This window comes from Streptomyces sp. YPW6 (assembly GCF_018866325.1).
Classification (GTDB): Bacteria; Actinomycetota; Actinomycetes; order Streptomycetales; family Streptomycetaceae; genus Streptomyces.
In genome coordinates this window covers 5,365,422-5,423,092 of the sequence record NZ_CP076457.1, presented here as the reverse complement: position 1 = coordinate 5,423,092, position 57,671 = coordinate 5,365,422, and the positions used below count along the sequence as shown (strand labels likewise).

Here is a 57,671-nt window from a genome sequence, read left to right as displayed (position 1 = left end):
TTCTCTCCCGTATCGCCAAGCGGGACGTCCTGCCGGAGCTTCGACTGGACCTGACCGACCATGTTTTCGTCTGCGACGTCAACAGCACGGTCACTGGCTGGAAGTGGGCGAAGGCCCACCCGAATCTGACGGTGACGACGAATCTCGATCGCGAGCTCTACGCCCCGGTCGAGGGCTGAGTCCACCGGAAACACAAGAAGGTGTGGGCCCCGACCGGATTACGGTCGGGGCCCACACCTTTCGACTTCTGTGGAAGGAGATCCGGCCCGCCCCTCAGGGCTTCGCGACTATCTCCCGCAGACGCTCCTCGAACGGTACGAGAACGGCTTCGCGGGTGTAGGTGTCCGCGTGCCGGCGAGCTGTTTCGCGCTGCTCCGGGTCGAGGTCGCGAGCCGCCTTGCCCGCGGCGATCATGGTCGCCGCCAGGGCCTCGGGGTCAAGGCTGTTCGCGTTGAACCAGAGCGGGTACCCGTCGAGCACGTCCTGGGCGGCGATGCCCGGAGCGTGTACCGAGACGATGGGGTGGCCGAACGCCATGTACTCGAAGATCTTTCCCGAAGTGACGTACTTTCCGCCCCCGGCGAGGAAGACAAGCACATCCGCGTTCTCGTACACCGCCCCCACTTCGGTCTTGGACACCGGACCGCAGTAGCGCAGACCGGTGTCCTCGTCCCCTCGCTCCTCTGCGGCGTCGTCGAGCCCCAGACGCTTCAGGAGTGACTGCGGGCTGTTCTTGAAGAATCCCAGGTGGCCGTGGATCTGCAACTCTGCACCGGCCAGTTCCGGATGCCGCCGCGCGATCCGGAATGCCTCGGCCATCTCCTCGACCGGTTGCTTCGCGGTGAGCGTGCCGAGGTAGGAGAACGTGAGGGGCTTCTCCGGGTCGTCCGGGCCGGCGGTTTCGGACGGGGTTCCGGCGCGGGTGCCCGATCCCTCCGGGATCACATCTGCGTCCCAGCCGTTCGGGACCACCATCATCCGGTCCGCCACCTCCGGGTAGCGCTCCGCATGCCATCCCCGTAGCGCCTCATTGACGAAGACCGATGCGGACGCGCGCTCCAGAGCCTTCTTCTCCCAGCTCCAGGCAATGTCGCCCTCAGGGAAGGCAGGCTCGTCGTTGAACAGGTCCAGCGTCCACGAATCCCGGTAGTCCATGACATACGGAACGCCCGTGAGCCGGTTGAACAGCCACGCAGCACCGAAGGAGGCGAAGGGGTTCCCGGTGGCGACGACGACATCGAACCGCTTCCGCGCATGCATCTTCAGAGCACGGGCGACAGACGCCCAGGCCCACGACGCGTAACGCTCGGGAAAGACCTTCTCCTGGCCGAACTCGTGAAGCCGGTCCGCCATGAGGGGGAAACTTCTGCGCAGTCGGCTGTAGCTTCGCAGATCCTGCTGCCAGGAATACTGGTTCAGAGCCGGGCGCTCGACCCGGATGCTCGGGTCGACGGTTTCCGACAACTCCTCGTCGACGGATCCGATGACGTCGTAGAGAAAGTCGAGCGGAGCGGCACAGACCGTGACGTCCCAGTCCTTGGCCGCAAGGAAATTGGCTGTCGCGCGCGCCCTGTACACGCCACTCGCCCGGGAGGGCGGGAAGTAGAAGGCCAGATACAGCACCCGGGGGCGGCGGTCGCTACGGTTCTTCATCGTTGTCCCTGTGTGGTGGCGGTCCGTGCCTGCTGGGTGTCGGACGGTACGTCGTAGTCCAAGCCGTAGCAGACCCTCGGCGTGATGCCGTCGGCTGCCCATGCGTCCAGCAAGCGCACGGCGCGAGGGACGGACAGGGCATCGCTGACGACCAGAAGATCCAGTCCGCCGCGGGCCACGAAGGGGGCGAGAACCATGCGCGCCTGGGCATCGGGCCACAGGCGGCGGTGCGCCGGTACGAAAACCTTACGGTGCAGCTTCGCCGCGAGCCGTCGCTCGTAGGCCTTCAGCCCGCGTCGGATGCGACCGCGCAGAGGCCCCCTGCCCACAGCACGGGCCGTCGCCCTCGGTACGCGGTAGAGCAGCGCATGCTCCATCCGCCTCGGCAGATGCCGGGCTTCCAGCTCCTTCAGAGTCGTCACGACGACTCCCTGTGCGAACTCCGCGTTGAGCCACGACTTCTTCTTGTCCACCACGACAATGACCTGAGCACCGCCGGCACGGAGATCAGCCGACTCGTCGAGCACAGCCCGCTTGCGCGAGGCGCCCAGAGCCAGGAAAAGAACCTGCATGTCACTCCATCAATCGTGGGCTTCGGCCTGTTCGAGACCTTCGCCGGAGTTCTCGGTCGCGGCAGGGAACCAGAGCCGGTAGTGAGCCTCGGCGACGGCCTCGTACCCATAGCGATCGGCCAGCACCTGCTGAGCCCGTGGCAGATCGAGTCCTTGGCGGAAACGGTCACGGAGGCGCTGATAGCCGTCGGTGATGGACTCGGCGTTCTCCTCGACATCGATCAATTCGCCGGCCGCGTCCTCGATGCCCGCGAGCGTTTCCTCGGGACCGCCACAGCGGGTGACCAGGACCGGCATTCCCGCGGCGACGGCCTCGACGACGGTCATGCCGAACGTCTCGTAGCGACTGGGATGGACGAGAAGATCGTGCTCGCGCATCATCTGCAATGCGGTCGTGGGAGGGACGGCACCGACGAAGTGCACGCATTCGTCCAGACCCAGCTCTCGCACGCGCTCGGCCAGTTGGGCCCGCAGCTCGCCCTCACCGGCCAGAGTGAGTGTCAGCTCGGAGTCTTTCGCGTGACACTGCGCGAAGGCCTCGACGAGCCAGGCGACGCCCTTGCGCGGGATCAGTCCACCGAGGAAAAGCCACCGGCGGAGGTCGGTGACGGGCTGCTCGCGCTGCGCGCCGAAGGAGATCGGGTTGGGGATCTGCTGGATCTTGTCCCGGTGGTGCGGGAACTCCGTGGCAAGCACGTTCTTGATCGGGTCCCCGACGGCGAAGAAGCCGTCGACGCGGTGCAGGAGCTCGTCGTAGAGCTCCCGCGCCTCCGGCTCGGCCAGGATCCGGTCCAGGTAGGTGGCGTGCTCCGTCACGAAGACGCGGGCGTCGGGCCGGGCGTTCTGCAGGGCAGCCCAGCCTCCGGGCAGACCGACGTGGGCGTGCACGACCGGCGCGTCGATGGGGCGACCTCCGAGAGCGGCCCGCAACTGACGCTCGTGGTTCCGGGCGAGCGGTCCGAACTCCTGGGCCCGTGGCGTGGTCACGGCGAGGTGGACCAACTGTGCGCCGCCGACGGTCGGGACAGGGCGGACCGCCAGGGGGGCGAGCCTGCGGTTGGCCGCTTCGACCGCCTCCGCGGTCCGCTCGTTCATCCGCGAGACCCAGGTGTCACAGTGATACACGACCGCACTGTCGCAACCGGGGGCCGTCGCATCGACCATGGCCTGAACGAAAGCGCCGCGGAATGGCAACTCTCGTGAGGGGTACCAGGGCGTCACAATAGCCGCGTCACGGGACGCTGCTTCTTTCATGTATCAGTTCCTCCCCGGCCATCCTTCAAGGGCGCACTTTATCATCGGAGTGATTCGCGCTCAGTAGTCGCTCCTCACCGGAGGGACTCGCGGCGCAGACCTACCGTGCCCGCAGCCTGCCGGGTATCCCTCTCATTCAAGGAGCACGACAAAGCCGTGAAGGTTCTCAGCGTCGTCGGGGCTCGTCCCCAATTGGTCAAGCTCGCACCGATCGCTGCCGCATTCGCAGAAACGAACCACGAGCATGTGATCGTTCACACAGGGCAGCACTACGACGCGGATCTGTCCGACGTCTTCTTCTCCGGTCTCGGTATTCCCGACCCCGATGTTCACCTCGGTATCGGGTCCGGGAGCCACGGCGCCCAGACGGGCGGGGTCCTCACAGCCATGGACCCGGTTCTGGAAGCCGAGCGCCCCGACTGGGTGCTGGTGTACGGCGACACCAACTCGACACTTGCCGGGGCCCTGTCGGCCGTCAAGATGCACCTCCCGGTCGCACATCTGGAGTCCGGGCTGCGCTCGTTCAACCGGCGGATGCCCGAGGAACACAACCGCATCCTGACCGACCATGCGGCGGACCTGCTGCTCGCTCCCACCGAGGAGGCCATGCGGCATCTGGCGGCAGAGGGCCTGGCGGGCCGGTCTGTGCTGTCGGGTGACGTCATGGTGGATGTCTGCCTTCGCATCAGGGACGCCGTACTGTCCGGGGAGCACGTCGCTCCGACCCTCCCGGACGGTATCGACCCGAACGCCCCCTACCTGCTCGCGACGCTGCACCGCCCCGACAACACGGACTCCGCCGAGCGGCTGGCCGCCATCCTGGACTCCCTCGCAGCGCTTCCCGTACCGGTGGCGCTGCTGGCGCACCCCCGGCTGGTGGCACGGGCGGAGCAGCACGGCATCAGCTTGAACAAGGGATCTCTCCACGCCGGACGTCCCCTCCCCTATGCAGGTCTGGTTGCCGCCGTGATGGGATCGGCCGGCGTCGTGACGGACTCGGGCGGCCTGCAGAAGGAGGCATTCCTGCTCGACCGTGTCTGCACCACGATCCGTCCGGAGACGGAGTGGGTCGAGACCTTGGTGGGCGGTTGGAACCAGTTGCTCCCGGACCCGCACACCCTGTCGGCGGCCGACTGGGCCCGCACGGCGACCAGGCCCGCGCCCGGTGGCGACCGAGGCGTCCCCTACGGCGACGGGAAGGCAGCCGTACGGGTCGTCGAACTGCTGGAGCAGCACCAGCGCTGACAGCCACTCCCGCGGGTCCCGCCGCCTCGCGGCAGGGCCCGCGGGAGAGCGCCGCCACGTGCGCCGGGCTCAGCCGCCGATGACCACGCGGCGCACGCCCGCCCAGTTGGCCGGGTCCGTCGTGCGGCGGCCGTCGACCAGGACGCGGACGTCCGGGAGGTCGGCCGCGGACAGTTCGCGGTACTCGGCGTGGTCGGCCTGGAGGATCGCGGCGGTCACCGCCTGGCCCTCGTGCGGGACGAGGCCCAGCGCGGTCAGCTCGTCCGGGGTGTACATCGGGTCCGAGACGAACGGCACCGCGCCCCGGGCCTTCAGCGCCTCGACGACGCCGAAGACACCGGAGAACGCGGTCTCCTTGACGCCACCGCGGTAGGCCGCGCCCAGTACCGCGACCCCGACGCCGTCCAGGTCGCCGTAGGCGGCGGCCAGCAGGTCGACGGCGTAGGCGGGCATCGCGGCGTTGGCCTCGCGGGCGGAGCGCACGACGGTCGCCTCCGGGTCGTTCCACAGGTACATCCGCGGGTAGATCGGGATGCAGTGACCGCCCACGGCGATGCCGGGCTGGTGGATGTGGCTGTAGGGCTGGCTGTTGCAGGCCTCGATGACCTTCTTGACGTCGATGCCGTTCTGGTCGGCGAACCGGGCGAACTGGTTGGCCAGGCCGATGTTGACGTCGCGGTAGGTGGTCTCGGCGAGCTTCGCCAGCTCGGACGCCTCCGCCGTACCGAGGTCCCACACGCCGTTCGCACGGGGCAGGTCCGCGCGCTCGTCGAAGTCGAGCACGGCCTCGTAGAAGGCGACGCCCGCGGCGGAGGACGCCTCGTCGATGCCGCCGACGAGCTTGGGGTAGCGGCGCAGGTCGGCGAAGACCCGGCCGGTGAGCACCCGCTCCGGGGAGAAGACCAGGTGGAAGTCCTCGCCGGGGGTGAGGCCGGAGCCCTCGGCCAGCATCGGCGCCCAGCGGGTACGGGTGGTGCCCACCGGGAGCGTGGTCTCGTAGCTGACGAGGGTGCCGGGCTTGAGGCCGGCCGCGATGGCCTTGGTGGCGGCGTCCATCCAGCCGAAGTCCGGGGTGCCCTCGGCGTCCACGAAGAGCGGGACGACGACCACGACGGCGTCGGACGCGGCGACCGCGGCCGTGGTGTCCGTCGTCGCGGAGAGCAGGCCGGCGCCGACCGTCTCCTTCAGCTTGACGTCCAGGTCGTGCTCGCCGGGGAACGGCTCGGTGGCCGCGTTGACCAGCTCGACGACCTTCTCGTTGACGTCCGCCCCGATGACCTTGTGGCCCTTGGCGGCGAACTGCACGGCGAGCGGAAGCCCGATCTTGCCGAGCGCGACTACACAGATGTTCATCGGGTTACTTCCTCTTCGACCTGGACAGCGTGCGGCGCAGCCGCGCGCCCACGCCGGACTTCGGTTCCCACAGGGGGGCCGTCGTGATCACGAGACGGCCCTTGGTGTTGGTGGTCGCCGCCACACGGTGGGGATCGGCGCTCCCCCAGCGGCGTGCCAGCGGCATCGGCCGCCCTTCGGTGCGCAGGGGGATCTCGTACGTCGAGCCGGCGACGTCCACGTAGAGGCGGACGCCCCTCTTGGACCGGGTGGCGGCCAGCGGGATGCGGGCGGTGAGCAGGGTGCCGCCGTCCTCCGCGGTACCGGCGGTGAACGTGCCGTCCCGCCTCGGGCGCGCGGCGTCCTTCGGGAGCTTGCGCGCGGCGGCCTTGTCGGCGCTCTGGGGCATGGCGCCCTGGGCCAGGGCGACGAAGGCCGAGGAGGTGTCCCCCGTGACGCCGGTCCGCAGGGTCACGACGCAGGCCAGTTCCGTCCCGTGCTGGTCCCAGTCGGCCGACTCCAGGCGGGTGCCGGCGGACAGGCGGCCCGCCACCGTCTCGCGGAGCACCTCGTACCAGCGGTCGTCGAGCCCGACGGCCGGGTCCCTGAAGCCGGGGTAGGCGGCGAAGGCGCGGCCGTCCTCCAGCAGGAAGGGCGGTGCTCCGTGCTCGGTCTCCTCGGCGATGGCCCGGGTCAGCTCCTCGACGGCTCCGCTGCGGGCCAGGCCGAAACGCACCCGGCGCTTGACTCCGGTGCCGTCCCGCAGGCCGTCGGTGAAGTAGGCGTCCACCAGCGCGCCGACGCCCTCGCACACCTGGCGGCGGGTACCGGCGTCGAGCGCGGCGAAGTCCTTCTGCAGAAGCTTGGTCAGCTCCCAGTCGAAGTGACGCTTGAACACGGTGTCGCGCCGGGGACCTGCGGGGATCAGCGCGGCCGTGTGCTCCATGATCCGCTGGACGCAGCGGAGCCGGGCGAGGTGGTCCGCCCGGTAGGTGATGTTGCTGGCGTCGCCGCGCTTGACCGCGTAATAGCAGGTGTAGTCGGAGACGACGGAGATCTTCCGGGCCCGGACGCACGCCTCGATGGTGAAGGGCTGGTCACTGCCGACCGGCATGTCCTCGGGAAAGCGAAGTCCGTGCTTCTCGACCAGTTCACGGCGGAAGAGCTTGGTGTTGGCCAGGGTGAAGGGGAGCTCGGAATCGTCGAGGGTGACGTCGCGGTTGCCCGTGTACAGCTTCTGGTGGACGTAGCGCCCGTTGGTTCCGACCATCTTGCCGACGACCACGTCGGACTCGTTGGCGTCGGCGCAGGCGACCATCCGCTCCAGCGCCTCTTCGCCGAGATGGTCGTCGGACCCGATGAAGTAGACGAAGCGGCCGGTCGCCAGCTCCAGGGCCCGGTTGCTGGGGGCGGCCGGGCCGCCCGAGTTCGGCTGGTGGACGACGGTGAAGACGTCCGGGTAGAGCTGCGCGAAGCGGTCCAGCTCCTTGCCGCTGTCGTCGGTCGAACCGTCGTCCACCGCCACGACCTGGAGCCGCTCACGACCGATGCTCTGGCCCACCAGTGAGTTCAGGCACTCGGTGAGGTACGGCATCGTGTTGTAGACGGCTACGACCACCGTGACATCGGGTGTGCTCACCGAGCGGACCCCTGATTCCGTACCTGGTCCCCCGCGATCATGACCGTGGCACCGCTGGTGGCGGATTCGAGCAGGGAGGCGGCCACCTCGACGGTCCCCAGCCCCTGCCGCAGCGTGCAGATGTCGGCGGGCTTGCCCTGGACGGCGTCGCGGAACAGTTCGTGCTCGACGAGCAACGGCTCGCGCTTGGGGATGGCGTAGCGGATCATGTCGCCCTCGGCGACCCCGCGGAACGCTCGCAGCGCCTCCCACTCGGTGGCGACGGCGGCGTTGGAGTGGAACGTGAGGTCGGCGGTGAGGGTGTCGGCGATGAAGCAGCCGCGCTCGCCGGTGACCGAGGTGAATCGTTCCTTGAGCGGGCTCAGCCAGTTGACCAGGTGGTTGACCATCGTGCCGTCGGACAGCTGGCCCACCGCGGAGACCATGTCCTCGTGCGGGCGGCCCGACTTGGAGACGGTGTGCGCCGCGATCGAGGTGTACGCCTGGCCGGTGACCCAGCCCGTCAGGTCGATGTCGTGGGTGGCCAGGTCCTTGACCACGCCGACGTCGGCGATCCGGTGCGGGAAGGGGCCCTGGCGGCGGGTGACGACCTGGTAGACGTCGCCCAGCTCGCCGGCCTCCAGGCGGGCGCGGAGCGAGAGCAGGGCGGGGTTGCAGCGTTCGATGTGGCCGACGCCGGCGACCAGGCCGCGCCCCTCGAAGGCGTCGACGAGGCGGCGGGCGCCCTCGACGGTGTCGGCGAGCGGCTTCTCGATGAGGGCGCCGACGCCGGCGTCGGCGAGCTGGAGGCCGACCTCCTCGTGCAGCGCGGTCGGGCAGGCCACGACGGCGTAGTCGATGCCGAGCGCGATGAGCTCTTCGACGGTGGACAGGACGGGAGCGCCCTGGGCCCAGCCGTTCTTGTCGCCCATGGGGTCCACGACGCCGACCAGTTCGACGCCCTCCAGGCTCGCGAGGATGCGGGCGTGGTGGCGGCCCATGGAGCCGAGGCCGACGAGCCCGGCCTTGAGTGCGGCGGTCACAGGTTCTCCCCGAGGGCGTTCACGGCGGTGACGATGCGTTCCAGGTCGCCCTGGGTGAGCGAGGGGTGGACGGGCAGCGAGACGACCTCGGCCGCGGCCTTCTCGGTCTCGGGCAGGTCCCAGGTGCGGCCCGCCTTCTGGTCCGGCTCCCAGTAGGGCTTCAGGCGGTGGATCGGCGTCGGGTAGTAGACCGCGTTGCCGATGCCGGCCTCGGTGAGCTTCGCCATCGCGGCGTCCCGGTCACCCCGGATGCGCACGGTGTACTGGTGGTAGATGTGCCGCGCGCCCTCGGCGACCGGTGGCGTGGTGACGGCCGGGGCGCTGATGTGCGCGTCGAGGTAGGCGGCGTTGGCGCGGCGCTGCTCGGTCCATCCCTCCAGCTTGCCGAGCTGTACGCGGCCGACGGCGGCGGACACGTCGGTCATCCGCATGTTGGCGCCGACGATCTCGTTGGCGTAGCGCTGCTCCATGCCCTGGTTGCGCAGCAGGCGCAGGGTGCGGGCCAGTTCGGCGTCGGCCGTGGAGACCATGCCGCCTTCGAGGGAGTGCATGTTCTTGGTCGGGTAGAAGCTGAAGGTGCCGCCCGAGCCGAAGGCGCCGACCGGGGTGCCGTTCAGCGCCGCCGCGTGGGCCTGGCAGGCGTCCTCGACCACGGCGAGCCCGTGCTTGTGGGCAATGGGCATGAGCCTGTCCATCGCGGCGGGGTGACCGTAGAGGTGCACCGGCATGATCGCCGCGGTGCGCGGGGTGATCGCGGCTTCGACGGCGGCCGGGTCGAGGCCGAAGCTGCCGGGCTCGATGTCGGCGAACACCGCGTCGGCGCCGACCAGCCGGACCGCGTTGGCGGAGGCCGCGAAGGAGAAGGAGGGGACGATCACCTCGTCGCCGGGGCCGATGCCCAGGGCCAGCAGCAGCAGGTGAAGCGCCGAGGTGCCCGAGTTGACGGCGACGCAGTGCCGGCCGTCGACCAGTCGCGAGAAGCCTTCCTCGAAGGCGGCGACCTCCGGGCCCTGCACGACGCGACCGCTACGCAGTACGCGTACCGCCGCCTCGATCTCGTCTTCCCCGATGACCGGACGAGCAGCGGGAATCGGCTGCTCGTTGATGCTCGTCATGGACGTCCTCCTTGAACACCGCAAGAGCTCTTTACCAGGCAGAGCTCTGAGGTGCGGGACGCCTCACGAGGTCGCGCGTAACCCCACCGGCACCATGCCGAAGCCCTGCCGAGGAAGTCGGCCCGGTCGACAGTGTCGCGGGCCGTGTCACCATCCGTAGTTTTCGTGAAGAACACTCACACGCGTGGCAACCGCCGTCACATTATCAGGGATTTCTTGACGCATTTCGGTCCCGTTAACCGGCGCTTGCATCAATTCTGAAACAAAGCAGGCGTCCCGCCCCCCATGTGCGGGAGGCGGGACACCTGAAGTGAACAACCGGTTACGGGTTCATCAGCCTGCCGACGACTCGCTCTCCGAGGAGGGCGCGTTGACCGTCACGGACGGCGAGGACTGCTCGGCGGCGACGGTCTTCTTCGTCGCCTTCTTCGCGGCCGTCTTCGCCGTCGTCTTCTTGGCGGCGGTTTTCTTCGTGGCGGTCTTCTTGGCCGCCGCCTTCTTCGCGGGGGCCTTCTTGGCGGCGGCCTTGCGGGCCGTCTTCTTCGCCGGGGCGGGCTCCGACACCTCGGAATCCGTCGCTCCGGATTCCGAGGCTGCCTCGGCCGGCCGGTCACCGGATTCCGGGGTCTTCGTCTCGGATGCCTTCGCCTCGGGCGTCTCCGTTTCGGATGAGATCGTCTCGGGCGCCGCGGCGACCACGACGATCTCCGCGTCGTCCGACCCGGTGGGCGAACCGGCCGGAGCGGTGACCTTGCGGGTCACCCGGCGGCGGGCACGCGGCGGGGCGGACACCGGGGTCTCGGCCTCGGGGGCCTGCTCCGCCGGGGCCGGGGCCTCGGTGGTGGGCGCCTCGACGACCGGGTCCTCCACCGCGATCGGGTCCGTGCCGGGCTCGGCCGGCTGCACCGGCTCCGCCGCTTCGGCGTGCTTCGGCGAACCCGCCGGAGCGCTGGCCTTTCGGGTGGCCCGACGGCGCGTACGGCCCTGGGGCGCGGCCTCGGCGGGAGCCTCGGCGGCCTGGTCGGCCTCGGAGGAATCCGGAACCGGAGTCTCGGCGGGCGTGTCGGGAGTCGGCTCGGGCCGGCTTTCGGCGACGGGAGCCTCCACGGCCGCTGCCGACGCCTCGGCCTTCGGGGTGCCGGCCGGGGCCGACGCCTTGCGGGAGGCCCGGCGACGGCCACGGCGCGAGGCGGCCGCCTCGGCCTCGGCGGCGCTGCTGTAGAACTCCTCGTCCGCGGTGACCTCGGGCTCCACGGCCACCGGGGCGGCGACCTCGGCGGCCAGTTCGGCCTCGGTCTCCGCCGGCTCGGCGGACGCGTGGTCGTCGGAGCCGTGGTCGTGGGCGTGCTCGTGGTCCTGGGCGGCGCCGCCGCGGCCCCGCTTCCTGGACTTCTTGCCGCCGCCACCGCCGCCGGCGGACGTCGGCTGCTCCATGTGGACGATGACGCCGCGGCCGTTGCAGTGGACGCAGGTCTCGGAGAAGGACTCCAGCAGCCCCTGGCCCACCCGCTTGCGGGTCATCTGGACCAGGCCCAGCGAGGTGACCTCGGCCACCTGGTGCTTGGTGCGGTCGCGGCCCAGGCATTCCAGGAGCCGCCGCAGCACGAGGTCCCGGTTGGACTCCAGCACCATGTCGATGAAGTCGACGACGACGATGCCCCCGAGGTCGCGCAGCCGCAGCTGGCGCACGATCTCCTCGGCCGCCTCCAGGTTGTTCCTGGTGACGGTCTCCTCCAGGTTGCCGCCCTGGCCGGTGAACTTGCCGGTGTTGACGTCGACGACGACCATCGCCTCGGTCTTGTCGATCACCAGCGAACCGCCGCTGGGCAGGTAGACCTTGCGGTCGAGCGCCTTCATCAGCTGCTCGTCGATGCGGTACGTCGCGAAGACGTCGACCTCGGAGGTCCAGCGGGAGAGTCGCTCGGTGAGGTCGGGCGCGACGTGCGAGACGTATCCGTGGATGGTCTCCCACGCGTCGTCGCCGCTGACGATGACCTTGGAGAAGTCCTCGTTGAAGATGTCGCGGACGACCCGGACGGTCATGTCCGGCTCGCCGTAGAGCAGCGTCGGCGCGTTGGAGCCGCTGGTGCCCTTCGCCTTCTTCCGGATGTCCTCCCACTGCTTCTGGAGCCGCTCGACGTCACGGCGCAGCTCGTCCTCGCTCGCGCCCTCGGCGGCGGTGCGCACGATGACGCCCGCGTCCTCGGGGACGATCTTCTTGAGGATGGTCTTGAGCCGGGAGCGCTCGGTGTCGGGCAGCTTGCGGCTGATCCCGGTCATCGAGCCCTCGGGCACGTAGACGAGGTAGCGGCCGGGCAGGGACACCTGACTCGTCAGACGCGCGCCCTTGTGGCCGATCGGGTCCTTGGTCACCTGGACCAGGACCGACTGGCCGGACTTGAGCGCGGTCTCGATGCGGCGCGGCCCGTGGGCCATGCCGAGCGCCTCGAAGTTGACCTCTCCGGCGTACAGCACGGCGTTGCGGCCCTTGCCGATGTCGACGAAGGCGGCCTCCATGGACGGCAGCACGTTCTGGACCTTGCCCAGGTAGACGTTGCCGACGTAGCTGGTGGCCTGCTCCTTGTTGACGTAATGCTCGACGAGCACGTTGTCCTCGAGAACACCGATCTGGGTGCGCTCGCCGTTCTGGCGGACGACCATCACGCGCTCGACGGCCTCGCGGCGGGCGAGGAACTCCGCCTCGGTGATGATCGGCACCCGGCGGCGGCCCTGCTCGCGGCCCTCGCGGCGGCGCTGCTTCTTCGCCTCCATCCGGGTCGAGCCCTTGATGGACTGGACCTCGTCGAAGCCGGTGCCCGGCTCGCGCTCCTCCTTCTTGCGCGGCTCGCGGACCTTGACGACCGTACGCTCCGGGTCGTCGGAGCCGTTGTCGGTGTCGACGGCGGCGTCACCGCTGCGGCGACGGCGACGGCGGCGACGGCGGGAGCTGCTGCTCGAACCGGAGGCCGAGGAGTCCTCGTCCTCCTCGCTCTCCTCGGCGGCCTCCGGGGCCTGGCCGCGGCCGCTCTCCTGCTCGTCCTCGGAGCGGTTCTCCTCGGCACGGGCGGGCGTGTCCTCGGTGCTCTGCTCGTCGTCCGTGTCGTGGGCCTCGCCACGACGACGGCGACGGCCACCACGGCGGCGGCGGCGCGAGGGGCGGTCGCCGTACTCGTCGGTGTCCTCGGCCTCCTGCTCGTCCGCCTCGGCCTCGGGAGCCTCGTCGGCGGACGGCTCGGCGGGCGCCTGGGCCGGGGCGGCGGTCTCGGCGGCCTGCTCGGCCGTCTCCGCCTCGCCACGGCGGCGGCGACGGCGGCGCGAACCACCCTGCGGCGCGGCCTCGGCGGGCGCGGCGCTCTGCTCGGCCTCGGCGGTCTGCTGCTCCTCGGCCTCGTCCACCGCGTCGTACGGCGAGGCGGAACCGGCCGCGGCAGCGGCGGCGGCCGCGGTCTCGGGGGTCTGGAACATCGGCTCGGCGAAGACCGGGGCCTGGAAGACGGCGACGGCGGGACGCGTGGCGCGGCGGCCCTTGCGGGTCGGCTCCTCGGTCGTGGCCGTGAACTCGGGGCGGCCGGCGGCGGCCGTGGCGCGGCGGCGCTGGCGTCCGCGCGGGGCGGCCTCCTCGACCTCGTCCGCCTCGACGGGCTCCTCGACGCTCGCGGCGGACCCGGTGGCCTGCGGCGCGCCGGCCGGGGACGTCGCCTTGCGGGACGCACGGCGGCGGGTGCGCGGGGCGGGCGCCTCCTCCTGGGTGACACCGGCCTCGGCGGCGGGCTCGGCAACGGCGGGCTCCGGCTCGGACACCGGCGCGGCGGACTGGGGCGCACCGGCCGGGGCGGAGGCACGGCGGCGGGTACGGCCGCGGGGAGCGGCTGCCGGGGCGGGCTCCGCCTCGGCGGCGGACTCAACGGCCGGGGCGGGCTCCGCGGCAGCGGCGGCGGGCTCGACGACCACGGCCGCCTCGGCGGACTGCGGGGCGCCGACGGGCGCGGTGGCCTTGCGGGAGGCGCGACGGCGGCGGGGCGCCGGGCCCTCGGCGGGGATCTCCACGGCGACCTCGGTCTCTTCCTGGGCTGCACGTTCCGGAGCGGGCTCGGCCGGGGTCTCGGCGGCCGGGGCGGGGCCTCGGCGGACTGCGGCGCACCGGCCGGGGACGTCGCCTTGCGGACCGCGCGACGGCGGGTGCGCGGCGCGGGCGCGGCGGATTCCTCCTCGGTGGCCGGCTGCGCGGGCGCCTCGGCGGCCGGGGCGGGCTCGGCGGTCTCGGCCTCCACCGGCGCGGGGGCGCCCGCGGGTGCGGTGGCCTTGCGCACGGCGCGGCGGCGGGTACGGGCGGGCGGGGCGGCGGTCTCGGCGGCCGTCTCGCCGGGCGTGTCGTCCGTGGCCGGGGCGGCGGACGCCTCGGCCGGTATGGCCGGCGTGACGTCCTCGGCAGCGCTCACGGGGCCGCCGGGCGGGCCGGCGGGGCGGGACGCGGCGCGGCGCCGGCGGCGCGGCGGCAGCTTGTCCCCGGGGGTGTTCTCTTCGTTGTTCCCGGTCGTGCCGGGTTCGTTCGGCTGAGGCATGCGGGCGGTTCTCCCGTCGTGTTCCCGGGCGCCGCGTCTGATTCCGGTCCGGCCCGGTCCGCAGTGGTGCGATACCGCCGTCCGGGGCGCGGGCGCCGCACGGGAACTGATGTCTGGCTCGCCGGTTCCGTATGCGGTGTGCGTACGGCCTGGCGAAAGTCTTGTGGGTCAGTGCGCGGCCCGACCCAGGTGGCGCCCGGGTCACAGCGCTGCGCTACAACGACCGCCTTACGCGGAACCCGCACCTTCCGGCGCCGTCGCGACGGCTGCCCCGGCGACCGCGGGATGTGCGGTCGGGGCGGCCTCGCGGTCGGGCGCGAGAGGGTCGGTCACCGTGCCGGACTCCTCGTCGAAGAGCCCCTGCGCCAGCCTGGTCACCGCTGCGGGGACCGGCGGCGCCAGGTCGGCCACAGCTCGGAGACCGGACAGGACGTCGTCGGGTCGCACGGCAGGTGTCACGTGCCGAACAACCAGGCGCAGTATCGCACAGGGCCGCTCACCCGGCCTATCGGCCGGAGCGTCGACGACACGCAGATCGGCCACGGCGGCACGGGCGTCGAACGTGCGGATGCCGTTCTTGGCCTTGCGCTGGACCTCGACGATCTCGGCGGCGTCGAACGCGGCCACGGCCGCGCGGACGTCCTCGGGGTCGACGCCGTCCAGGCGCATCTCCCAGACGGAGGCGGTGAGCCGTTCGGCGAGGCCCGAGGTGCGGGCCTCGACCGCGTCGACGATGTCCAGGCCGGCCGGCATGGACGCGTCGAGCAGTCCGCGCAGGACCTCGGGGTCCCGGGCTTCGGTGAGGGCGATCTCCAGGAACTCCGCCTCGCTGCCCGTGCCGGTGGGTGCGGCATTGGCGTAGGAGACCTTGGGATGGGGCGTGAAGCCCGCCGAATACGCCACCGGCACCTCGGAGCGGCGCAGTGCTCTCTCGAAGGCGCGCTGGAAGTCTCGGTGGCTGGTGAACCGGAGGCGGCCGCGCTTGGTGTAGCGCAGGCGGATGCGCTGCACTGCCGGTGCGGGCGGCGGGCCTTCGGGCTGTCGCTTGCCCAGTGGTTCTTCTCCTCGGTGCGGGGCGGGCGCGGTGGCGCGCCGCCCACGAAATACGGGTGGCCCCCGGGGTGCCGCTCCGGCTCACCCCTGCTTGGCGAATGGATCGCCGCCCAGAGGGGTCTCGGACGCCTGCGCCGCGCTGGGGACAGTCGTTGTACTACCCAGAGTACGCGCAGGGATCCCCCGCGGTTCCCCGGACCGCTCGCCGGCCGGGGTGCCGACCAGGGCCCGCCAGGCGTCGCGACGCGCCTGGCGCACGGTTTCCCGGGCGGTGGCGAGGGCCGCGCGGGCGGCCCGTCCCGCTTCGGCCCCGGCGCGCCGGGCCGGTGCCCAGACCGTGTCGCGCAGGAAGTGGCCGACGGGGGTGCACACCGTGCGGTACGCCCAGGAGGCCGGTGCGCCGATCAGGTACCGGGCGATCGTGGCGAGGGCCCGGCCGACGGCCCGGGAGACGTACCCGGCGATCCGCCAGGCGACCTCGAACGCGGCGGCGATCTCCCGGCCGGCCGGGGCGAGGAGGTGGCGGTACGTCCGGGCGAGGGGCGTGACCAGCAGCGTCGTCACCAGCCAGGCGACCGCCGGGCCCAGACCGCGTCCGGTGGCCGCGAGCGCCCGCCCCAGCCGGTTCAGCACCCAGGCCGTGCCGTGGCCGAGAGGGGTGAGGAGGTTGGCGTACAGCCATGCCGACGGCGCGACCAGTCCGTGGCGCACCGCCGGGACGACCACGTACCGCCACAGCCCCGCCGCCGGGCGGAGGAGCAGCAGGACGACCAGCCGGACCAGGCCGGTTCCGAGGGCGCGTGCGGCCGGGACCAGCAGGGTGGTGCCGGTCCAGCGCAGCCCGTGGCCGAGCGGGGTGAGGACCGAGGTGTACAGCCGTCTCAGCGGTCTGAGCACCAGGGTGCCGATCAGCCATCCCAGCACCCAGCCGATGCCTCCGAACAGCCGCTCCAGGACCCACCCCGCCCCGTCGGCGAGGGCCGTGAGGGCCCGGCCGGCCGGCGGGAGCAGGACCCTGCGGCAGACCTGTCCGCCGGCGACCGCGAGGTCCCAGACGACCCGGACGGGCAGGACCACGACCAGTACCACGATGCGCACCACGACCCGGAGCAGCCTGTTCGAGGCGGTCTCGGGCGCGTACCGGTCCAGTTGGCGGTGCTCTCTGTCGTCCACGCGGTGAAAGACGCGAAGACCCGGTCCGCAGTTGCCGGGACCGGGCCTTCGCGTCACAGCGCCGCCGAAGCGGGCGCTACTTGTTCACGACGCTCAGCGGCAGGAGCTTCTTGCCGGTGGGGCCGATCTGGATGTCCAGGTCGAGCTGCGGGCAGACGCCGCAGTCGAAGCAGGGGGTCCAGCGGCAGTCCTCGACCTCGGTCTCGTCGAGCGCGTCCTGCCAGTCCTCCCAGAGCCAGTCCTTGTCCAGGCCGGAGTCGAGGTGGTCCCAGGGCAGGACCTCCTCGTAGGTGCGCTCGCGGGTGGTGTACCAGTCGACGTCCACGCCGAACCCGGGGAGCGTCTTCTCGGCGCAGTTCATCCAGAGGTCGTAGCTGAAGTGCTCGCGCCAGCCGTCGAAGCGGCCGCCGGACTCGTAGACCGCGCGGATGACGGAGCCGACGCGGCGGTCGCCGCGCGAGAGGAGGCCCTCGACGATGCCGGGCTTGCCGTCGTGGTAGCGGAAGCCGATGGAGCGGCCGTACTTCTTGTCGCCCCGGATCTTGTCGCGGAGCTTCTTCAGCCGGGCGTCGGTGTCCTCGGCGCTGAGCTGCGGGGCCCACTGGAAGGGGGTGTGCGGCTTGGGCACGAACCCGCCGATGGAGACGGTGCAGCGGATGTCGTTCTGGCCGGAGACCTCGCGCCCCTTGGCGATGACGTTGACCGCCATGTCGCCGATCTGCAGGACGTCCTCGTCGGTCTCGGTGGGCAGACCGCACATGAAGTACAGCTTCACCTGGCGCCAGCCGTTGCCGTAGGCGGTGGCGACCGTGCGGATCAGGTCCTCCTCGGAGACCATCTTGTTGATGACCTTGCGCATCCGCTCGGAGCCGCCCTCGGGGGCGAAGGTGAGACCGGAGCGGCGGCCGTTGCGGGTCAGCTCGTTGGCCAGGTCCACGTTGAACGCGTCGACGCGGGTGGAGGGCAGCGACAGGCCGATCTTGTCGTCGGTGTAGCGGTCGGCGAGGCCCTTGGCGATGTCGCCGATCTCACTGTGGTCGGCGGAGGAGAGCGACAGGAGGCCGACCTCCTCGAAGCCGGTCGCCTTGAGGCCCTTGTCGACCATGTCGCCGATGCCGGTGATGCTTCGCTCCCGCACGGGGCGCGTGATCATGCCGGCCTGGCAGAAACGGCAGCCGCGGGTGCAGCCGCGGAAGATCTCCACGGACATCCGCTCGTGCACGGTCTCCGCGAGCGGGACGAGGGGCTGCTTGGGGTAGGGCCACTCGTCGAGGTCCATCACCGTGTGCTTGGAGACCCGCCACGGCACGCCGGACCGGTTGGGCACGACGCGGCCGATGCGGCCGTCGGGGAGGTACTCGACGTCGTAGAAGCGCGGGACGTAGACGCCGCCGGTCTTCGAGAGCCGGTAGAGCACCTCGTCGCGGCCGCCGGGGCGGCCCTCGGCCTTCCAGGCGCGGATGATCTCGGTGATCTCCAGCACGGCCTGCTCGCCGTCGCCGACGACCGCGCAGTCGATGAAGTCCGCGATCGGCTCGGGGTTGAACGCGGCGTGGCCGCCCGCGAGGACGATCGGGTGGTCGACGTCACGGTCCTTGGACTCCAGCGGGATGCCCGCGAGGTCCAGGGCGGTGAGCATGTTGGTGTAGCCCAGCTCGGTGGAGAAGCTGAGCCCGAAGACGTCGAACGCGCCGACGGGGCGGTGGCTGTCCACGGTGAACTGGGGCACGTTGTGCTCGCGCATCAGCTCCTCGAGGTCCGGCCAGACGCTGTACGTGCGCTCGGCGAGGACGCCCTCGCGCTCGTTCAGTACCTCGTAGAGGATCATGACGCCCTGGTTGGGGAGCCCGACCTCGTAGGCGTCGGGGTACATCAGGGTCCAGCGGACGTCACAGCTGTCCCAGTCCTTGACGGTGGAGTTCAGCTCACCGCCGACGTACTGGATGGGCTTCTGCACATGCGGGAGCAGAGCTTCGAGCTGTGGGAAGACCGATGCGGCAGACATCTCGCGAACCTTCGTGAGCCGGCAGGGGTGACCATCAAGCGTACCCCGCGTCTCAGTGCTTCAGATCCGCCAGCAGTCCGGGGTCCGCGGCGCGGGCCCAGACCCCGGGCAGCTCGCGCTCCCGGGCCTCGGCGGCGGCCTCCTCCCGCCCGTACAGAAGTCCCCAGGTGAACGCGGTCTCCCCCGCCGCGTGCGACTGGATCGCGAGAGTCCGCAGGGCCTCGCGGGCGACGACACTGTCCTGGTGGTCGCCGAGGACGGACTGCACCGCCTTCACCCGCTGGACGAACCGCTTGGCGGGCCTGCCCAGCGCGGGGCGGGCCGACTCGCCCGCGTACCGGGCGCGTTTGGCGGCCTTGCGGGCCTCGTGCAGCGCGGTGTCCCGCTCGGGGCCCGGCGGGAGCTGCAGGGCGTGTTCCAAGCGGCGGGCGAGCTTCCGGTGGTCCCTCAGCACCGTCCGGGCCAGGGCCTTGCCCGGCGCCTTGCGGGCGGCGGGGCGCAGGGGCGGGTCGGCGCGCAGTGCGTGCAGGGCCTCCAAGAGGTCCAGATACCGCTGCCCGTCGAGTACGTCGATGATCCTGCGGCGCGATCCGGTGCGGCGGGCGGCGGACCAGGCCCGGAGCCGGCCGCGCACCGGGCCGAGCGTCAGGGCGGCGGGCAGGGCCTCGACGCGGGAGCCGATGCGCTCGTCCAGGACTTCCTGGTCGCGGTCGAGGCCCAGTTCGGCGGCCAGCCACTTGAGCTCCGCGCCGAGGGGGTCGGTGGCCGCGCGGTCGAGGATCCTGCGGTGGGTCTTGAAGGCGCTGCGCAGCCGGCGGGTGGCGACGCGCATCTTGTGCACGGAGTCGGGCAGGCCGCGGCGGACGGCGGGGTCGAGGCGGACGATCGTGCCGATCTGCTTGTGTACGTAGGCGAGGACGTGGTCGCCCGCGGTGGGGGCGGCGGACGCCTCCGGGCCGTGCTCGTCGCGGTGCGCCGCTGTTTCCGCCAGGGCCCTCGCCAGCTTCGACGACGACCGGGCGGGGCGCACCCCGGCCTTGCGGAGCCGCTTCTCGACGGCGTCCAGGACGGCCGGGTCGGCCCCGTCCGCCAGCTCGGCCTCGATCTCCGTCCAGGCGGCGCCGGTGCCGGTCCCCTCCCCCGCGAGCCGCTCCGCGAGCACGGTGTCGACACTGACCTCGGCGAGGAGCGTGCCGTCGGCGGCCAGCAGGTGGTGGACGTCCCGCGAGGTGAGCAGCCGGACGACGGGGGTGATCTCCGCGTGGCGGACCCGGGAGCGGAGCAGCGCGGCCAGCGAGGGCGGCAGGGTGTCGGAGAGGGGTTCGCGGACCTCGTCCCGGACGCCGAGCGCGACGGGGAACTTCACGTGCCAGCCCGCGTCGGCCCCGCCGGTCCTGCGGCGCAGGGTGAGGCCGTCGGCGGCGAGGCGGAGGTCGGCGGTGTCCCAGTAGACGGCGTCCAGCTCGGTCCGGCCGCGCGGGACGGCCCGGTCGACCCCGGCGGCCCGGGTCAGGTCGGGCAGCCGGGTGTCCTCGGTGGCTTCGTACTTCCGCTCGATCTCGCGTTCGGTGTCCGCCATGTACGGACACCTACCCGCGACCGCCCGGGTTCAGGCGGACATCGGCCGTTGCACCCTGATGGACTGCAGCAGGCCGATCGCCACCCAGACGGCGAACATCGAGGACCCTCCGTAGGAGACGAAGGGCAGCGGCAGTCCGGCGACCGGCATGATGCCGAGCGTCATGCCGATGTTCTCGAAGGACTGGAAGGCGAACCAGGCGATGATCCCGGCGGCGACGACCGTGCCGTACAGCTCGGTGGTCTCGCGGGCGATCCGGCAGGCACGCCACAGGACGACGCCCAGGAGCAGGATGATCAGGCCCGCGCCGAGGAAGCCCAGCTCCTCGCCCGCCACGGTGAAGACGAAGTCGGTCTGCTGCTCGGGGACGAACTGACCGGTGGTCTGGGTGCCTTCGAAGAGTCCGGTGCCGGTGAGTCCGCCGGAGCCGATCGCGATGCGGGCCTGGTTGGTGTTGTAGCCCACGCCCGCCGGGTCGAGCGCGGGGTTGGCGAAGGCGGCGAACCGGGCGATCTGGTAGTCGTCGAGCAGGCCGAGCTGCCAGACGGCCACGGCCCCTCCCGCGCCCGCGCCGATGAGTCCGAGGACCCAGCGGTTGGAGGCGCCGGAGGCCAGCAGGACGCCGAGGACGATGACGGCCATGACCATCACCGAGCCGAGGTCCGGCATCAGCATGACGATGGCCATCGGGACGGCCGCGAGGCCCAGCGCCTTGGCGACGGTGCGGTGGTCGGGGTGGGCCTGGTCGCCCGCGTCGACGCGGGCCGCCAGCAGCATCGCCATCACGAGAATGATGGTGATCTTGGTGAACTCGGAAGGCTGGATCGAGAAGCCGGCGGGCAGCTTGATCCAGGCGTGGGCGCCGTTGACGGTGGTGCCGAGCGGGGTGAGGACCGCGAGGACCAGCAGCACCGAGATGCCGTAGAGGACCGGGACGGCCCCGCGCAGGGTGCGGTGGCCGAGCCAGATCGTGCCGATCATCAGGGCGAGGCCGATGCCGGTGTTGAGGGCGTGCCGCAGGAGGAAGAAGTACGGGTCGCCCTGGGTGAGGTGGTCGCGGTTGCGGGTCGCGGACCACACGAGCAGCGAGCCGAGGAACGAGAGCGCCAGCGCGGCCCCGAGCAGCGGCCAGTCCAGCCGCCGCGCGAGGGAGTCGCGGGCCGTCAGCTTGGCCCAGGGGCCCTCGTCGGGGCCGTACCGGGAGACGGAGAATCCACCTGCCATTACGGCTGCCTCCCCGTGGACGCGGGTGATCCGGTGAGTCCGGGCTGGCCGCCGGGCGGCAGGGGCAACTGGGGTTCCTGTCCTCCCGGCTGCTCCTCGGGCGTGACCGGAGTGGGGTCGTAGGGCTTGATCTTCGGCGCGGGGATCGAGCCGTCGGGCTGGACCTTGGGCAGCGCCTTCTGCGGCTCGGGCAGCAGGGCCCGCTTCAGGTTCTGGTTGCCCTCGCCGTCGAGGCCGTAGAGCGCGTCGTAGATCTTGCGGACGGCGGGTCCGGAGGAACCCGAGCCGGTGCCGCCCTGGGAGATGGTCATGACGATCGTGAAGTCGTCGGTGTAGGTCGCGAACCAGCCGGTGGTCTGCTTGCCGTACACCTGGGCGGTGCCGGTCTTGGCGCGCATCGGGATCTTGTCCTGCGGCCAGCCGCCGAACCGCCAGGCGGCGGTGCCGCCGGGCTCGACCACCGACCGCAGACCCTTGTCGAGGTCCTTGATGGTCTGGGCGTTGACCGGGAGCTTCCCGCTGACCTTGGGCGTGATCTCCGTGACGGTCTTGCCGTCGGGGCTGATCACGGCCTTGCCGACGGTGGGCTCGTGGAGGGTGCCGCCGTTGCTGATGGCGGCGTAGGCGGTGGCCATCTGGATGGGCGTGACGAGCACGTCGCCCTGGCCGATCGAGTAGTTGATGCTGTCGTAGGCCTTGAGCTGGTTGCCTTCGAGGCAGCTTTCGTACGCGATCTGCTGGACGTAGGTGCCGCCCTTCTTGCCCTCCTTGCACCAGGCGTCCTTGTTGGCCTCCCAGAAGTCCTGCTTCCACTGACGGTCCGGGATGCGGCCCTTGACCTCGTTGGGCAGGTCGATGCCGGTCACGGAGCCGAGCCCGAAGTCCCGGGCGGTCGTGTAGAACCAGTTCTTGGCGTCCTTCTTGGGCTTTATGCCGCCGTCCTTGACCCACTCCTCGTGCCCGAGGCGGTAGAAGACGGTGTTGCAGGAGTACTTCAGCGCGTCGCCGAGGGTGATGGGGCCGTGGCCCTTGGACTCGAAGTTCGCGAAGGTCTGGTTGCCCAGGCTGTAGGAGCTGCTGCACTCGTACAGGTCGTTGAAGGGGTGTCCGCCGCGCACGGCGGCGCTCGCCGAGACCACCTTGAAGATCGAGCCGGCCGGGGCCTGGCCCTGGATGGCCCGGTTGAGCAGCGGGTAGTTGGACTTCTTGCTGGTGAGCTTGGCGTACTGCTTGCCGGAGATGCCGCCGACCCAGTCGTTGGGGTCGTAGTCGGGCTGGGAGGCCATCGCCACGACCCGGCCGGTCTTGGACTCCATGACGACGACGGCGCCGGAGTCGGCCTCGTACTTCCGGCCGGTGATCTTGTCGGTCTCCTGCCGGACGGTCTTCATCGCCTGGGCGAGCTCGTACTCGGCGACGGCCTGCACGCGGGCGTCGAGGCTGGTGACGAGGGTGGAGCCGGCCACGGCCGGGTCGCTCTCCGCCTCGCCGAGGACGCGGCCGAGGTTGTCGACCTCGTAGCGGGTGACGCCCGCCTTGCCGCGCAGTTCCTTGTCGTAGGTGCGCTCGATCCCGGACCGGCCGACCTGGTCGGAACGCAGGTAGGGCGACGGGCCGTCCTGCGCCTTCTGGATCTCCTCGTCGGTGACGGGCGACAGATAGCCGAGCACCTGCGAGGTCCTCGCCTTGCCGGGGGCGGCGTAGCGGCGTACGGCGGTGGGCTCGGCGGTGATGCCGGGGAAGTCCTCGGCGCGCTCCCGGATCTGGAGGGCCTGCTGGGTGGTGGCCTCGTCGGTGACCGGGATCGGCTGGTAGGGCGAGCCGTTCCAGCAGGGCTGGGGGGTCTCGGAGTCGCAGAGGCGGACCTTGTCCCGGACGTCCTTCGGCTTCATGTCCAGGACTTCGGCGAGGCGGGTGAGGACGCCGACGCCGTCGTCCTTCATCTTCAGCAGCTCGGTGCGGCTGGCGGAGACGACGAGGCGGGTCTCGTTGTCGGCCAGCGGTACGCCGCGGGCGTCGAGGATCGAGCCGCGCACCGCGGGCTGGACGACCTGCTGCACACCGTTGCCCGCGGCTTCGGCGGTGTACTCGTCGCCGTTGCGGATCTGGAGGTACCAGAGGCGACCGCCGAGGGTGAGGAGCAGGGAGAAGACGAGGACCTGGATGACGATGAGCCGGATCTGGACCCGCTGGGTCCGCCCGGTCTCGGGAATGTTGCTCACTGGGTGCCCCCGGTGGTGGTCCGGCTGGGGGTACGGGGTCGGTCCCCCGGGAGATTCGGCCTCACGCGGTGCCCCCGGCCCCCTCGGTCACGTACGGCTTCACAGTCGCTTGACCCCCTTGATCCTGCCCGCGCGGGCGGCCCGGTTGCGGGCCGCCTTGGCCCGCAGGCCGCCGCGCTGGTTGCCGATCCGCAGGCCGGTGCCCGAGGCGAGCCAGCCGGCGGCGACGTCGTTGCCCCCGGAGGAGGCCTCGGCGAGCGGGTCGTTCTCGGTGCGTCTGGCCAGCGCCATGATGAGCGGCACCGTGAAGGGCGCCAGCAGCAGGTCGTAGACGGCCGCGGTGAACAGCAGGCTGCCCAGGCCCACATGGCGGGCGGCGGTGTCGCCGACGAGCGCGCCGACGCCCGCGTACAGCAGCGTCGAGCCGATCGCGGCGGCGACGACCGCGGCCATCGGGGCGAAGGCCGACTTCAGCTGCCCGTTCTCCGGCCGGACCAGGCCCGCGAGGTAGCCGATGACGCAGAGCACCAGGGCGTAGCGTCCCGCGGCGTGGTCGGCGGGCGGCGCGAGGTCCGCGAGGAGGCCCGCGCCGAAGCCGACGAGGGAGCCGCTGACCGGCCCGTACACGAAGGCGAGTGCGAGGACGGTGAGGAGCAGCAGGTCCGGGACGGCGCCGGGGAGCTGGAGGCGCGCGAGGACGGAGACCTGGATGACCAGGGCGACGACGACCAGGGCGGTGGAAAGCAGAGTCCGGTTGATGCGCATGGGGATCAGCCCTGCCCCTGGTAGTCGGCCGCGTTGTCGGGTTGCCGGGCGTTGCCCTGCTGGTCGCCTGCCGCGTCGCCGCCGCCCGGCTTCTCGTTGATGTTGCCGACGACCTTGCCGGAGCCGTCGACCAGGTCGCCGTTGGGCTGGACCGTGACGGTGACCGTGGGGGTCGGCTTCGGCTTCGCCTTGGCCGGCTTCTTGGGCAGGACCGTGTCGCGCGGGTCCTCGCGGGGAGCCTGGACGACGACGCCGACGATGTCGAGCTTGGTGAACCCGACGTACGGCTTCACGTAGACCGTCCGGGTCAGCGCACCGCCGGAGGGGTCGACACGGACGACCTCGCCGACCGGGACGCCAGGCACGAAGGGCTTGTCCTTGCTGGAGCCGAAGGTGACCAGCCGGTCGCCGGGCTCCACCTTGGCCTTGCCGTTGAGGAACTGCACCGACAGCGGGCGCGAGCCCTGGCCGGTGGCGAAGCCGAGCTCGTCGGTCTTCTCCATCCGGGTGCCCACGGTGAAGTCGGGGTCGTTGGCGAGCAGGACCGTCGCGGTGCCGGGGCCGACGGTGGTGACCCGGCCGACCAGCCCCTCCCCGTTGAGGACGGTCATGTCGCGGCGGATGCCGTCGTCGGACCCGGCGTCGATGGTGACCGTCCAGGAGAAGCCCTGGGCCGCTCCTATGGCGATGACCTCGGCGCCCTTGATGCCGTACTGTCCGGCGCCCGCGTTCTTCAGGATGGCGTCGAGCTGGCGGACCCGGCTGTTGGTGCGGTCGTCGCTGCCGAGCTTGGCCTTCAGCGCGGCGTTCTCCTTCTCCAGGGTGGAGATCCGGTCGTGCCGGTTACCGGAGTCCCTGACCGCCCCTATGGCGTTGCCCACCGGGTCGACCGCTGCCGCGACGCCGTTCTCGACCGGTCCGAAGACGGTGGCCGCGGCCTGCCGCGCGCCGTCGACCGGTGACCCCTCGCCGCCTCGGATATCCACCGTGATCAGGGCGAATGCGATGGCGATCAAGAGCACCAGGAGCAGCCGGCTCTCTCGTGTGTCCCTCACGTGCGGCGGCCGTGCCTTCCTCGTCGGAATGTTCGTGCCTGTGTACGTCTCCGTACGGGGTACCGGCCGGGTGTGCCCCGGTTCCGGTACGTGTACAGCAACGATCTATATCAACGATCCGGCGACCGGAGCGGGTGCGACCGCTCGCCGGACCGGGTGTGTCCCGGGGAATCCGTGCTCCGTCTACCGGCGGGGCTGGGCGTCCAGCACCTGCTGGAGCGCCTCGAACTCCTCGACGCACTTGCCGGAGCCGAGCGCCACCGAGTCCAGCGGGTCCTCGGCGATGTGGATCGGCATCCCCGTCTCGCGGCGCAGCCGCTCGTCCAGACCACGCAGCAGCGCGCCGCCGCCGGTGAGGACGATGCCGCGGTCCATGACGTCGCCGGACAGCTCGGGCGGGCACTTGTCGAGCGTCGTCTTCACGGCGTCGACGATCGCGTTGACCGGTTCCTCGATCGCCTTGCGGACCTCCTGGGCCGAGATGACGACCGTCTTGGGAAGACCGGAGACCAGGTCGCGGCCGCGGATCTCGGTGTGCTCGTCCTTGTCCAGGTCGTACGCCGAACCGATGGTGATCTTGATCTGTTCGGCGGTCCGCTCACCGAGGAGGAGCGAGTACTCCTTCTTGATGTGCTGGATGATCGCGTTGTCCAGTTCGTCACCGGCGGTCCGGATCGACTGGGCAGTGACGATTCCGCCGAGCGAGATCACGGCGACCTCGGTGGTGCCGCCGCCGATGTCCACGACCATGTTGCCGGTGGCCTCGTGGACCGGCAGACCGGAGCCGATGGCCGCGGCCATGGGCTCCTCGATGATGTGCACCTGGCGCGCGCCGGCCTGCGTGGACGCCTCGATGACGGCGCGGCGCTCGACGCCGGTGATGCCGGAGGGCACACAGACGACGACGCGGGGGCGGGCCAGGTAGCGACGCTTGTGGATCTTGAGGATGAAGTAGCGGAGCATCCGCTCGGTGATCTCGAAGTCGGCGATCACGCCGTCCTTCAGGGGGCGCACGGCGACGATGTTGCCCGGCGTGCGCCCGATCATCTTCTTGGCCTCGGCGCCGACCGCCAGAATTCCGCCGGTGTTGGTGTTGATGGCCACGACGGACGGCTCGTTCAGGACGATGCCGCGCCCCCTGACGTACACCAGCGTGTTGGCAGTCCCGAGGTCGATAGCCATGTCACGGCCGATGAACGACATTGAGTTCCCCTTGTTCCCCATGAGGATGCGTCGGGCCTTCCCAGGTAGCGAAGATGGCTTGTTCTGGTAGGCGAGGTTGGGCGCTGCGGGCGTGGAAGCTTCCATCGTAGTGCCGTATGCACGGACACAGCGCGGGGTCCTTCGCCGTTGTGAGCGGAACGGGTGCCCGTTCTACCCATGGTGACGTTACGTCGGAGGGATGCGTTCCCGCGACACCGAACCCTATGCCGAGGGGCGGCCGAATTACTTCGGTCGCCCCTCACTTACAGCGCTGTTTGGCCGATCGAGTCAGGAAAGTCCGGGAAAGAAAAGCTTCAGTTCTCGCTCTGCGGACTCCTCCGAGTCCGATGCGTGGATGAGGTTCTCCCGGGTGATCGTGCCGAAGTCACCGCGGATGGACCCCGGCGCGGCGGCGATCGGGTCGGTCGGGCCGGCCAGGGCGCGGACGCCCTCGATGACCCGCTCGCCTTCGGCCACCAGGGCGACGACGGGGCCGGAGGCCATGAACTCCATGAGCGGCTCGTAGAACGGGCGGCCCTTGTGCTCCCCGTAGTGCTGCTCCAGCGTCTCGTGGTCCAGGGTGCGCAGCTCCAGGGCGGTGATCCGCCAGTTCGCCTTGCGCTCGATGCGGCCGACGATCTCGCCGATCAGGCCACGGCGGACGGCGTCGGGCTTGAGCAGGACGAGAGTGCGCTGAGTCATGTACGGCTCCTTGCAAGGCCAGGCAATACGGGTGCGGTGAGGCGAGATTACAGGGGTGCGGGAACGGATCCACGCCCGGGTTCACCCTGGGTCACCCTCGGCCCCCGGATCCGCCCGAACGTGCGGCGGGGACGGGCGTGTCGGACAGCGCCGGGGGTGATCAGGCCGTGGCCTCCTCGGCTTCCTGCTGGGCGGCCCAGCGCGCCTTGGCCTCGTCGATCTTGCGGCCGTAGTGGATCGAGGCCCACCACAGTCCGCCGAAGGCCAGGCCCAGGATGAACATCATGGGGACCACGAACCCGCTGAGGACCAGCGCGGCCTGGAGCGCCCAGCCGAGCTGGACACCGCCGGGCCGGGTGATCATGCCGCACAGCAGCACGGACAGGGCCATGCCGATCCCGCAGACCGTCCAGACCAGGGTCATGGAGGCGTCGTCCAGCTTCATGGCGACGAGACCGGCGAAGCCGATCACGAAGAACTCGCCGATCAGCGTCGAGGCGCAGAGCGTCCGCATCCCTCTCTCAGCCCCTTCCCAGCAGCAGCCGGGCTTCGCCGACCGTGATCACGGACCCGGTCACCAGCACGCCTGCGCCCGCGTACTCGTCCTCCTCCTCGGCCAGCGTGATCGCCGCTTCCAGGGCGTCGTCGAGGCGCGGCTCGACCTGGACCCGGTCGTCGCCGAAGATCTCGACGGCGACGGCGGCTAGCTCGTCCGCGTCCATCGCGCGCGGGGTGGAGTTCTGCGTGACGACGATCTCGGCGAAGATCGGCTCGAAGGCTTCCAGGAGCCCTCGGACGTCCTTGTCGTCGCTCGTGCCGACCACACCGATCAGCCGGGAGAAGCTGAACGCCTCGGAGATGCCGTCCGCCGCCGCCTTGGCCCCCGCGGGGTTGTGCGCCGCGTCCAGGACGACGGTCGGGCTGGAGCGCACGACCTCCAAGCGGCCCGGCGAGAGCACCGAGGCGAACGCCTTGCGGATGGCGTCGATGTCGAGGGAGCGGGCCTGCTCGGCTCCGATGCCGAAGAACGCCTCGACGGCGGCGAGCGCGACGGCCGCGTTGTGCGCCTGGTGGGCGCCGTACAGCGGGAGGAAGATCTCCTCGTACTCGCCGCCCAGGCCCCGCAGCGTGACCAGCTGGCCGCCGACCGCGATCTCGCGGGAGGCCACACCGAACTCCATGCCCTCGCGGGCCACGGTGGCGTCCACCTCCACGGCCTTCTTCAGCATCACCTGCGCGGCGTCCACCGGCTGCTGCGCCAGGATGACCGTGGCGCCCTCCTTGATGACACCGGCCTTCTCGCCGGCGATCTCGGCGGGCGTGGTGCCGAGCCGGTCGGTGTGGTCCAGCGAGATGGGGGTGACGACGGCCACCGTGGCGTCGATGACGTTCGTCGCGTCCCAGGTGCCGCCCATACCGACCTCGACGACCGCGACATCGACGGGGGCGTCGGCGAAGGCGGCGTACGCCATGCCGGTGAGGACCTCGAAGAAGGAGAGCCGGTAGGGCTGCTGGGTGTCGACCATCTCGACGTACGGCTTGATGTCCTCGTACGTCTCGATGAACCGCTCGGGTGCGATCGGGGAGCCGTCCAGGCTGATCCGCTCGGTGATCGACTGGACGTGCGGGGAGGTGTAGCGGCCGGTGCGCAGCTCGAAGGCGTTGAGCAGGGCCTCGATCATGCGGGCCGTGGACGTCTTGCCGTTGGTCCCCGTGATGTGGATCGAGGGGTAGGCGCGCTGCGGCTCGCCGAGGACGTCCATCAGGGCGGCGATGCGCGTGACGGAGGGCTCCAGCTTGGTCTCGCCCCAGCGTCCGGCGAGCTCCTGCTCCACGGCGCGCAGCGCCCTGTCGGTCTCGGGGTCGGCCGGGCGTGCCGGGACCGCTTCGCCCTGCGGCTGACCCGAGTGGGCGCGCAGCGTGCGGCTCCCGGCCTCGATCACCGCCAGGTCGGGGTCGCGCTGGGTCGCCTCGTCGACGATCTCCTCGAAGGCGTCGTCGGGGTCGGGGTCGTCGTGCCGGTCTGGGCGGGGCTCACTCACGGGCCCCAGTCTACGGATGGGCTCCGACATCGCGCGCAGCGCCCGGCCGACCGCCGACGAGCGGTACGGCGAAGCCCCCGCGTCCCGGTCGGCCGGGTGCGCGGGGGCTTCTGCGTTCAGGGACGTCCGGTCCGTGCCGGGCGGGCCCCTGCCGGATCAGCTCTGCGGGAGGCCCGCCAGCTGGGCGCCGATCCGCTCGATGTCGGCCTCGGCCTTGGCCAGCCGCCCGCGGATCTTGTCGACCACGTTGTCCGGGGCCTTGGCCAGGAAGGCCTCGTTGCCGAGCTTGCCCTCCGCCTGGGCCTTCTCCTTGCGCGCGGCCTCCAGGTCCTTGGTGAGGCGCTTGCGCTCGGCGGCCACGTCGATCGTGCCGGACAGGTCCAGGGCGACGGTGGCCCCGGCGACCGGGAGCGAGGCGGTGGCGTGGAAGCCGTCGCCGGCGGGCTGGAGCCGCAGGAGCTGGCGCATGGCCGCCTCGTGCGGGGCGAGCGCCGTGCCGGTCAGGGTCAGCTCGGCCGGGACCTTCTGGCCGGGCTGGAGCCCCTGGTCGTTGCGGAAGCGGCGGACCTCGGTGACGACCTGCTGGACCAGCTCGATCTCCTTCTCGGCCGCGTCGTCGCGGAAGCCGGAGTCGGCCGGCCACTCGGCGACGACGACCGACTCGCGCCCGGTGAGCGCGGTCCACAGCGCCTCCGTGACGAACGGGACGACCGGGTGCAGCAGCCGCAGCATCACGTCGAGGACCTCACCGAGGACCCGGCCCGAGACCTCGGCCGGGCGGCCGCCCGCGAAGAACGTGGTCTTGGAGAGCTCGACGTACCAGTCGAAGACCTCGTCCCAGGCGAAGTGCCGCAGCGCCTCGCTGAGCTTGGCGAACTGGAAGTCGTCGTAGAAGGCGTCGACGTCCGCGACCGTCTTGTTGAGACGGGAGAGGATCCAGCGGTCGGTGACCGACATCTCCTCGGCCGAGGGCAGCTCGCCCTCGATCGTGGCGCCGTTCATCAGGGCGAAGCGGGTGGCGTTCCAGATCTTGTTGGAGAACTTCGCCGAACCCTGGACCCAGTCCTCCCCGATCGGCACGTCGGTGCCCGGGTTGGCGCCGCGCGCGAGGGTGAAGCGCAGGGCGTCGGAGCCGTACTTGTCCATCCAGTCCAGCGGGTTGACGACGTTCCCGAAGGACTTCGACATCTTCTTGCCGTGCTCGTCGCGGACCATGCCGTGCAGGACGATGGTGCCGAACGGCGGGACGCCGTCGTTGACGTACAGGCCGAACATCATCATCCGGGCGACCCAGAAGAAGAGGATGTCGTAGCCGGTGACCAGGACGGAGTTCGGATAGAACTTCGCGAGGCTGTCGGTGCGTTCGGGCCAGCCGAGTGTGGAGAAGGGCCACAGGCCCGAGGAGAACCAGGTGTCCAGGACGTCGTTGTCCTGGGTCCAGCCCTCGCCGGCGGGGGCCTCGTCGTCCGGTCCGACGCAGACGACCTCGCCGTTCGGGCCGTACCAGACGGGGATGCGGTGACCCCACCAGAGCTGGCGCGAGATGCACCAGTCGTGGAGGTTGTCGACCCAGTCGAAGTACCGCTTCTCCATCTCCTGCGGGTGGATCTTGACCTTGCCGTCGCGGACCGCGTCACCGGCGGCCTCGGCGAGCGGGGCGACCTTGACCCACCACTGGAGCGACAGGCGCGGCTCGATGGTGGTCTTGCAGCGCGAGCAGTGCCCGACGGAGTGGACGTAGGGGCGCTTCTCGGCGACGATCCGGCCCTCGGCACGCAGGGCGGCGACGATGGCGGAGCGGGCCTCCAGCCGGTCCAGGCCCTCGAAGGGACCGGGGACCGTGATGACCGCGCGCTCGTCGAGGACGGTGATGAACGGCAGGCTGTGGCGGTTGCCGATCTCGAAGTCGTTCGGGTCGTGGGCGGGGGTCACCTTGACCGCGCCGGTGCCGAACTCCGGGTCGACGTGGTGGTCGGCGACGACGGGGATGGTGCGGTCGGTCAGCGGCAGCTTGATCTGCTTGCCGATCAGGTGCTGGTAGCGCTCGTCGTCGGGGTGGACGGCGACGGCGGTGTCGCCGAGCATCGTCTCGGCACGGGTGGTGGCGACGACGATGGTCTCGTCGCCCTCCCCGTACGTCATGGAGACGAGCTCGCCGTCGTCCTCCTGGTACTCGACCTCGATGTCGGAGATCGCGGTGAGGCAGCGGGGGCACCAGTTGATGATGCGTTCGGCGCGGTAGATCAGACCGTCGTCGTACATCTGCTTGAAGACGGTCTGGACGGCCTTGGAGAGGCCCTCGTCCATGGTGAAGCGCTCACGGGACCAGGCGACGCCCTCGCCGAGGCGGCGCATCTGGCCGGAGATCTGGCCGCCGGACTCGTTCTTCCACTGCCAGACGCGCTCGACGAAGGCCTCGCGGCCCAGGTCGTGACGGGACTTGCCCTCCTTGCCGAGTTCGCGCTCGACGACGTTCTGGGTGGCGATGCCCGCGTGGTCCATGCCCGGCTGGTACAGCGCCTCGAAGCCCTGCATCCGCTTCCGGCGGACGAGGGCGTCGATCAGGGTGTGCTCGAAGGCGTGGCCCAGGTGGAGGGAGCCGGTGACGTTCGGCGGCGGGATGACGATGCTGTAGGGCGGCTTGTCGCTGTGCTCGTCGGCCTCGAAGTAACCACGCTCTACCCAGCGCTCGTACAGCTTCCCCTCTACGTCGGCCGGCGCGTACGTGGTCGGCAGTTCGGGGTTGCTGGCTGGCTGCTGCGATGAGTTCTCGGTCACGGGAGACAGTTTAGGGCCGTCACAGGTCTGCACTGAAACGGATTGGTTCAGTAACGGTGTGCGGGCCGGTTCCCCTTGTGGGGGCGGATTCCGACAGGATGTTCGCAACGCAGAGGACCGATCGGCACGTGGAGGGCGGGAGAAGGAGCGGGGCTGGGTGCGTGCAGCTGCGAGGCGGAGGACCGAGCCGACACGACGGGGTCTCCCCTGCTCGAGCGAAACCGAGAGCTCGGGGAGGTCGGTGATGGACGCCGACGCCGCAGATGCGCGTGCCCGGCCCCGCGACGCCGCCCTCGACGTGCCGGCCGGTCCAAGGATTCTGGAGGGGACACCGCGATGAGCTACAACCAGCCGGGCCCGTACGGTGGGCAGCCGCCGCAGGGGCAGCCCGGACCGTACGGACAGCAGCCGGGGCCCTACGGCGCCCCGCCGCCGCAGGGGCAGCCCGGCTACGGCTACCCGCAGCAGGCCCCGCAGGGCGTCCCTCCGCAGCAGCCGAACCCGTACGGGCAGCCGGCCCCGGGGCCGCAGCAGCCGAATCCGTACGGGCAGCAGCCGCCGGGCGGACAGCAGGGCTACGGCTACCCGCAGGCGCAGCAGCCGGGCCCGTACGGACAGCAGCCGCCCCAGCCGCCGTACGGGGGGCAGCCCGGGTACGGCCAGCAGCCGCAGCAGCCGAAGAGGAAGACGGGGCTGATCGTCGGTGTCGCCGTGGTGGCGCTGGCCGTCATCGCGGGCGGGGTGTACTTCCTGACCTCCGGTGGCAGCGGTGACGTGGCGGACTCCACGAGGGGCTACAAGCTGACGCCTCCGGCCTCCGTGGAGGACTACACGAAGGACGCCTCCAAGCCCGCGCCGTCCGGCCCGGTCACCGGTGAGGACAAGGCCGAGGCCGAGGCCATGGGGGTCAAGGACGCCAACAAGGCGGGGGCCCAGTACAAGGGCGGCAGCGAGGACAACCCCCTCGCCCAGAAGGTCCTCATCTTCGAGGGCATCTGGGGCGAGGTCGAGGACCCCGCGAAGACGCTCGACAACGCCTTCGCCAAGGCCGAGAAGAACATGACGAAGGACACCGGCAACAACGGTGCCCAGGCCTCGCTGATGGGCAGCCCCAAGGAGTTCCAGCCGGAGGGCTTCGACGGCGCCCTGATGAAGTGCCAGGACCTGAAGGTGGAGAACGACAAGGCCTCCGGCACCGCCACCAAGGGGCCGAAGGAGTTCACCATGCCGGTCTGCATCTGGGCCGACTACAGCACGGTCGGCATCGTCGCCGGACTCGACGTCGCCTCGGCGCTGACGGAGAAGTCCGTGCCGCAGGAGGACATGGCGGACCTCGCCGCCAAGCTCTACAACACCTCCCGCACCAAGATCTGACCGCTCGACGCCGAAGGGGCGCCCACCGGGTCCATCCGGTGGGCGCCCCTTCGGGTGGGACAAGTCGCCTGCGGTTACGCGGACTTCTCGTGGCGGCCGCCGTCGTTCTTGCCGATCGTGCGCGGCTCGCGCGGGACCAGCGTGGGGTTGACGTTGTCGCGGACCACGTCCGGGGTGATGACGACGCGGGCGACGTCCTTGCGGGACGGGACCTCGTACATCACGGACTGGAGGACTTCCTCCATGATCGCCCGTAGGCCGCGGGCGCCGGTCTGGCGCAGGATGGCCTGGTCGGCGATGGCCTCCAGCGCCTCGCGCTCGAAGTCCAGCTCCACACCGTCGAGTTCGAAGAGGCGCTGGTACTGCTTGACCAGGGCGTTGCGCGGCTCGACGAGGATCTGGAGCAGCGCCTCGCGGTCCAGGTTGTGGACCGAGGTCAGCACGGGGAGGCGGCCGATGAACTCCGGGATCATCCCGAACTTCACCAGGTCCTCCGGCATGACCTCCTGGAACTGGTCGCTCGCCTGGATCTCCACCTTGGAGCGGATCGTGGCGCCGAAGCCGATGCCCTTGGCACCGGCCCGGGACTCGATGATCTTCTCCAGGCCGGAGAACGCGCCGCCCACGATGAACAGCACGTTCGTCGTGTCGATCTGGATGAACTCCTGGTGGGGGTGCTTGCGTCCGCCCTGCGGCGGGACGGAGGCGGTGGTGCCCTCCAGGATTTTCAGCAGGGCCTGCTGCACGCCCTCGCCGGAGACATCGCGGGTGATCGAGGGGTTCTCGCTCTTGCGGGCGACCTTGTCGATCTCGTCGATGTAGATGATCCCGGTCTCGGCCTTCTTGACGTCGTAGTCGGCCGCCTGGATCAGCTTGAGCAGGATGTTCTCGACGTCCTCGCCGACATAGCCGGCCTCCGTCAGCGCCGTCGCGTCCGCGATCGCGAACGGGACGTTGAGCATGCGGGCCAGCGTCTGGGCGAGAAGCGTCTTACCGGAACCCGTGGGGCCCAGCAGGAGGATGTTCGACTTGGCGAGCTCGATCGCGTCCTCACGACCGGCGCCGCCGCCGTTCTCCCCGGCCTGGACCCGCTTGTAGTGGTTGTACACCGCGACCGAGAGGGCCTTCTTCGCGGGCTCCTGCCCGACGACGTACCCCTCCAGGAACTCGTAGATCTCGCGGGGCTTGGGAAGCTCTTCCCAGCGCACCTCGCTCGTCTCCGCGAGCTCCTCCTCGATGATCTCGTTGCAGAGATCGATGCACTCGTCGCAGATGTACACACCGGGTCCCGCGATGAGCTTCTTCACCTGCTTCTGGCTCTTTCCGCAGAACGAGCACTTGAGCAGGTCGCCGCCATCACCGATGCGTGCCACGAGGTGCTTCCCCTTCGCCTGGGACGCCGCCTGGTTCAGCGGCTCCTGGTGCCTCTATCCGACGGTACCTTGCCTGGGCCCCCGTTCGGGCCCCCCTTGGCACGGTTCACACGGCCGTGGTCGTGCAAACGGAATGTGCCAAGGGGAAAGACCGACGTCAGAGCGATGCGCCCGCGGTGGTCTTGCGGGTGGAAACGATCTGGTCGACCAGACCGTAGGCCAGGGCGTCCTCGGCCGTGAGGATCTTGTCGCGCTCGATGTCCTCGCTGATCTTCTCCAGCGGGGTCGTCGAGTGCCGGGCCAGCATCTCCTCCAGCTGCGTACGCATGCGGAGGATCTCGTTGGCCGCGATCTCCAGGTCGGAGAGCTGCTCGCGGCCCGTCTGCGAGGACGGCTGGTGGATGAGGACGCGGGCGTGCGGGAGCGCCATGCGCTTGCCCGGGGTGCCGGCGGCGAGCAGCACGGCGGCGGCGGAGGCCGCCTGGCCCATGCAGACCGTCTGGATGTCCGGCTTCACGAACTGCATCGTGTCGTAGATCGCGGTGAGCGCGGTGAACGAGCCGCCGGGGCTGTTGATGTAGATCGAGATGTCGCGGTCGGGGTCCATCGACTCCAGGCACAGCAGCTGGGCCATGACGTCGTTGGCCGAGGCGTCGTCGATCTGGACGCCGAGGAAGATCACGCGCTCCTCGAAGAGCTTCGCGTACGGGTCGTACTCGCGCACGCCCTGCGAGGTGCGCTCCACGAAGCGCGGGACGACGTAGCGGTTGTCCACCTGCGGGCCGGTGTAGAGGCCGCTCGCGGAAGCGCCGGAGAAGTTGTTCATGTGGGTGTTCACCATCCTGGTGGCGTTCTGGGGCTGGAGGTCTCGGCGTACGGGGCGGTGGGGCGTCAGAGGTGCCGACGGTCCGGTGGATACCGGATCAGGCACCGGTGCCGCCGCCGCCCGGGATGCCCGACGCGAACGTGATGATCTCGTCGATGAGGCCGTACTCCTTGGCCTCCTCCGCCGTGTACCAGCGGTCGCGGTCGCCGTCGCGGATGATCGTCTCGACGGTCTGGCCGGAGTGGTGGGCGGTGATCTCGGCCATCCGCGTCTTGGTGCGGAGCAGGTACTCGGCCTGGATCTTGATGTCCGAGGCCGTGCCGCCGATACCGGCCGAACCCTGGTGCATGAGGATGTCGGTGTTCGGGAGGGCGAAGCGCTTGCCCGAGGCGCCGCCGGTGAGCAGGAACTGCCCCATGGAGGCGGCCATGCCCATGCCGATGGTGACGACGTCGTTGGGGATGTACTGCATGGTGTCGTAGACCGCCATGCCGGCCGTCACCGAGCCACCGGGGCTGTTGATGTAGAGGTAGATGTCCTTATCCGGCTCGGCGGCAAGGAGGAGAAGCTGTGCGGTGATCTTGTTGGCGATGTCATCGTCGACCTGCTGGCCGAGGAAGATGATGCGCTCGCCGAGCAGTCGGCTGTAGACCTGGTCGCCGAGGCCACCACCGAGGGACGGCTCACCGGCGGCGTTGGGCATCAGATTCGTCACGTATCCACCTGCTCGTCTCTGACGGCTCCGGCCGTCTCAGCGTCTTCGTACCGGGCGGGTGAAGTCACTGCTCCACCCTTCCTCTTCATGGACCCTAACGCGCAGGTGGGACAACGCCATCCCGCTTCCGCAACTGTTCGCTGGGAGCGCAAGGTCCGCAGTGGGCACAAGGGTTCCGGGGCCGTACAGCGATCCGGCGCGCCACGGCGACGGGCCCCGGACACGGCATGTGTCCGGGGCCCGTCGTGACGATCAGCGCGAGGCTGTCGCGGATCGGAGCGAGGCTCAGGCCTCGTTCTTCTCCTCGGCCTTGTCGTCGGCCTTGTCCTCGGTGGCGGCCTCGGCCGTCTCCGTGGCCTCGGCGGTGTCCTCGTCGTCCTCCAGGTCGACGACCTCACCGTTGGTGTCGACGACCTTGGCGGCCTCGACGACGACGGCGAGCGCCTTGCCGCGGGCGACCTCGCCGACGAGCATCGGCACCTGGCCACCCTCGACGACGGCCTGGGCGAACTGGTCGGGGCTCATGCCGGAGGAGGCCGCACGCCGCATGAGGTGCTCGGTGAGCTCCTCCTGGTTGACGTTCAGCTTCTCCTTGTTGACGAGCTCGTCCAGGATGAACTGGGTCTTGATGCCCTTGACGGCCTGCTCGGAGGTCTCGTTCTCGAACTCCTCCAGGGTCTTGCCCTGGATCTCGAGGTACTTCTCGAGGTCGAGGCCCATCTGACCGAGCTGGTGGTGCTCCAGGTTGTGCTTGCGGGTCTGGACCTCGTCCGCGAGCAGCTTCTCCGGGATCGGCACCTCGGCGAGCTTCAGCAGCTCCTCGAGGACGCGCTCCTGGGCCTGGGTGGCCTGGTCGTACTGCTTGGTGGTCTCCAGGCGCTTGCGGCTGTCGGCCTTCAGCTCCTCCAGCGTGTCGAACTCGCTGGCCATCTGGGCGAAGTCGTCGTCCAGCTCGGGGAGCTCGCGGGCGGCGACGGCGGTGACCTTGACGGTGACCTCCGCGTCCTTGCCCTCGGCGGAGCCGCCCTTCAACTGCGAGGTGAAGGTGGCCTCGCCACCGGCCTCCAGGCCGGTCACGGCCTCGTCGATGCCGTCGAGGAGCTCGCCGGAACCGATGGTGTACGAGACACCGTCGGCCACGCCGTCCTCCAGGACCTCGCCGTCGACCTTGGCCTGCAGGTCGATCGTGACGACGTCGCCGTCAGCGGCGGCGCGCTCGACCGGGTTGGTGGAGGCGAAGCGCTCGCGGAGCTGCTCCACGGCCTTCTCGACCTCTTCGTCGGTGACCTCGAGGGCGTCGACGGTGACCTCGATGCCGGAGTAGTCCGGGATCTCGATCTCGGGGCGTACGTCAACCTCGGCGGTGAAGGCCAGCAGCTCGCCGTCCTTCAGCTCGGTGATGTCGACCTCGGGCTGGCCGAGGACGTTCAGCTCACCCTCGTTGACCGCCTCGGTGTAGAACTTCGGGAGGGCGTCGTTGACGGCCTCCTCCAGCACAGCACCGCGGCCGAACCGCTGGTCGATGACCCGGGCGGGGATCTTGCCCTTGCGGAAGCCCTTCACCGTGACCTGCTGGTTGATCTTCTTGTACGCCGCGTCGAGGCTGTCCTTGAGCTCCTCGAAGGGCACCTCGATGCTGAGCCGAACCCGAGTCGGGTTCAGGGTCTCCACGGCGCTCTTCACGGTTCGGTCTCCTTGGTGGCTGACTTCTTGGGGTTCTGCTGGGCCGCCGAGTGACGGCTTCGCGGACCGAGCCCGGTACATCAGACACACGGGCACGCATTTTGCATAGTAACGGCAAGGGGGAGGACTCCCACAATGCGATCTTGCTGGTGGTCGGGGTGGCCGGATTCGAACCGACGACCTTCCGCTCCCAAAGCGGACGCGCTACCAAGCTGCGCCACACCCCGTCGGTGCGACACGTAGGGTACATGCACGGCGACCGCGGATCCGCCGCTTTTCGGAGCGGCTCCACCGGGCCGGGGAGGGCCGCGGCCCGGGACGGAGCGGCGGCCGGCGCAACGGGTGTGCGGGCACCGCCGCCGACCCGCTACGATGCTCTTCGTACCGCGGTCCACGGACTCGCGGTGCGACGCTTGCGGGCGTAGCTCAATGGTAGAGCCCTAGTCTTCCAAACTAGCTACGCGGGTTCGATTCCCGTCGCCCGCTCCACGCAGTCGAGGGCCCGGCCCGGAGGTTGAACCTCCGGGCCGGGCCCTCGCGCTTCGCGCGTCAGATGCCGCCCCGCCGCTTCAGAAGCTGATCTGGTTGATCGTGTCGGCCAGCGAGTTCATGAACCTGTTGATCGACGGCGCCATGCCGGTCGACGCCAGGAAGAAGCCGAAGAGTATGGCGACGATCGCGGGGCCGGCCTTGATGGAGCCACCGCGGATCATGACCACCAGGATGACCGCGAACAGCAGCACCATAGACAGTGATATAGCCACGTCTGATCACACCCTCGGTCGGTCCGCCTTGCCGGCCCGGAAGCGTGCACCACCGCGCGCCCCGTCGCCCCCATCGTGCCACCAACTCCCTCGTGGTCGCTGCCGGGTGACGGAACGGAGTGACCGGATCTCGCCATCCTTGACGGCCGGAGCCGCCGCGACGACGGGTGCGGGTCCGGGGCGTCGGCCGTGCCGCGCCCGGGAAGCGGGCGGGAGCAGAGGCCGCCCCGCCACTCCCTGTGCGTCGGCTGTGAAATCGGGCGACCGAATTCCTTTCACCGCAATCTCTTTCGCATCCCCACACTTTATTCACAGCAAATTGACGGCATGGACGGGATGTCATTCACCTCCCCCGACCGCCCGGAGATACACCCCGACTGCCCGTAGATACGCCCCACCCAAGCGGGATCAATGGGGCCATTCCGGACAGTTCTTGACGGTTTCACCTGTGAAAGAAGGGGAACACGCGATATCTCTTCGCAGTTTTACGTGAGGCAATCGACCGGTCTAAGGTGCCTGAGATGTTCCAAGCTCCGAGCGTATTTCAGAGGGCCCCGCTCCCCCCGGCGACCCGGGAGCCGGAGCCCAGACACGCGCAGGCACCCACCGCCACCGCGCCCCGGCCGGCCTCCGGGACCAGCGCTCCGGGCACCGCCGCTCCGGCGGCGAAGAAGCGCGACCCCTACTTCGACAACGTGAAGTACCTGGCCATCGTCCTCGTCGCGGTGGCCCACGCCTGGGAACCCGTGATGGACGGCAGCCGGGCCACCCGGGCGCTGTACATGATCGTGTACACGTTCCACATGCCGGCGTTCATCCTCATCTCCGGCTATTTCTCCCGGTCGTTCGACATGACGGCACCCAAGGTGAAGCGGCTGATCACCTCGGTCGTGGTGCCGTACCTGCTGTTCGAGACGGCCTATTCGCTCTTCAAGCGGTACGCGGACGATTCCCCCGACATGGCGATCAGCCTGGTGGACCCGTTCTTCCTGACCTGGTTCCTGATCGCCCTGTTCATCTGGCGGGTGACCACGCCCATCTGGCAGGCGATCCGCCATCCGCTGCCGGTCGCGCTCGCCATCGCCATGCTCGCCTCCGTCTCCCCGGACATCGGTGACGACCTCGATCTCCAGCGGGTGCTGCAGTTCCTGCCGTTCTTCGTGCTCGGCCTGCTGCTGAAGCCCGAGCACTTCCAGCTGGTCAGGCGGCGCGAGGTGCGGCTGCTGTCCCTGCCGCTGTTCGCCGGTGCGCTGCTCTTCGCCTACTGGGCCGCCCCGCGCATGCAGCTCGGCTGGTTCTTCCGCGCCAACAGCGCTCAGGAGATGGGCGCTCCGTGGTGGTCGGGCGCGGTGATGACGCTCGCGGTGTTCGGCTGCGCCCTGGCCCTGACGGTCGGCTTCCTGGCCTGGGTGCCCGGCCGGGAGCGCTGGTTCACGGTGCTCGGCGCCGGCACGATCTGCGGCTACCTGCTGCACGGCTTCCTGATCAAGGGGGCCGAGTACGCGGGCCTGTTCGACCACTACACCTGGCTCTCCGGGCCGGTCGGACTGGTCGTCGTCTCGCTCGTGGCGGCGGTGGCCGTGACGCTCATGTGCGCCCCGCTGGTGGGCCGCGCGCTGAAATGGGCCACCGATCCGGACATGGACTGGGCGTTCCGAAAGGTCTCCGCGCGGCGCTGAGCCCCGCCGAACCGGAACGTCCGGCCGCCCCGCCCACCGCCTTCCCCGCCGCTCTCCGCAGCGCTCACCCTGATCCACCCGCCGACCCGTCGGTGGGTGGATCAGCGCGTTCTGGGGTTGGCCGAATCCTTTCGGTCCGGGGGTGATTCTCCGTCGACCAGCCCCAGTAGCCCGCGCACCTGCGCATACTTCGCCGTCAGCCGGGTACGGACCGGCTCCGCCAAGGCCGCCAGGCGGGCGGGGTCCGCGTTGTGGGCGAGATCCGCTTCTTTGACGAGCAGCGCGCCCGGGGTGGCCAGGATCCGCGCCGTGTACGAGGACAGCTCCTCCCCCGGCCGCTTCGTCACCGCCAGGACCATGTCCTTCACCTCCTGCGGCAGCGCGGCGCCCGCCAGCCACTCGGCGGAGAGCGCGTCGTCCTCGACCGCGTCGTGCAGCCAGGCCGCCGCGATCTGCCCGTCGTCGCCACCGCGCACCCGCACACCTTCGGCCACCGCCGCGAGGTGCTCCACGTAGGGGCGCCCCGCCTTGTCGGTCTGCCGCGCATGGGCCGCGCGGGCGATGGCCTCCACCTCGGAGACGCCCAGATGCCGTTCGGTCATGGCGCGACTCTACGGCCGCGCCCCGGGGCCGGTCCGAACGCACCGCTTCCGGAGCGGCGTTGACCTGCGAAGCAAACGGGAGAAGAGGGACAAGCAGGACAGTCACCGCAATGGTGATGGATCGACGAGCGGACAGTTGCAACGTCAATCGTTCGGTAAACTAATTACTGATGGATTATTGACGCTCCCTTGACCAGCTCTTGACCGACCGCGAAGGACCAGGCTCATCGGACACGCAGACACCCTTCTCGCCATGGGCGGCGCCTTCCTGGCCGCTGCCGTCCTCGCCCGCCTCGGTGGCCGCATCGGGCTGCCGACGATCCCTCTGTTCATCCTGGCCGGGATCCTGCTCGGTCCGCACACCCCCGGGTACACGCTCCTGTCCAACCCGCACGACCTGGAGATGCTCTCCGCGCTGGGGCTCGTCCTCCTGCTCTTCTACCTGGGGCTCGAGTTCCACCTGGACGACCTCAGGACGGGCGGCCGGAAGATGGCCGTCGCGGGCGGGACGTACCTCGCCCTGAACGTCGGCGCCGGTCTCCTCTTCGGCTTCGCGCTGGGCTGGGGCACCTCGGAGTCGCTGGTCCTCGCCGGGGTCCTCGGCATCTCCTCGTCCGCGATCGTCACCAAGATCCTGGTGGACCTCGGGCGCATCGGTCATCCGGAGACCCGCCCGATTCTCGGCATCATCGTCGTCGAGGACATCTTCCTCGCCCTGTACCTCGCCGCGCTCCAGCCGATCCTGTCCGGCGCCGACAGCCTCTCGGCCGCGCTGGTCGACGGCGGCAAGGCCTTCGGCTTCCTGCTGCTGCTCGCGCTGGCGGCCCGGTTCGGCACGAAGATCGTCGGCAGGCTCATGAACACCGAGGACGACGAGCTCCTCGTCATCTCGTTCCTGGGGGCGGCCGTCTTCGTCGCCGGTGTCTCGGAGATGTTCGGCGTCGCCGACGCGATCGGCGCGTTCATGGTCGGCCTGATGCTCGGCTCCACCTCGTCGGGCGACCGCATCCGCAGGCTGGTCCACCCGCTGCGGGACGCCTTCGGCGCGATCTTCTTCTTCGCCTTCGGCCTCTCCATCGATCCGGGTGATCTGCCGAGCGTGCTCTGGCCGGTACTGGTGGCCGTGGTCCTGACGCTCGCCATGAACATCGCGGCCGGACTCGCCGCGGCGAAGGTGTACTCCTTCGGCGCGCAGGCCACGTCCAACATCGCCACCACGCTGGTGGCCCGCGGTGAGTTCGCGCTCATCCTGGCCACGATGGCGGCGGCGGCCGGGCTGGACGAGCGGCTCTCGCCGTTCATCGCCGGGTACGTCCTCCTGCTCGCCGTCCTCGCGCCGCTGGCCGCCGGACGCTCGCACTGGCTGGCCCGCGTGCTGCCGGGCGGCCGCGAGAAGGACGGCCAACGCGATCAGGAGAAGGTACCGATGGCGACCTGACCGGGCACCGGCTCGGCGTCGGCGACCTGCTCAGGCCCGGCGGGAGAGCAGCAGCAGCGCCCGGTCGTCGTTGACGTCCTTGGCGCAGGCCTCGATCAGGTGCCAGGCCGCGCCCTCGAAGCCGGTCGGGACGTAGCGGTCGGCCTCGCCCGTCAGCCGGTCGATGCCCTCGGCGATGTCCCGGTCGGAGGCCTCCACCAGACCGTCGGTGAACAGCATCAGGACGTCGCCCGGGGCGAGCGACCCCTTCACCGCGTCGAACTCGGCCCCGTCGTAGACGCCGAGCAGGGGCCCCTCGCCCGACTTCTCCTCCCACTGGCCGCTGCCCGCGTGCAGTTGGAGGGCGGGCGGATGGCCCGCGGAGTAGATCTCGTAGTCGCCCGACTCCAGGTCCAGCACCAGGTGGATGGAGGTGGCGAACCCCTCGTCCCAGTCCTGGCGCAGCAGATAGCCGTTGGCGGCGGGCAGGAAGGCGTGTGGGGGCAGCGAGCCGAGCAGCCCGCCGAAGGCGCCGGACAGCAGCAGGGCCCGGGAGCCCGCGTCCATGCCCTTGCCGGAGACGTCGGTGAGGACGGCTTCCAGGGTGCGGCCCCCGTGGGTGCGGGCCGCGACGACGAAGTCCCCCGAGAACGACTGCCCGCCGGCCGGGCGCAGGGCCATCTCGCGGTGCCAGCCCTGGGGTAGCCGGGGCAGGGAGCTCTGGATGCGGATGCGTTCGCGCAGGTCGAAGAGCATCGTGCCGCCGCGCCGCCAGGGCACGCCGACCCGGGCCCGGAACTGGGCGAGGACCAGTCCGAAGAACCCGCAGGCGGCGACCACCAGCACGGTGCCGGGGGTGACCCGGGCCGGGCCGTCCAGATACGGGCCGAGGGTGAGCGCCTCGATGATCAGTGCGCCGGCGGCCGTCGCGTACAGCCCCAGCAGACTGGAGGGGCGCAGCAGAAGGCCGCCCGCCACGATGGGCAGGGCGAGGGCCGCCGGGTCGATCCAGACCGGGCTGACCATGGTGGCGAGGGTGATGGCCGGAATCGTGAGCAGCAGACCGGCCAGGGCGATCCAGTCGGAGCCGTCGCCGCGGAAGTAGTCGACCCCGGATTTGCGCAGCCCGATACGGGCCCGGTGCATCTTTCTTCGCCACCGGGCCCAGAAGTCGTCTGTCACTCCGCTACGGGCCACTGCCCGGACCCTATCCACCCGAGCGTCTCCGGTGCAGGGGGACCCCGGTGACAATGCGCTCGAAATGGGGTCGTCCACGCGTTCCCGCCGGCCTTCTTCGGGCGGGTTTCAGCCTTCTCCGCCGCCGGACGGACCCGTGGGCTGGCACCGCGGGCACCAGAAGAGGTTGCGGGAGACCAGGTCCGCGGTGCGGATCTCCGTACCGCAGATGTGGCAGGGCAGGTTCGCGCGGCGGTAGACGTAGACCTCGCCGCCGTGGTCGTCCTTGCGGGGCGGGCGGCCCATGGCCTCGGGGAGGTGCTCGGGGCGCACGGTGTCGATGCGGTTGGTGCGGACGCCCTCGCGCATGAGCTCCGCCAGGTCCGCCCAGATCGTGTCCCACTCGGCGCGGGTGAGGTCGCGGCCCGGGCGGTACGGGTCGATGCCGTGGCGGAAGAGGACCTCGGCGCGGTAGACGTTGCCGACGCCCGCGATGACCTTCTGGTCCATCAGGAGAGCGGCGATGGTGGTCCGGCTGCGGGAGATCCGCCGCCAGGCGCGCTCCCCGTCCTCGTCGCCGCGCAGCGGGTCCGGTCCCAGGCGCTCGTGTATCGCGCGCTTCTCGGGCTCGGTGATCAGGGCGCAGGTGGTGGGGCCGCGCAGATCCGCATAGTGGCCGGTGTTGGCCAGGCGGAGGCGGACGGTGTCGGTGGGCGGCGGGGGCGGGGCGGCGCCGAAGCCGAGCTTGCCGAAGAGTCCGAGGTGGATGTGGACCCAGCCGGTGTCCCCGAAGCCGAGGAAGAGGTGTTTGCCGTGGGCGTCGGTGACGGTGAGGGTGCGCCCGTCGAGCAGGGCCGCGCTGTCGGAGAACTTCCCCTGCGGACTGCTGACCCGGACCGGTGCGCCCGCGAAACGTTCGGCGTGGTCGTCGGCGAGGCGGCGGATGGTGTGTCCCTCGGGCACGGCGGGGCTCCTGCGAGGTGTGCTGGTGGCGGCACGGAAGGGGGTGGGAGGGGGGTCAGCCCTGCTGGGGGTGGTGGGCCGGGATCGGGGAGCTCGCCGGTGTTCTCGTACGCCGAGAGCATCTCGATGCGGCGCGTGTGGCGCTCCTCGTTCGAGTACGGCGTGGAGAGGAAGATCTCGACGAACTTCGTCGACTCCTCGACCGTGTGCATCCGGCCGCCGATCGCGACGACGTTGGCGTTGTTGTGCTCGCGGCCGAGGGCGGCGGTCTGCTCGCTCCAGGCCAGTGCGGCGCGGACGCCCTTGACCTTGTTGGCGGCGATCTGCTCGCCGTTGCCGGAGCCGCCGATCACGATGCCGAGGCTGTCCGGGTCGGCGGCCGTCTTCTCGGCGGCCCGCAGGCAGAACGGCGGGTAGTCGTCCTGGGCGTCGTAGATGTGGGGGCCGCAGTCGACGGCCTCGTGGCCGTGAGCGCCGAGCCACTCGACGAGGTGGTTCTTGAGTTCGTAGCCGGCATGGTCGGATCCGAGGTACACGCGCATGGTGCGAAGTGTGGCACGAACTTCGCGGGGCGGCTGCCCGCGGGGGCGAAAGGCCCGATTCGATGATTCGCAGGCCTGGGACCGCTTTTGTGTGGCGAACACCACTCGGGCAATGAATTGGCAAACGATCCGAAAGAGGGGGTTCCCCTTCTGCCTTGGATCGGGCTTGAATGCGTGGCCTTGTCTCCGCACACCCCACGGGCACCACCCCACGGCGGAGCAGGGCACACCCTCATGCTCGAACACGTAAGGATTTCCCCCCATGACGTCGCAGACGACGCTGGTGAGGCCGGGCCAGGAGCCCGGTGAGCCGGACCGGCCGGACTCGTCGGGCGGGCTTCAGGCAGGCCTGAAGAACCGCCACCTCTCGATGATCGCGATCGGCGGCGTGATCGGCGCCGGACTCTTCGTGGGATCGAGCGCGGGCATCGCTGCCGCCGGTCCGGCGATCCTGATCTCGTACGCGATGGTCGGTCTGATGGTCGTTCTCGTGATGCGGATGCTCGGCGAGATGGCCGCCGCCCGGCCCAGCTCCGGCTCCTTCTCCGCCTACGCCGACCAGGCGCTCAGCCGTTGGGCCGGTTTCTCCATCGGCTGGCTCTACTGGTTCTTCTGGGTCGTGGTGCTCGCCGTCGAGGCGACGGCGGGCGCGAAGATCCTGGAGAGCTGGATCCCGGGCGTGCCCCAGTGGGCCTGGGCTCTGATCGTGATGGTCGTGCTGACCATCACCAACCTGGTCTCGGTGGGCAGTTACGGCGAGTTCGAGTTCTGGTTCGCCGGGATCAAGGTCGTGGCGATCGCCGCGTTCGTGGCCGTCGGTTTCCTCGCGGTCTTCGGGCTGCTGCCCGGTTCGGACAACCCGGGGTCGGGCCTGGCCCATCTGACGGACAGCGGCGGGTTCTTCCCCGAGGGGCCGGGCGCGGTCCTGACCGGTGTGCTGATGGTCGTGTTCTCGTTCATGGGCAGTGAGATCGTGACGCTGGCCGCCGGTGAGTCGGCCGACCCGCAGCGCGCGGTCTCGAAGGCCACCAACAGCGTGATCTGGCGTATCGCCGTCTTCTACCTGGGCTCGATCTTCGTCGTGCTGACGCTGCTGCCGTGGAACGATCCCTCGATCCTGGAGAAGGGCAGCTATGTCGCCGCCCTCGACTCGATCGGCATCCCGCAGGCCGGCAACGTCATGGACGTCATCGTGCTGACGGCCGTGCTGTCCTGCCTCAACTCCGGCCTGTACACGGCCTCCCGGATGGCCTTCTCGCTCGGCGAGCGGGGCGACGCGCCGAAGTCCTTCGCCCGGGTCAACAAGCGCGGTGTGCCGCAGGCGGCGATCCTGTCCTCGGTCGTCTTCGGCTTCGTGGCGGTGTTCTTCAACTACCAGTGGCCGGACACGGTGTTCCAGTTCCTGCTGAACTCATCCGGGGCGGTCGCGCTCTTCGTGTGGCTGGTCATCTGCTTCACCCAGCTGCGGATGCGCGGGATCATCCTGCGTGAGGACCCGGACAAGCTGGTCGTACGGATGTGGCTCTTCCCGTACCTGACCTGGGCGACGATCGCGGCGATCTCCTTCGTCCTGGTCTACATGCTGACCGACGACACCGCCCGCGAGCAGGTCGTGCTGTCGCTACTGGTGGCGGCGCTGGTGGTGGGCATCTCGCTGTTCCGGGAGCGGCGCGGGCGCAAGGCCGCGACGATGTAGCGTCCGGAGACCCCTCCCCGCGTGACCGAGGCCCGACGGAGGTCGTCAGGAATCCCGGGGAGGCTCTTCTTCCAACTCGGGGAGGCTCTTCCTCGTGCCGGGGAGGCTCTTCATCCACCCCGGGGAGGCTCTTCCTCGTACCGGGAAGGCTCTTCCTCCTACCGCCCGGAGCGCGATCGGAGGAGAGCCTCCCCTCATGGTTTCCGCGCCCGAGGGCGTCGGGGGAACCGCCGCCCTCGCCCCTCCCCGCCGCCGGTCCGGTCTCCCCGTACGATCCGGCGGGCCTCTTCGAAGGGCCTCACGAGGGGCAGCGGGTCAGGGTCACCCGCGGCAGGCGCTGACGGGGGCCGGGCGACACCGTGTCAGCCGCGGTTGCCCAGCAGCTTCCAGGTGGCCGGCAGGACGCCCATGGCCAGCGCCGCCTTGAGGGCGTCGCCGATCAGGAACGGGGTGAGGCCGGCCGCGACGGCGGCGCTCGCCGACATCCCGGTGGAGAGCGCGAGGTAGGGCACGCCGATCGCGTAGATGATGGCGGAGCCGAGGACCATCGTGCCCGCGGTGCGCAGCACGGAGCGGTCGCCGCCCCGGCGGGCGAGGGCGCCGACGACCGTGGCGGCCAGGAGCATGCCGAAGACGTAACCGAGGGACGGCATGCTCCAGCCCGAGCTGGCCTCCGCGAACCACGGCATGCCGGCCATGCCGACGAGGGCGTACAGCGCGAGGGAGAGGAAGCCGCGGCGGGCGCCCAGCGCGGTGCCGATGAGGAGCGCGGCGAAGGTCTGGCCGGTGACCGGGACCGGGGAACCGGGCACCGGAACGGCGATCTGGGCCGCTATGCCGGTCAGGGCCGCGCCGCCGAGGACGAGGGCCGCGTCCACGGCGTAGCGGTTCCGGGCTGCGGGAAGTAGGTCGGCGAGGACCGCTCCGGAGCGGACGGGGGCGGCAACAGTGCTCATCGGGACTCCGCGGGTGAGGGCAGGTGGGCCGGGGCGGCCCCCGGCGGTCGGGGTGGGTCGGACTCCCGCCGACGTTAGCCCACGGGTCAACGCTCGTTCACCATCAGCCGCCCACAAAGCGGTGGTTGACGGGTTGGTGGGTTTCACACAAAGCCTGCTGCGCAATCGCACCCTCGCGTGACGCTCGTCACGGAGTTCGGGCCGGTGGCAGTCGGTTTTGGCGGGAGAGGGACTGCGGCCTCAGACTGTAGGTTCCCCATAAAACATCCGAGAGTGAACCGCACCCATGCACGAGGCTCCCCCCGCTTCTCCCGCCGCCTCTCCCGCTTCTCCCGCCACCTCCCCGGCCGCCCCCGCCGAGCCGCTGTCGCACGGGCTCAAACAGCGCCATCTGACGATGCTGGGGCTGGGCGGCGTAATCGGGGCGGGCCTGTTCGTGGGTTCGGGTGCCGGGATCGCGGTGGCGGGACCGGCGATCGTCGTCTCGTATCTGATCGCGGGGGCGCTCGCGATGCTGGTGATGCGGATGCTGGGCGAGATGTCCGCCGCGATGCCCGCCTCCGGTGCGTTCTCCGTGCACGCCGAGCGGGCGCTCGGGCGGTGGGCCGGGTTCACCGTCGGCTGGCTGTACTGGTTCCTGCTGGTGGTGGTCCTCGCCGTGGAGGCGACGGCGGCGGCGCAGATCGCCCACGGCTGGGTGCCGGGTGTCGAACCGTGGGCGTGGGTGCTGGTGTTCATGGTGGTCTTCACCGTGGCGAACCTGACGGCGGTGAAGAACTTCGGCGAGTTCGAGTTCTGGTTCGCGTCCCTGAAGGTCGGCGCGATCGTGGTCTTCCTGGTGCTCGGCGGGCTGGCGGTCTTCGGCCTGCTCCCGGACACCGAACCGGTCGGGCTGACCAACCTGACCGGGCAGGGCGGCTTTCTGCCCAACGGCTGGAGCGGGGTCGTCTCCGGCGTGCTGACCGTGGTGTTCGCCTTCGGCGGCCTGGAGGTCGTCACGATCGCCGCCGCCGAGACGGACGACCCGGCGCGCGCGGTGGGGCGGGCGGTGCGCAGCGCGGTGGTGCGCATCCTCTTCTTCTACGTCGGCTCGATGCTGGTGATCGTGACCGTACTGCCGTGGACCGCGCAGCAGGCCGGGCTGAGCCCGTATGTGAAGGTGCTGGACACGATCGGGGTGCCGTCGGCCGGTCAGATCATGAACATCGTGGTGTTCGTGGCGCTGCTCTCCGCCCTCAACGCCAATCTGTACGGCTCCTCCCGCATGGTCTTCTCCCTGGCGGAGCGCGGGGAGGCGCCCCGCGGGCTGCTGAAGGTCTCGGGCGGGCCCGCGGAGAGCGCCGGTTCCGGCGGTGCCTCAGGCGCCGGCGGCGTTCAGGAAGGGGCGGACGGTTCCCGTGACGCCCGGGGCGAGCGGGGCGGTGTGCCCCGGCGGGCGGTGCTGGCGTCGGTGGCCTTCGGCTTCGTCTCCGTCCTGCTCAATCTGCTGTGGCCCGACACCGTGTTCCTCTACCTGCTCAACTCGGTCGGCGCGGTCCTCCTGTTCGTCTGGGCGCTGATCGCCGCCTCCCAGTTGCGGCTGCGCGCCCGGCTGGAGGAGGAGGCTCCCGACGCTCTGGCGCTGCGGATGTGGTGCTTCCCGTATCTGACCTGGGTGACGCTGGCCGGACTGTCGGGCGTGCTGCTGCTGATGCTGACCGACGACGCGGCCCGGCCGCAGGTGCTGTGGTCGGCCGGGGCGACGGCCCTGGTGCTGCTGGTGGCGGTGGGGCGCGAGTGGCGGGAACGTCAGCGGTCCCGCGCGCATGAGCCCGAGGCCCCGGCGTGGACCGACCGGTAGGCGCGCGTACGCCCTCGTGACCGACCGGAAGGCACGCGTACGCCTCATGACACCGACCGGTGGGTACGCGCTCGCCTCGTTGACCGACCGGTGAGCACGCTCACCTCGTTGACCGACCGGTGAGCACGCTCACCTCGTTGACCGACCGGTGAGCACGCTCACCTCGTTGACCGACCAGTGGGTACGCACCGCCTCGTTGACCGACCAGTGGGTACGCACCGCCTCGTTGACCGACCAGTGAGCGCGCACACATCTCGTTGACCGATCGGTAGGCGCGTATGCACCTTGTGTGAGCCTGGTGACCGTATAGCGGACAGCCATTCCCTATCAGCGGTCCAGGTGCTCAGACTGTCGGTTCGTCCCCCCGCCTCATCCAGCGAACAGAGCTCGTCCATGCCTCGGACCTCCGCGTCTCCCCCCACCGCCGGCTCCGCGGCCCCCGCAGGGCCCTCGGCGGACTCCGCTCTCACCCACGGCCTCAAGCAGCGTCACCTCTCGATGATCGCTCTCGGCGGGGTGATCGGCGCCGGGCTCTTCGTCGGCTCGGGCGCCGGGATCGCCGCCGCCGGTCCCTCGATCATCGTCGCGTACGCCATTTCCGGGCTGCTCGTCATGATGGTGATGCGCATGCTCGGCGAGATGTCGGCCGCCAACCCGGCATCCGGCTCCTTCTCCGTGCACGCGGAGCGGGCGATCGGCCCGTGGGCCGGGTTCACCGTGGGGTGGTCCTTCTGGTTCCTGCTCTGCGTCGCCGTGGGCCTGGAGGGCATCGGCGCCGCGCAGATCGTCAGCGGCTGGCTGCCGGGGACCCCGGAGTGGGCCTGGGTCGCGCTGTTCATGGTGGTCTTCCTGGGCACGAACCTGGCCGCTGTGAAGAACTTCGGCGAGTTCGAGTTCTGGTTCGCCGCGCTCAAGGTCATCGCGATCACGCTGTTCCTGGTGCTCGGGCTGCTCGCGATCTTCGGCGTGCTGCCCGACACGGACGCGCCCGGTCTCTCCAACCTCACGGGGGACGGCGGATTCCTCCCGAAGGGCATGGACGGCTTCATCATCGGGCTCCTCGCCTCCGTCTTCGCGTACGGCGGCCTGGAGACCGTCACCATCGCGGCGGCCGAGTCCGAGAACCCGGTGCAGGGCGTCGCGAAGGCGGTCCGTACGGCGATGTGGCGCATCGCGGTCTTCTACATCGGCTCGATGGCGGTCATCGTCACGCTGGTCCCGTGGGACGACCCGAAGGTGGCCGAGGTCGGCCCGTTCTACGCGATGCTCGACCACCTGGGCGTCGGCAGCGCGGCACAGATCATGAACGTGGTCATCCTCATCGCGCTGCTCTCCGCGATGAACGCCAACATCTACGGTGCGTCCCGCATGGCCCGCTCGCTGGTCGCCCGCGGCCAGGGCCCCGCCGTACTCGGCAGGATCTCGTCCGGGGTGCCCCGCAACGCGGTGCTGTTCTCCTCGGTCTTCGGCTTCCTGTGCGTGCTGCTCAGCTACTGGCGTCCCGACGACGTCTTCCCCTGGCTGCTGAACATGATCGGCGCGGTGATCCTGGTGGTGTGGATCTTCATCGCGGTCTCGCAGCTGATCCTGCGCCGGCGCACGGAGCGGGAGGCTCCGGAAACGCTGGTCGTGCGGATGTGGTTCTTCCCCATCGGGACGATCGTCGCGCTGACGGCCATGGCGGGCATCTTCCTGCTGATGCTGCGCCAGCCGGGAACCCGTGACCAGTTGCTGGCGACGGGCGCGCTGACCGTGGTGCTGATCGGCCTCGGCCTGCTGCGCCGGCGACGGGGCGACGCGGGAACCGACGACGGCACGGGCTCCGCTGGCGGCACGGAGGCCGAGGCCGGGATCCCGGCGCAGCGGCAGTAGCCGCGGCACGGCTGCCGCACGGCTCCCTCGTCGCCTTACGGGACGGCCGCCGCGCGGCTCCCGCCCACCCCGGGCTTGCGGCACGGCCGCCACGCAGCCCCCGCACGGTTTCCACGAACGCCGGGCTCCTCCTCGTACGATCGGGGCGGGGCCCGGCGTTCCGGTCTTCCGGGTTTGCAGGGTTCCCGGTGTTCCGGCGGTGCAGCGATCGGGCTTTGCAGGGGGCTCGGTCCTCCGGCATTGCGGCGCTTCTCGGAGTTCCGGGATTCCCGGCGTCGCGGCGCTGCCTCCTCTCCGCGTTCCCGGCATCGCAGGTTTTCGGGTTTCTCCCGCTCCGGTGCCGGGCCCCGGCGCCGGGGCACCGCGCATCCGTGGCCGACAGGACATCGCGGGGCCCGGCTCCGTACCCCCGGCCGTCACCCGTTCTCGCTTCCGTGATGGCTCACCCGACCCGAGGAGTCGTCATGTCCGTTGCTCCCAGGCGCCGTTCGATCCTCCTGGCCACCGCTGCCGTCACCGCCGCGGCCACCGTCCCGGCCGTCGCAGCCCCCCTCGGCGACCGTCGCCCCCACCGCCCGTCGGGCCCCCTGGTCATCGGGCATCGCGGAGCGGCGGGCTGGCGGCCCGAGCACACCGCCGACGCGTACACCTACGCCGTACGGGCCGGGGCCGACTGGATCGAGCCGGACCTCGTACCGACGAAGGACCACGTCCTGGTCGTGCGGCACGAGAACGAGATCGGCGGGACGACGGACGTCGCCGACCGTCCGGAGTTCGCGGACCGCCGCACCACGAAGACGGTCGACGGCAGGGACGTGACCGGGTGGTTCACCGAGGACTTCACCCTGCGCGAGCTGCGGACGCTGGGCGCGGTGGAGCGGCTGCCGCTGGTCCGGAACCGCAACACGGTCTTCGACGGACGGGGCCGGGTGATGACGTTCCAGGAGGTCGTGGACCTGGCCCGGCGGCTGTCGCGGGAGGCGGGGCGGCGGATCGCGGTGTTCCCGGAGACGAAGCACCCGACGTACTTCCGCTCGATCGGGCTGCCGCTGGAGGAGGAGCTGATCCGGGTGATCCGCCGCAACCGGCTGACCGCCCGGGACTGCGTCGTGCAGTCCTTCGAGCCCGGCAGCCTGCGCCGGGTGGCCGCCGCCCGTCTCGGCCTCCCGCTGTGGCAGGCGCTGGGCACGAGCGGCGGCCCGTACGGGCACGGGACCGCCTACCGGGACATGATGACCCCGGCCGGGCTGCGCGAGATCGCTTCGTACGCCGACTGGATCGGCCCGGACAAGTCCTCGCTGGTCCCGCCGAACACCCTGCTGGCGGACGCCCACGCGGCGGGCCTGAAGGTCGGCGCGTACACCTTCCGGGCGGAGAACCGGTACCTCCCCGCCGCGTACCGCCGGGGCGCCGACCCGAACGCCTTCGGCGACGCGTTCGCGGAGTACGCCTTCCACTACGGGCAGGGCGTGGACGCGGTGGTCACGGACTTCCCGGACATCGCGGTGCAGGCCCGGGAAGACCTGCGGGGGTAGCGGGGCGCTGCCCGGCCGGCGGGCCCCGGCAGCTGACGCGCTGGGCGGAGCCCGCCCGGCGAGCGGGGCCGGGGTCCTGGCCGGCCGCGCCCCGGACTCCGGCGGGCCGGGGTGTCGGCCGCGCCGTCGACGCCCCGGCCGGGACGTCGACGGCGCGGGGCCCTGGCCCAACGTGCTCCGGGCCTCCGGCGGGACGAAGGCCCGGGACGACTCCCCCGCCGAGGCCTCGGTGGGGCGGGCCTGACGAAGACAGACACCGGGCCTTCGGCCGGGCAGAGGCCCAGGTCGACTCACCCGCCGGGACCTCCGTGATGCCGGGGCCTGGCAGACACGCCCCGGGACTCCGGCGGGTCGGAGCCCGGTGGACGACCCGCCCCTCGGCTCTTCCGGCAGGCGGAGATCTAGCCGGCGTCCCCGGTACCGCCCTCGTCCGGGGCCGCGCCGGAGCGCTCCCCGCCGGGCCGGACGGGGCCGGCCGCCGCGCGGACGCTGTCCCGGGCGGCTTCGGCGACCGCGTCGGGGGTGATGCCGAACTCCTCGTACAGGCGCTGGTAGGCGGCGGACGCGCCGAAGTGCTCCAGGCTGACGATGCGGCCCGCGTCGCCCACCACGTCCCGCCAGCCCTGGGCGACGGCCGCCTCGACGCTCACCCGGGCCCGCACCTCGGGCGGCAGCACCCTGTCCTGGTAGGCGTACGGCTGGCCGGTGAACCACTCCCGGCAGGGCATCGAGACCACGCGCGCGTCGATCCCGTCCGCGGCCAGCAACTCCCGGGCTTCCAGGGCGATGTGGACCTCGGAGCCGGTGCCGACGAGGATGACGTCCGGGGTGTCGCCCCGGCTGTCGGCGAGCACGTATCCGCCTCGGGCGGCCCCTTCGGCGGAGGCGTACGCGCCGTCGCCCTCACCCCGCTCCAGGACCGGCAGCGGCTGCCGGGTCAGGGCGAGACCGGCGGGCCGGTCGTGGTGCTCCAGGACGGTGCGCCAGCAGACGGAGGTCTCGTTCGCGTCGGCGGGCCGTACGACGTCGAGGCCGGGGACGGCGCGGAGTGCGGCCAGTTGCTCGACGGGCTGGTGGGTGGGGCCGTCCTCGCCGAGGCCGATGGAGTCGTGGGTCCAGACGTAGGTGACCGGCAGCTTCATCAGGGCGGCGAGCCGGACGGCCGGGCGCATGTAGTCGCTGAAGATCAGGAACGTACCGCCGTAGGGCCGGGTGAGGCTCTGGAGCGCGATGCCGTTGAGGATCGCGCCCATGGCGTGCTCGCGGATGCCGAAGTGGAGCGTGCGGCCGTACGGGTTGCCGGGGAACTCGCCCGTCTGCTTGGACTCCGGCACGAAGGACGGCTCGCCCTCCATGGTGGTGTTGTTGCTCCCCGCGAGGTCGGCCGAACCGCCCCACAGCTCGGGCAGCACGGGGGCCAGCGCGGTGAGCACGTCACCGGATGCCTTGCGGGTGGCGATGCCCTTGGGGTCGGCGTCGAAGACGGGCAGGCTGTCGGTCCAGCCCTCCGGGAGCCGCTGTTCCCGCAGCCGGTCGAGGAGTGCGGCGCGCTCGGGGTGGGAGGCGCGCCACACCTGGTAGCGGGGCTCCCAGGCACGGTGGGCCGAGGCACCCCGCTCGACGACCGCGCGGGCGTGCTCCAGGACGTCGTCCTCGACGGTGAAGTCGGCGTCCGGGTCGAAGCCGAGCAGCCGCTTCGTGGCGGCGACCTCGTCGTCGCCGAGCGCGGAGCCGTGCGCCTTGCCGGTGTTCTGCTTCGTGGGCGCGGGCCAGCCGATGATCGTGCGGAGCAGGATCAGGGAGGGTCGGCCGTTCTCGCTCTTCGCGGCCTCGACGGCGGCGAGCAGGGCGTCGACGTCCTCGACGTAGTCACCGGTCCGGGTGAAGTCCACCGTCTGGACGTGCCAGCCGTACGCGGCGTAGCGGGCGGTGACGTCCTCGCTGAAGGAGATGTCGGTGTCGTCCTCGATGGAGATGTGGTTGGAGTCGTAGAAGACGATCAGGTTGCCGAGTTCCTGGTGTCCGGCCAGCGAACTGGCCTCGGACGTCACGCCCTCCATCAGGTCGCCGTCGGAGGCGACGACGTACACGTGGTGGTCGAAGGGGCTGGTGCCGGCGGGCGCGTCGGGGTCGAGGAGCCCGCGCTCCCGGCGGCCCGCCATGGCCATGCCGACGGCGGAGGCCAGCCCCTGGCCGAGCGGCCCGGTGGTGATCTCGACACCCCGCGTGTGGCGGTACTCGGGGTGGCCGGGGGTGGTGGACCCCCAGGTGCGGAGCGCCTTCAGGTCGTCCAGCTCCATCCCGTACCCGCTCAGGTAGAGCTGGATGTAGAGGGTGAGGCTGGAGTGGCCGCAGGAGAGCACGAAGCGGTCCCGGCCGATCCACTGCTCGTCGGCCGGGTCGTGCCGCATCACCTGCTGGAACAGCAGGTACGCCAGCGGGGCCAGACTCATCGCGGTGCCCGGGTGACCGTGCCCCGCCTTCTGCACCGCGTCGGCGGCCAGCGCCCGCACGGTGTCGACGGCGCGGACGTCGAGCGGCCCCCAGCCCGCCGCCCCGGCCAGGGGCGGGGCCAGTCGTGGATCACGGCCACGGTCCGGGCCGTCCGTCGCTTCGGGGGCGTTGGGGGGTGCCATCGAGTCCTCCTGGTCAGCGGGGTGGGCGGGCTGCGGGCGGCGCGCACGCGGTCCCGGCACCGGCCGCCCGGCTGCTGGGCCGGGTCCCCCGGAACGACGGGACCAAACACGCGCGACGGCGTACGCAGCACGGAAGTAGGAGCAAATCACCTTTCCGCGACAAAACGGAGGAAGGGCGGGGTCGCCGGTCCTAGGCCGAAGGGCTGATCACCTGACGGACCGTCCTGCTGTTAGCCTGCTTCTGCATATAGATTGCAATAACAACTGGACGGCATTCCCAGCAGTCGGAGGGTTCGAACCATGGCCACGTACACGCTCCCGGAACTCCCGTACGACTACGCGGCGCTCGAACCGGTCATCAATCCGCAGATCATCGAGCTGCACCACGACAAGCACCACGCCGCGTACGTCAAGGGTGCGAACGACACCCTGGAGCAGCTGGAAGAGGCCCGCGACAAGGAGGCCTGGGGAGCGATCAACGGCCTCCAGAAGAACCTCGCGTTCCACCTCTCCGGCCACATCCTGCACTCGATCTACTGGCACAACATGACCGGCGACGGCGGCGGCGAGCCCCTCGCGGCGGACGGCGTGGGCGACCTCGCCGACGCGATCACCGAGTCCTTCGGCTCCTACGCGGGCTTCAAGTCCCAGCTGACGAAAGCCGCGGCCACCACGCAGGGTTCGGGCTGGGGCGTGCTCGCGTACGAGCCCGTCAGCGGCAAGCTGATCGTCGAGCAGGTCTACGACCACCAGGGCAACGTCGGCCAGGGCTCGGTCCCGATCCTCGTCTTCGACGCCTGGGAGCACGCCTTCTACCTGCAGTACAAGAACCAGAAGGTGGACTTCATCGAGGCGATGTGGCAGGTCGTCAACTGGCAGGACGTGGCGAAGCGTTACGCCGCCGCCAAGGAGCGCGCGGACGTGCTGCTGCTCGCCCCCTGAGCGACGCCGGCCCGCCCGAATCGTCCTGCCTCGTGATCGTCTTCTCAACCTTCACTCAGGCAGGCGGATGAACGGAGAGCCCCCGCGAGGACGTGACTCGCGGGGGCTCTCCCCTGCCGACTCCTTAGCTGTTTAGCTCATGTGCTAAACATGCACCCATGGAATCACCCGCCGTTCCGGCCGCCGCTCCGCCCGATGACGAGGCGAGCGCCTTCCGCGCGCTCGCCGATCCCACCCGGCGCCAGATTCTGGAGGACCTGCGGGGCGGCGAACTGGCCGCCGGGGAGATCGCGAGCCGGTTCTCGATCAGCGCTCCGTCCATCTCGCGCCACTTGGGGGTACTGAAGGGGGCCGGGCTCGTCACGGAGCGCCGGGACGCCAACCGCATCCTCTATTCGCTCGCCCAGGACCGGCTGGCGCTGTGCGTGGGCCGTTTCCTCAGCACGGTCTGCCCCGAGCAGATCGTGCTCCGCAACACCACGTGGCGCTCCGCACCGGAAGGAGACGCCTCGTGATCCGTTCCCGGCTCTCCAGCGTCATCGAGCGCCGCCTCCTGGTGAACTACCGGGTGGACCCGCACGTCGCGGCGACCCTGCTGCCCGCGCCACTGCGGCCCCAACTGGTGCGCGGCCAGGCGGTGGCCGGTATCTGCCTGCTCCGGATCGGCGGCGTCCGCCCCGTGTGGGCCCCGGCCGCGACCGGCCTGACCAGCGAGAACGCGGCGCACCGGATCGCCGTCGAGTGGGACGGCCCGGACGGCGTCGAGCAGGGCGTGTACATCCCTCGCCGCGACACCGCCTCCCGCCTGAACGCCTTCGCGGGCGGCCGGATCTACCCGGGCGAGCACGGCCGCGCGGACTTCACCGTGCGGGAGGACCCCGACGC

Annotated in this window: 43 protein-coding genes, 2 tRNA genes and 2 pseudogenes (2 of these 47 cut by a window edge); 14 read left to right on the top strand and 33 right to left on the bottom strand. The window is 70.7% G+C overall.

The window, feature by feature from the left end:
- Window positions 1-179 carry the final stretch of a glycosyltransferase family 4 protein gene (locus KME66_RS23870; protein ID WP_216325751.1) on the top strand. 2,074 nt of this gene lie to the left of the window's left edge, so only the last 179 of its 2,253 coding nucleotides appear in the window; the start codon falls outside the window, past its left edge; the stop codon is at window positions 177-179.
- Between the two features lie 94 nt (window positions 180-273).
- Here the strand turns inward: KME66_RS23870 and KME66_RS23865 are convergent, their stop codons facing one another.
- From KME66_RS23865 to KME66_RS23855, 3 genes are read right to left on the bottom strand one after another with little or no spacing between them, the layout of a single operon-like run.
- Window positions 274-1,653 carry a glycosyltransferase gene (locus KME66_RS23865; RefSeq protein ID WP_216325748.1) on the bottom strand — a complete coding sequence of 460 codons (1,380 nt, stop codon included), beginning with the start codon at window positions 1,651-1,653 and terminating at the stop codon, window positions 274-276.
- Window positions 1,650-2,225 carry a hypothetical protein gene (locus tag KME66_RS23860; protein WP_216325746.1) on the bottom strand — a complete coding sequence of 192 codons (576 nt, stop codon included), beginning with the start codon at window positions 2,223-2,225 and terminating at the stop codon, window positions 1,650-1,652. The genes KME66_RS23865 and KME66_RS23860 overlap by 4 nt, the downstream gene beginning before the upstream one ends.
- 9 nt (window positions 2,226-2,234) lie before the next feature.
- Window positions 2,235-3,479 (bottom strand): glycosyltransferase family 4 protein, encoded by a 1,245-nt coding sequence (locus KME66_RS23855; RefSeq protein ID WP_253208459.1) that lies wholly within the window; start codon window positions 3,477-3,479, stop codon window positions 2,235-2,237.
- 156 nt (window positions 3,480-3,635) lie between these two features.
- On the opposite strand from KME66_RS23855, the gene wecB reads away from it, so the two are divergent.
- A complete protein-coding gene (gene wecB / locus KME66_RS23850) occupies window positions 3,636-4,724 on the top strand; it encodes a non-hydrolyzing UDP-N-acetylglucosamine 2-epimerase (protein WP_216325744.1) in 1,089 nt (362 codons plus the stop codon).
- Between the two features lie 69 nt (window positions 4,725-4,793).
- On the opposite strand, the gene KME66_RS23845 is transcribed toward wecB, so the two are convergent.
- The 5 genes and pseudogenes from KME66_RS23845 to KME66_RS23825 all read right to left on the bottom strand — a co-directional run bounded on the left by KME66_RS23845 (window position 4,794) and on the right by KME66_RS23825 (window position 14,103).
- A complete protein-coding gene (locus tag KME66_RS23845; RefSeq protein ID WP_216325741.1) occupies window positions 4,794-6,077 on the bottom strand; it encodes a nucleotide sugar dehydrogenase in 1,284 nt (427 codons plus the stop codon).
- Between the two features lie 4 nt (window positions 6,078-6,081).
- Window positions 6,082-7,695, bottom strand: a complete 1,614-nt coding sequence (locus KME66_RS23840) for a glycosyltransferase family A protein (RefSeq protein ID WP_216325738.1) — start codon at window positions 7,693-7,695, stop codon at window positions 6,082-6,084.
- The gene (locus KME66_RS23835; RefSeq protein WP_216325735.1) at window positions 7,692-8,717 is read right to left on the bottom strand and encodes a Gfo/Idh/MocA family protein; all 1,026 of its coding nucleotides are present in this window, start codon (window positions 8,715-8,717) and stop codon (window positions 7,692-7,694) included. Before KME66_RS23835 ends, KME66_RS23840 begins: the two co-directional genes overlap by 4 nt.
- The gene (locus KME66_RS23830; RefSeq protein WP_073216755.1) at window positions 8,714-9,832 is read right to left on the bottom strand and encodes a DegT/DnrJ/EryC1/StrS aminotransferase family protein; all 1,119 of its coding nucleotides are present in this window, start codon (window positions 9,830-9,832) and stop codon (window positions 8,714-8,716) included. The genes KME66_RS23835 and KME66_RS23830 overlap by 4 nt, the downstream gene beginning before the upstream one ends.
- A gap of 333 nt (window positions 9,833-10,165) precedes the next feature.
- Window positions 10,166-14,103: pseudogene (locus tag KME66_RS23825) on the bottom strand (Rne/Rng family ribonuclease).
- Here KME66_RS23825 and KME66_RS34130 point away from each other — a divergent pair.
- Window positions 13,991-14,389, top strand: a complete 399-nt coding sequence (locus tag KME66_RS34130) for a hypothetical protein (RefSeq protein WP_253208634.1) — start codon at window positions 13,991-13,993, stop codon at window positions 14,387-14,389. The pseudogene KME66_RS23825 and the gene KME66_RS34130 overlap by 113 nt on opposite strands.
- A gap of 233 nt (window positions 14,390-14,622) precedes the next feature.
- Here KME66_RS34130 and KME66_RS23820 read toward each other — a convergent pair whose 3' ends face one another.
- From KME66_RS23820 to KME66_RS23760, 13 genes are all read right to left on the bottom strand, one after another.
- On the bottom strand, window positions 14,623-15,405 hold the full coding sequence (locus KME66_RS23820; protein ID WP_216325733.1) for a TIGR03936 family radical SAM-associated protein: 783 nt from the start codon (window positions 15,403-15,405) through the stop codon (window positions 14,623-14,625).
- Between the two features lie 123 nt (window positions 15,406-15,528).
- Complete coding sequence (locus tag KME66_RS23815; protein ID WP_216325730.1) at window positions 15,529-16,620, bottom strand: hypothetical protein; 1,092 nt, start codon at window positions 16,618-16,620, stop codon at window positions 15,529-15,531.
- Window positions 16,621-16,696: 76 nt separating this feature from the next.
- Window positions 16,697-18,625: a TIGR03960 family B12-binding radical SAM protein gene (locus tag KME66_RS23810; RefSeq protein WP_073216744.1), complete on the bottom strand. Its 1,929-nt coding sequence runs from the start codon at window positions 18,623-18,625 to the stop codon at window positions 16,697-16,699.
- A 52-nt stretch (window positions 18,626-18,677) separates the two neighbouring features.
- Complete coding sequence (locus tag KME66_RS23805) at window positions 18,678-20,204, bottom strand: CYTH and CHAD domain-containing protein (protein WP_216325727.1); 1,527 nt, start codon at window positions 20,202-20,204, stop codon at window positions 18,678-18,680.
- 30 nt (window positions 20,205-20,234) lie between these two features.
- Window positions 20,235-21,428 (bottom strand): rod shape-determining protein RodA, encoded by a 1,194-nt coding sequence (gene rodA / locus KME66_RS23800; protein WP_073216737.1) that lies wholly within the window; start codon window positions 21,426-21,428, stop codon window positions 20,235-20,237.
- Complete coding sequence (gene mrdA / locus KME66_RS23795; RefSeq protein ID WP_073216735.1) at window positions 21,428-23,650, bottom strand: penicillin-binding protein 2; 2,223 nt, start codon at window positions 23,648-23,650, stop codon at window positions 21,428-21,430. The genes rodA and mrdA overlap by 1 nt, the downstream gene beginning before the upstream one ends.
- A 99-nt stretch (window positions 23,651-23,749) precedes the next feature.
- A complete protein-coding gene (mreD, locus tag KME66_RS23790; protein ID WP_216325724.1) occupies window positions 23,750-24,415 on the bottom strand; it encodes a rod shape-determining protein MreD in 666 nt (221 codons plus the stop codon).
- A 5-nt stretch (window positions 24,416-24,420) separates the two neighbouring features.
- Window positions 24,421-25,470 (bottom strand): rod shape-determining protein MreC, encoded by a 1,050-nt coding sequence (gene mreC, locus KME66_RS23785; RefSeq protein WP_073216727.1) that lies wholly within the window; start codon window positions 25,468-25,470, stop codon window positions 24,421-24,423.
- 183 nt (window positions 25,471-25,653) lie between these two features.
- Window positions 25,654-26,673 (bottom strand): rod shape-determining protein, encoded by a 1,020-nt coding sequence (locus KME66_RS23780; protein ID WP_073216724.1) that lies wholly within the window; start codon window positions 26,671-26,673, stop codon window positions 25,654-25,656.
- 288 nt (window positions 26,674-26,961) lie between these two features.
- Window positions 26,962-27,375 carry a nucleoside-diphosphate kinase gene (gene ndk / locus KME66_RS23775; protein ID WP_006124409.1) on the bottom strand — a complete coding sequence of 138 codons (414 nt, stop codon included), beginning with the start codon at window positions 27,373-27,375 and terminating at the stop codon, window positions 26,962-26,964.
- A gap of 160 nt (window positions 27,376-27,535) precedes the next feature.
- Window positions 27,536-27,889, bottom strand: coding sequence for a DUF4233 domain-containing protein (locus KME66_RS23770; RefSeq protein ID WP_073216721.1), 354 nt, complete (start codon window positions 27,887-27,889; stop codon window positions 27,536-27,538).
- A gap of 7 nt (window positions 27,890-27,896) precedes the next feature.
- Window positions 27,897-29,417, bottom strand: coding sequence for a folylpolyglutamate synthase/dihydrofolate synthase family protein (locus tag KME66_RS23765; protein ID WP_216325720.1), 1,521 nt, complete (start codon window positions 29,415-29,417; stop codon window positions 27,897-27,899).
- 156 nt (window positions 29,418-29,573) lie between these two features.
- On the bottom strand, window positions 29,574-32,195 hold the full coding sequence (locus tag KME66_RS23760; RefSeq protein ID WP_216325716.1) for a valine--tRNA ligase: 2,622 nt from the start codon (window positions 32,193-32,195) through the stop codon (window positions 29,574-29,576).
- A 336-nt stretch (window positions 32,196-32,531) separates the two neighbouring features.
- Between KME66_RS23760 and KME66_RS23755 the strand changes: the two genes are divergently transcribed.
- Entirely contained in the window at window positions 32,532-33,569 is a 1,038-nt protein-coding gene (locus tag KME66_RS23755; RefSeq protein WP_216325713.1) for a hypothetical protein, read from the top strand.
- 74 nt (window positions 33,570-33,643) lie between these two features.
- Here KME66_RS23755 and clpX read toward each other — a convergent pair whose 3' ends face one another.
- The 5 genes from clpX to KME66_RS23730 all read right to left on the bottom strand — a co-directional run bounded on the left by clpX (window position 33,644) and on the right by KME66_RS23730 (window position 38,393).
- Complete coding sequence (gene clpX / locus KME66_RS23750; RefSeq protein WP_073216709.1) at window positions 33,644-34,942, bottom strand: ATP-dependent Clp protease ATP-binding subunit ClpX; 1,299 nt, start codon at window positions 34,940-34,942, stop codon at window positions 33,644-33,646.
- A gap of 157 nt (window positions 34,943-35,099) precedes the next feature.
- Window positions 35,100-35,783, bottom strand: coding sequence for an ATP-dependent Clp protease proteolytic subunit (locus KME66_RS23745; RefSeq protein ID WP_006124415.1), 684 nt, complete (start codon window positions 35,781-35,783; stop codon window positions 35,100-35,102).
- Between the two features lie 82 nt (window positions 35,784-35,865).
- Window positions 35,866-36,471, bottom strand: a complete 606-nt coding sequence (locus tag KME66_RS23740; RefSeq protein WP_178378930.1) for an ATP-dependent Clp protease proteolytic subunit — start codon at window positions 36,469-36,471, stop codon at window positions 35,866-35,868.
- Window positions 36,472-36,768: 297 nt separating this feature from the next.
- Window positions 36,769-38,166, bottom strand: coding sequence for a trigger factor (gene tig / locus KME66_RS23735; RefSeq protein WP_216325710.1), 1,398 nt, complete (start codon window positions 38,164-38,166; stop codon window positions 36,769-36,771).
- A gap of 150 nt (window positions 38,167-38,316) precedes the next feature.
- Window positions 38,317-38,393, bottom strand: a tRNA-Pro gene (locus KME66_RS23730).
- A 188-nt stretch (window positions 38,394-38,581) separates the two neighbouring features.
- Here KME66_RS23730 and KME66_RS23725 point away from each other — a divergent pair.
- Window positions 38,582-38,655: transfer RNA gene (locus KME66_RS23725), tRNA-Gly, on the top strand.
- 80 nt (window positions 38,656-38,735) lie between these two features.
- Here KME66_RS23725 and KME66_RS23720 read toward each other — a convergent pair.
- The gene (locus tag KME66_RS23720; RefSeq protein WP_216325707.1) at window positions 38,736-38,912 is read right to left on the bottom strand and encodes a hypothetical protein; all 177 of its coding nucleotides are present in this window, start codon (window positions 38,910-38,912) and stop codon (window positions 38,736-38,738) included.
- A gap of 539 nt (window positions 38,913-39,451) precedes the next feature.
- On the opposite strand from KME66_RS23720, the gene KME66_RS23715 reads away from it, so the two are divergent.
- Window positions 39,452-40,609 (top strand): acyltransferase family protein, encoded by a 1,158-nt coding sequence (locus tag KME66_RS23715; protein ID WP_073216697.1) that lies wholly within the window; start codon window positions 39,452-39,454, stop codon window positions 40,607-40,609.
- Window positions 40,610-40,710: 101 nt separating this feature from the next.
- Here KME66_RS23715 and KME66_RS23710 read toward each other — a convergent pair whose 3' ends face one another.
- On the bottom strand, window positions 40,711-41,211 hold the full coding sequence (locus KME66_RS23710; protein WP_216325704.1) for an HD domain-containing protein: 501 nt from the start codon (window positions 41,209-41,211) through the stop codon (window positions 40,711-40,713).
- A 253-nt stretch (window positions 41,212-41,464) separates the two neighbouring features.
- Here KME66_RS23710 and KME66_RS23705 point away from each other — a divergent pair, with 253 nt between their 5' ends.
- Window positions 41,465-42,649 (top strand): cation:proton antiporter, encoded by a 1,185-nt coding sequence (locus tag KME66_RS23705; protein WP_216325701.1) that lies wholly within the window; start codon window positions 41,465-41,467, stop codon window positions 42,647-42,649.
- A 30-nt stretch (window positions 42,650-42,679) separates the two neighbouring features.
- On the opposite strand, the gene KME66_RS23700 is transcribed toward KME66_RS23705, so the two are convergent.
- From KME66_RS23700 to KME66_RS23690, 3 genes and pseudogenes are all read right to left on the bottom strand, one after another.
- Window positions 42,680-43,774 (bottom strand): PP2C family protein-serine/threonine phosphatase, encoded by a 1,095-nt coding sequence (locus tag KME66_RS23700; RefSeq protein ID WP_101927942.1) that lies wholly within the window; start codon window positions 43,772-43,774, stop codon window positions 42,680-42,682.
- A gap of 159 nt (window positions 43,775-43,933) precedes the next feature.
- Window positions 43,934-44,767: an Fpg/Nei family DNA glycosylase gene (locus KME66_RS23695; protein ID WP_216325698.1), complete on the bottom strand. Its 834-nt coding sequence runs from the start codon at window positions 44,765-44,767 to the stop codon at window positions 43,934-43,936.
- Between the two features lie 55 nt (window positions 44,768-44,822).
- A pseudogene (locus tag KME66_RS23690) lies at window positions 44,823-45,309 on the bottom strand (ribose-5-phosphate isomerase).
- A 262-nt stretch (window positions 45,310-45,571) separates the two neighbouring features.
- Here KME66_RS23690 and KME66_RS23685 point away from each other — a divergent pair.
- Window positions 45,572-47,005: an amino acid permease gene (locus KME66_RS23685; protein ID WP_216325696.1), complete on the top strand. Its 1,434-nt coding sequence runs from the start codon at window positions 45,572-45,574 to the stop codon at window positions 47,003-47,005.
- 362 nt (window positions 47,006-47,367) lie between these two features.
- Here KME66_RS23685 and KME66_RS23680 read toward each other — a convergent pair whose 3' ends face one another.
- Window positions 47,368-47,961, bottom strand: coding sequence for a biotin transporter BioY (locus tag KME66_RS23680; protein ID WP_216325693.1), 594 nt, complete (start codon window positions 47,959-47,961; stop codon window positions 47,368-47,370).
- A gap of 286 nt (window positions 47,962-48,247) precedes the next feature.
- Between KME66_RS23680 and KME66_RS23675 the strand changes: the two genes are divergently transcribed.
- The 3 genes from KME66_RS23675 to KME66_RS23665 all read left to right on the top strand — a co-directional run bounded on the left by KME66_RS23675 (window position 48,248) and on the right by KME66_RS23665 (window position 53,208).
- Window positions 48,248-49,801, top strand: a complete 1,554-nt coding sequence (locus KME66_RS23675) for an amino acid permease (RefSeq protein ID WP_216325689.1) — start codon at window positions 48,248-48,250, stop codon at window positions 49,799-49,801.
- Between the two features lie 393 nt (window positions 49,802-50,194).
- A complete protein-coding gene (locus KME66_RS23670; RefSeq protein ID WP_216325686.1) occupies window positions 50,195-51,673 on the top strand; it encodes an amino acid permease in 1,479 nt (492 codons plus the stop codon).
- A gap of 464 nt (window positions 51,674-52,137) precedes the next feature.
- Window positions 52,138-53,208: a glycerophosphodiester phosphodiesterase family protein gene (locus KME66_RS23665; RefSeq protein WP_216325684.1), complete on the top strand. Its 1,071-nt coding sequence runs from the start codon at window positions 52,138-52,140 to the stop codon at window positions 53,206-53,208.
- Window positions 53,209-53,609: 401 nt separating this feature from the next.
- On the opposite strand, the gene tkt is transcribed toward KME66_RS23665, so the two are convergent.
- On the bottom strand, window positions 53,610-55,844 hold the full coding sequence (gene tkt / locus KME66_RS23660) for a transketolase (protein ID WP_216325680.1): 2,235 nt from the start codon (window positions 55,842-55,844) through the stop codon (window positions 53,610-53,612).
- A gap of 300 nt (window positions 55,845-56,144) precedes the next feature.
- On the opposite strand from tkt, the gene KME66_RS23655 reads away from it, so the two are divergent.
- The 3 genes from KME66_RS23655 to KME66_RS23645 all read left to right on the top strand — a co-directional run.
- Window positions 56,145-56,786, top strand: coding sequence for a superoxide dismutase (locus tag KME66_RS23655; protein ID WP_073216666.1), 642 nt, complete (start codon window positions 56,145-56,147; stop codon window positions 56,784-56,786).
- A gap of 158 nt (window positions 56,787-56,944) precedes the next feature.
- Window positions 56,945-57,301, top strand: a complete 357-nt coding sequence (locus tag KME66_RS23650) for a metalloregulator ArsR/SmtB family transcription factor (protein ID WP_216325677.1) — start codon at window positions 56,945-56,947, stop codon at window positions 57,299-57,301.
- Window positions 57,298-57,671, top strand: the 5' portion of a protein-coding gene (locus tag KME66_RS23645; protein WP_216325672.1) for a DUF2071 domain-containing protein. Its footprint extends 370 nt past the window's final position; 374 of the gene's 744 nt are visible here — the first part of the coding sequence; the start codon lies at window positions 57,298-57,300; the stop codon falls past the right edge of the window. Before KME66_RS23650 ends, KME66_RS23645 begins: the two co-directional genes overlap by 4 nt.

What these genes read in the sequence shown, in the direction of transcription:
- KME66_RS23720 (WP_216325707.1), bottom strand. Translation starts at nt 38,912, where the DNA reads ATGGTGCTGCTGTTCGCGGTCATCCTGGTGGTCATGATCCGCGGTGGC.
- KME66_RS23830 (WP_073216755.1), bottom strand. Translation starts at nt 9,832, where the DNA reads ATGACGAGCATCAACGAGCAGCCGATTCCCGCTGCTCGTCCGGTCATC.
- KME66_RS23705 (WP_216325701.1), top strand. Translation starts at nt 41,465, where the DNA reads ATGGGCGGCGCCTTCCTGGCCGCTGCCGTCCTCGCCCGCCTCGGTGGC.
- KME66_RS23715 (WP_073216697.1), top strand. Translation starts at nt 39,452, where the DNA reads ATGTTCCAAGCTCCGAGCGTATTTCAGAGGGCCCCGCTCCCCCCGGCG.
- KME66_RS23675 (WP_216325689.1), top strand. Translation starts at nt 48,248, where the DNA reads ATGCACGAGGCTCCCCCCGCTTCTCCCGCCGCCTCTCCCGCTTCTCCC.
- KME66_RS23745 (WP_006124415.1), bottom strand. Translation starts at nt 35,783, where the DNA reads ATGGTGAACACCCACATGAACAACTTCTCCGGCGCTTCCGCGAGCGGC.
- ndk (WP_006124409.1), bottom strand. Translation starts at nt 27,375, where the DNA reads ATGACTCAGCGCACTCTCGTCCTGCTCAAGCCCGACGCCGTCCGCCGT.
- KME66_RS23700 (WP_101927942.1), bottom strand. Translation starts at nt 43,774, where the DNA reads ATGCACCGGGCCCGTATCGGGCTGCGCAAATCCGGGGTCGACTACTTC.
- KME66_RS23810 (WP_073216744.1), bottom strand. Translation starts at nt 18,625, where the DNA reads ATGTCTGCCGCATCGGTCTTCCCACAGCTCGAAGCTCTGCTCCCGCAT.
- KME66_RS23650 (WP_216325677.1), top strand. Translation starts at nt 56,945, where the DNA reads ATGGAATCACCCGCCGTTCCGGCCGCCGCTCCGCCCGATGACGAGGCG.
- mreD (WP_216325724.1), bottom strand. Translation starts at nt 24,415, where the DNA reads ATGCGCATCAACCGGACTCTGCTTTCCACCGCCCTGGTCGTCGTCGCC.
- KME66_RS23710 (WP_216325704.1), bottom strand. Translation starts at nt 41,211, where the DNA reads ATGACCGAACGGCATCTGGGCGTCTCCGAGGTGGAGGCCATCGCCCGC.
- KME66_RS23845 (WP_216325741.1), bottom strand. Translation starts at nt 6,077, where the DNA reads ATGAACATCTGTGTAGTCGCGCTCGGCAAGATCGGGCTTCCGCTCGCC.
- KME66_RS23680 (WP_216325693.1), bottom strand. Translation starts at nt 47,961, where the DNA reads ATGAGCACTGTTGCCGCCCCCGTCCGCTCCGGAGCGGTCCTCGCCGAC.
- KME66_RS23855 (WP_253208459.1), bottom strand. Translation starts at nt 3,479, where the DNA reads ATGAAAGAAGCAGCGTCCCGTGACGCGGCTATTGTGACGCCCTGGTAC.
- KME66_RS23740 (WP_178378930.1), bottom strand. Translation starts at nt 36,471, where the DNA reads ATGCCCAACGCCGCCGGTGAGCCGTCCCTCGGTGGTGGCCTCGGCGAC.
- KME66_RS23670 (WP_216325686.1), top strand. Translation starts at nt 50,195, where the DNA reads ATGCCTCGGACCTCCGCGTCTCCCCCCACCGCCGGCTCCGCGGCCCCC.
- KME66_RS23865 (WP_216325748.1), bottom strand. Translation starts at nt 1,653, where the DNA reads ATGAAGAACCGTAGCGACCGCCGCCCCCGGGTGCTGTATCTGGCCTTC.
- KME66_RS23685 (WP_216325696.1), top strand. Translation starts at nt 45,572, where the DNA reads ATGACGTCGCAGACGACGCTGGTGAGGCCGGGCCAGGAGCCCGGTGAG.
- KME66_RS23655 (WP_073216666.1), top strand. Translation starts at nt 56,145, where the DNA reads ATGGCCACGTACACGCTCCCGGAACTCCCGTACGACTACGCGGCGCTC.
- KME66_RS23755 (WP_216325713.1), top strand. Translation starts at nt 32,532, where the DNA reads ATGAGCTACAACCAGCCGGGCCCGTACGGTGGGCAGCCGCCGCAGGGG.
- KME66_RS23665 (WP_216325684.1), top strand. Translation starts at nt 52,138, where the DNA reads ATGTCCGTTGCTCCCAGGCGCCGTTCGATCCTCCTGGCCACCGCTGCC.
- KME66_RS23860 (WP_216325746.1), bottom strand. Translation starts at nt 2,225, where the DNA reads ATGCAGGTTCTTTTCCTGGCTCTGGGCGCCTCGCGCAAGCGGGCTGTG.
- KME66_RS23770 (WP_073216721.1), bottom strand. Translation starts at nt 27,889, where the DNA reads ATGCGGACGCTCTGCGCCTCGACGCTGATCGGCGAGTTCTTCGTGATC.
- rodA (WP_073216737.1), bottom strand. Translation starts at nt 21,428, where the DNA reads ATGGCAGGTGGATTCTCCGTCTCCCGGTACGGCCCCGACGAGGGCCCC.
- tkt (WP_216325680.1), bottom strand. Translation starts at nt 55,844, where the DNA reads ATGGCACCCCCCAACGCCCCCGAAGCGACGGACGGCCCGGACCGTGGC.
- KME66_RS23805 (WP_216325727.1), bottom strand. Translation starts at nt 20,204, where the DNA reads ATGGCGGACACCGAACGCGAGATCGAGCGGAAGTACGAAGCCACCGAG.
- KME66_RS23780 (WP_073216724.1), bottom strand. Translation starts at nt 26,673, where the DNA reads ATGTCGTTCATCGGCCGTGACATGGCTATCGACCTCGGGACTGCCAAC.